This is a genomic window from Stenotrophomonas sp. MMGLT7 (assembly GCF_021168555.1).
Classification (GTDB): Bacteria; Pseudomonadota; Gammaproteobacteria; order Xanthomonadales; family Xanthomonadaceae; genus MMGLT7.
Genome location: NZ_JAJOZS010000017.1, coordinates 1 through 57,671 on the forward strand (window position 1 = coordinate 1; position 57,671 = coordinate 57,671).

A 57,671-nucleotide genomic window follows, 5' to 3' on the forward strand; every position below is an offset into this window, starting at 1 on the left:
CGATGGGGCTTTACCGGGAAGGCCCCATCGCGACTGAAGTCGCTCCTACGGCGCTCCCGTGTGCCCTGCACATGTGCGGGGCACAGGGGAGCCGAGGCCCTGGCTAGCGCGCCTCGGCGACCTCCACCCCGTCCAGCCCCTGCGCCAGGGTGCGGGCATCGCCACCCTGGGAGAGCTTGATGCGCAGGCGCACCTCGTTCTGCGAGTCGGCGTGGCGCAGGGCGTCGTCGTAGCTGATCTCGCCGGCCTGGTACAGCTCGAACAGGCTCTGGTCGAAGGTCTTCATGCCCAGGTTGGTGGATTCCTTCATCACCTCCTTGAGCTTGTGGATCTCGCCTTCGCGGATGTAGTCCTGGATCAGTGGCGTGCCCAGCAGGATCTCCAGCGCCACCCGGCGGCCCTTGCCGTCCGGGGTCGGGATCAGCTGCTGGGCGATCACGCCCTTGAGGTTGAGCGACAGGTCCATCAGCAGCTGGCTGCGGCGGTCCTCGGGGAAGAAGTTGATGATGCGGTCCATCGCCTGGTTGGCGTTGTTGGCGTGCAGCGTGCACAGCACCAGGTGGCCGGTCTCGGCGAAGGCGATGGCGTGGTCCATGCTCTCGCGGGTGCGCACCTCGCCGATCATGATCACGTCCGGCGCCTGGCGCAGGGTGTTCTTGAGCGCGTTGTCCCAGCTGTCGGTGTCGATGCCGATTTCGCGCTGGGTGATGATGCAGCCCTCGTGCTTGTGCACGAACTCGATCGGGTCCTCGATGGTGATGATGTGGCCGGTCGAGTTCTGGTTGCGATAGCCGATCATCGCCGCCAGCGAGGTGGACTTGCCGGTGCCGGTGGCGCCGACGAACAGGATGATGCCGCGCCGGGTCATCGCCAGGGTCTTGACCACCGGCGGCAGGTTGAGCTCCTCCACCGTGGGGATGCGCGTCTCGATCCGGCGCAGCACCATGCCGACCTGGCCACGCTGGTAGAAGCAGCTCACGCGGAAGCGCCCCACCCCGGCCAGGCCGATGGCGAAGTTGCACTCGTGGGTCTTCTCGAACTCCTCGCGCTGGGCCGGGGTCATCACGTTCAGCACCAGGTCGCGGCTCTGCTGCGGCGTCAGCGGCGACTGCGTGATCGGGCCGATCTTGCCGTGCACCTTCATCGCCGGCGGCATGCCCGCGGTGATGAACAGGTCCGACGCCTTCTGGTGCGCCATCAGCCGGAGGAAGGAGGTGAAGTCGATGGTGCTCATTTGTGGCTCCTGCGGAGCCGGGATGGGGGATTCGGGATTGGGGATTCGCAAGAGCAATCCACTTCCCGGGTCCCGCTTCCGGCTTTTACGAATCCCGAATACCCAATCCCCAATCCCAGCTACTCGAATATCCGCTTGTCCTTGGCGTACTCGCGTGCCTGGTGGCGGGTGATCAGGCTGCGCTTGACCAGGTCCTGGAGGTGCTGGTCGAGGGTCTGCATGCCGTACTGCTGGCCGGTCTGGATGGCCGAGTACATCTGCGCCACCTTGTCCTCGCGGATCAGGTTGCGGATGGCCGGGGTGCCGACCATGATCTCCCATGCCGCGGTGCGGCCGCCGCCGACCTTCTTCAGCAGCGCCTGGCTGATCACCGCACGCAGCGACTCGGACAGCATCGAGCGCACCATCGGCTTCTCGCCGGCCGGGAACACGTCGATGATGCGGTCGATGGTCTTGGCCGCCGAGCTGGTGTGCAGGGTGCCGAACACCAGGTGGCCGGTCTCGGCGGCGGTCAGCGCCAGGCGGATGGTCTCCAGGTCGCGCAGCTCGCCGACCAGGATGATGTCCGGGTCCTCGCGCAGCGCCGAGCGCAGCGCCTCGCTGAAGCCGTGGGTGTCGCGGTGCACCTCGCGCTGGTTGATCAGGCACTTCTGCGAGGTGTGGACGAACTCGATCGGGTCCTCGACGGTGAGGATGTGGCCGTACTCGTTCTTGTTGATGTGGTCGATCATCGCCGCCAGCGTGGTCGACTTGCCCGAGCCGGTCGGCCCGGTCACCAGGATCAGCCCCTGCGGCTGCTCGATCAGCTGGCGGAAGATCGGCGGGCAGCCCAGGTCCTCCAGCGTCAGCACCTCGGAGGGAATGGTGCGGAACACCGCGCCGGCGCCGCGGTTCTGGTTGAAGGCGTTGACGCGGAAGCGCGCCAGCGACGGGATCTCGAAGGAGAAGTCGACCTCGAGGAACTCCTCGTAGTCGCGCCGCTGCTTGTCGGACATGATGTCGTAGACCAGCGCATGCACCTGCTTGTGGTCCAGCGCCGGGATGTTGATGCGGCGCACGTCGCCGTCCACGCGGATCATCGGCGGCAGCCCCGCGGACAGGTGCAGGTCCGATGCCTTGTTCTTCACCGAGAACGCCAACAGTTCAGCGATATCCATGCGCTGCTTTTCCCCTGGGCTGCGACTGGAAGGATTTTTCCCCGGGCGGCAGTATAGCGGTCCTTGCCTGTGCTGGAACCCGACACCGTGCCGACTTCGCAACTCCAGGAAATCCGCCGGGAAATGGCCGAGGCGGCACGCGCCGCGGGACGTGCGCAGGCCGTGCTGCTGGCCGTGTCCAAGACCCAGCCGGCCAGCGCGGTGGCGGCCCTGGCCGCCCAGGGACAGCGTGCGTTCGGCGAGAACTACGTGCAGGAGGCGATGGCCAAGGCGGCCGAGCTGGAAGGCCTGGGGCTGGAGTGGCACCTGATCGGCCACCTGCAGTCCAACAAGGCCGACATCGCCGCACGGCTGTTCGACTGGGTGCAGACCGTGGACCGGCCCAAGCTGGTCGAGCCGCTGGCGCGCCACCGGCCCGACGGGCGGCCTCCGCTGAACGTGCTCATCCAGGTCAACATCGACGACGAGGCCAGCAAGCACGGCTGCGCGCCGGAGCAGGTCCCGGCACTGGCCGAGGCCGTCGCCGCGCAGCCGCGGCTGGCGCTGCGCGGGCTGATGGCGATCCCGGCGCCGTTCCCGGAGGCATCGCGGCGCCGCGAAGCGTTCCGGCGCATGCGCGCCCTGTTCGATACGCTGGCCACGCGCTACCCGCAGGCCGATACGCTGTCGATGGGCATGAGCGCGGATTTCGCCCAGGCCATCGCCGAAGGCGCGACCATGGTGCGGGTGGGCACGGCGCTGTTCGGCAGCCGGCCACCGCACTGAACCCTTCACCGACCTTGGACCCCGCCATGTCTTCCGAACTTCCTTCCGACTCCCAGGGCCGCGGCACGGTCGCCTTCATCGGCGGCGGCAACATGGCACGCAGCCTGATCTCCGGTCTCATCGGCCGCGGCTTCACCGGCGCCGGCATCCGCGTGGCCGAGCCCAACGCCGGGCTGCGCCAGGCACTGGAACGCGAGTTCGCCGTGCACACCTTCGCCGACGCCGCCGAGGCCGTGCACGGCAGCAAGCTGTGGCTGTTCGCGGTCAAGCCGCAGGTGCTGCGCGGCGTGTGCGAATCGCTGCAGCTGCTGGCGCAGGCGCAGCACCCGCTGGTGGTGTCGATCGCCGCCGGCATCACCAGCGCGCAGCTGCAGCGCTGGCTCGGCGGCGGCCTGCCGGTGGTGCGCGCGATGCCGAACACGCCGGCGCTGCTGGGGGCCGGCGTGACCGGCCTGCATGCCAACGAGCAAGCCTCGGCGGTCCAGCGCGAACAGGCCGAGCGCCTGCTCGGCAGCGCCGGTGCCACGGTATGGATCGACGACGAGGCGCTGATGGACGCGGTGACCGCGGTGTCGGGCAGCGGCCCGGCCTACGTGTTCCTGCTGGCCGAGGCGATGGAGGCGGCCGGCATCGCCCAGGGCCTGCCTGCGCATGCCGCACGCACCCTGGTGGCGCAGACGCTGCGCGGCGCGGCGCGCATGCTGACCGAGTCGGACGAGGCGCCGTCCGAGCTGCGTCGCCGCGTGACCTCGCCCAACGGCACCACCCAGGCGGCGATCGAGACGTTCCAGGCCGGCGGCTTCGAACGGCTGGTGGCCGCGGCGGTGGCTGCCGCCGCCAGGCGCGGTGCCGAGCTTTCGGCCGCGAACGATTGAGTGGGCCGCCCCCCTGGGGGCGGCGGGATTCGGCATTCGGGATTGGGAATTGGTCGAAGCAAAAGCGCCTTTGCGAATCCCGAATCCCAAATCCCGAATCCCCAATCCCAACACCTGCAACAATCGTCGCCGTGGATATCCCCCTCCCCCTGCCCTCGCTGCTGTCGCCGCGCTACCGCGCCGCCACGCTGGGCATGGTGGCGCTGATCTCGCTGATCGCCTTCGAATCGCTGGCGGTGGCCGCCGCCATGCCGACGGTGGCGCGCGAACTCGACGGCCTGCGGCTGTACGCGCTTGCCTTCGGCGGCACCCTGGCCACCAGCGTGGTCGGCATGACCGCGGCCGGCAGCTGGAGCGACGTCCACGGCCCGGCGCGGCCGCTGTGGTGCGGGCTGGCGGTGTTCGTCGCCGGACTGCTGCTGGCCGGGTTCGCCACGACGATGCCCATGCTGGTCGCCGGCCGCATGCTGCAGGGGCTGGGCGCGGGCGCCATGGCGGTGGCGCTGTACGTGGTGGTCGGGCGGCTGTATCCGGAAGCGCTGCGGCCACGCATCTTCGCCGCGTTCTCCGCCGGCTGGGTGGTGCCCTCGCTGGTCGGCCCGGCGCTGAGCGGGTTGATCGTCGAACACATCGGCTGGCGCTGGGTGTTCCTGCTGGTGCCGATGCTGGCCCTGCCCTCGATGCTGTTGCTGCAGCCGGCGCTGCGCACCCTGCCGCCGGCGCCGGCCGGACGCGCCTCGGCCGCCCGCATCGGCTGGGCCGGCGGTGCCGCCGCCGGCGTCTGCCTGCTGTACCTGGCCGGGCAGCTGCACGGCCTGAACACGCTGGCCGCGGCGCTGCCGGCCGTGGTGCTGCTGGGCACCTGCAGCTGGCGCCTGCTGCCGCGCGGCACGCTGCGCCTGGCGCGCGGCCTGCCCAGCGTGATCGCCCTGCGCGGCATCGCCACCGCGGCGTTCTTCGGCACCGAGGCGTTCATCCCGCTGCTGCTCTCGCGCGAGCGCGGGCTGGCCCCGGCGCTGGCCGGCGCCGCCCTGAGCCTGGGCGCGCTGGGATGGTTCAGCGGCTCCTGGTACCAGGGCCACAACCGCCACGGCTGGCACCGCTCCAGTCTGCTGCTGGCCGGCACCTCGCTGCTGGCGGGCGGCATCGTTCTGAGTACCGCCGCGGTCTGGCCGGCGGTGCCGACGTGGCTGGCGATCGCGGGCTGGACGCTCAGCGGCCTGGGCATGGGGCTGGTGTATCCCAGCCTGTCGATCCTGACGCTGTCGCTGTCGCCACCGCACGAGCAGGGCCTGAACACCTCGGCACTGCAGCTGTGCGAGGCGATCGCGGTGGCCACGGCGCTGGCGATCGGCGGCTCGCTGTTCGCCGCGCTGCTCGCGCGTTCGACCGCGGGCGCCTACCTGGCCAACTTCGCGCTGGCCTGGCTGATGGCGCTGCTGGCGATCGCGGTGGCGCGGCGCACCGGAACCGGCGGCTAGGAACCCGTTCAAGATCTCCCGGCAGGACGTAGGAGCTCCTACGGGTGGCTCTCGCTGCTTGCCATTGCCGAGCCACGGTGGCCGACCGGCATCTGCCGCCTCCATCCCGGGATTGTGAACAGGCTCTAGGGCACCGGGAACAATGCCTCGTCGACGAACACCGCCGGCACCTCCCACGGGTGGTGGGCGTGGATGCCCTGCTCGATCATCCGCTGCAGCAGCTGCCGGTCGCGGGCGATGGCGAACTCCAGGCGCACGCTGGGCGCGCGGGCGACCTCGCCGATGCGGCCCAGCGCCGGATCGGCGCCGGCCAGCGGGCGGAACTGCTCCTCGCCCGGCGCGGCGGTCCACATCACCTGGTCGTAGTGGCCGGCACCGAGCGGATCGACGGCGAGGATGCCGCGCTTGAGCCGCTCCAGGTGCTCGGGCGGGACGAACACGGTGATGCGGTAGACCGGTTCCAGCCGCATGGCTCAGGGGAACAGCATGCGCTTGGACCACGTGCCGGCGGCGTCGCGCTCGTAGCGCCAGCGCTCGTGCAGGCGGAAACCGGCGCCGTACCAGAACTCGATGCGCGCCGGCACCACGCAGAAACCGCCCCAGCCCTCCGGACGCGGCACCTCGCGACCTTCGAAGTTGGCCTCGACCTTGGCCAGGCGTTGCTCGAACTCCTCGCGCGAGGGCAGCGTCTGCGACTGCGCCGAGGCCCAGGCACCGATCTGGCTCATGCGCGGGCGCGAGGCGAAGTAGGCGTCGGCCTCGGCGGCAGGCACGCGCTGCACCTCGCCCTCGACGCGTACCTGGATGCCGGCCTCGCGCAGCCGCCGCCACAGGAACAGCAGCGCCGCCTGCGGATTGAGCTGCAGGTCGCGGCCCTTGGGGCTCTCCACATGGCTGTAGAACACGAAGCCGCGCGGGTCGAACGCCTTCAGCAGCACCGTGCGCACCGAGGGCCGGCCATCCGGGGTGGCGGTGGCGAGCGCCATCGCGTTGGGTTCGACCTCGTCGCTGGCCTTGGCCTCCTCGTACAGGCTGGCGAAGGTGGACAGGGCTTCGGCGTACAGATCGGCAGCGGTTTCGGTCATGGCAGGCGCCTGGAACGGGAGGGCATTACCCTATTGTGGCCATATGAACCGCGGTGCGCACATGAACCCGAGCAAAGGTTTCCCCGACACGCTGGTGCAGGCGGCGCTGGACGACGCGCTGTCCGCCGGCAGCCGCCTGCCGTTGCTGGCGATCACCGGCCTGCAGGGCAGCGGCAAGTCCACCCTGGCCGCGCAGGTGGTGGAAGCGGCCGCCCGGCGCGGGCTGCGGGCGGCCACGCTGTCGATCGACGACGTCTACCTCACCCGCGCCGAGCGCCGCGAACTGGCGCACAGGCGCCATCCGCTGCTGGAGACGCGCGGCCCTCCCGGCAGCCACGACCTGGCGCTGGCGCTGCGCACGCTCGACGCGCTGGCCGCGGGCGAGCCGACCCTGCTGCCGCGCTTCGACAAGCTGTCCGACGACCGCCACCGCCCCGACCGCTGGACCCGCGTCGACCATCCGCTGGACCTGGTGGTGGTGGAGGGCTGGTTCCTCGGTACGCCGCCGGAAAGCGAGGCCGCGCTGCTCACGCCGATCAACACGCTCGAGCGCGACGAGGACGCCGACGGCCGCTGGCGCCGCGCGGTCAACGAGTCGCTCGGCCGCGACTACCCGGCGCTGTGGCAGCGCTTCGACCGGCTGTGGTACCTGCAGGCGCCCGGCTTCGAGATCGTGCCCGAATGGCGCTGGCAGCAGGAACAGGCGCTGCAGGCGGCGGAGCCGGGCAGGAAGGGGATGACGCGCGAGCAGGTGGAGCGCTTCGTGCAGTTCTACGAGCGCGTCAGCCGGCAGGCCATGCGCACCCTGCCCGGCATCGCCGACCGCACCGTGCAGCTGGACGAGCAGCGCACGGCGCAGCCGGATTAGGGCGCTGCCTGCCGCAAGTGCCGGCAGCGCCATCGCCCGCGCGCAGTCGGCTCTTCAAGTACCGGCAAGCTCCCTTCTCCCGCTTGCGGGGGAAGGTGCCCGAAGGGCGGATGGGGGCTGTTCGGAGCATGGGAAAGCAAAAGGCGAAAGCACCCCCATCCGGCGCTGCGCGCCACCTTCCCCCGCAAGCGGGAGAAGGGAACTGCGGCGCCGGGGCTTGCAATGAAGAGACAAGGCTTCGCGGTGCGCCGGCTACTCCACCACGAAGGTGATGCGCAGGTTGACCCGCCACTCGCTGATCTCCCCGCCCGGATCGGTCACTACCTTGATCTCGTTGACCCACGCGCCCTGGATGTTCTTCACCGTCTCGGCGGTCTTGGCAAGCCCGGCCTTGACCGCATCCTCCACGCTGGTAGGGGACGACGCGTTGACCTCGATGATTTTTGCAACGGACATGGCTGCCTGCTCCCTCTGCGATCCCGGCCGTTCACCGGTGTTCGCACGCTACCGGCGCCGGTGTTAAGGGACCGGGACGAGGTGCTAGCATCTGCGCGATGAATCCCGCCCCGAACCTCGTGCTGGTTGGCCCGATGGGTGCCGGCAAGAGCAGCATCGGCCGGCGCCTGGCCGAGCGTTTCGGCCTGGAATTCGTCGATGCCGACCAGGCCATCGTCGAGCGCGCCGGCGCCAGCATCAACACGATCTTCGAGCACTCCGGCGAAGCCGGCTTCCGCGAGCACGAGCGCACGGTACTGCAGGAACTGCTGCAGGGCCGCGGCCGGCTGATCTCCACCGGCGGCGGCGCGGTCCTGCACCACGACAACCGCCGCCACATCCGCGAGCGCAGCTTCGCGGTGTACCTGCGCGTGGGCGTGGAATCGCAGCTGCAGCGCCTGCAGCGCGACCGCAGCCGCCCGCTGCTGCAGCGCGGCGACCGCGTCCAGATCCTGCACGAACTCACCCGCCAGCGCGAACCGCTGTACCGCGAAGTGGCGGACCTGGAAATAGACACCGACCACCTTTCGCCCAGCGAAGCCACCGCGCGCCTGGCGCTGCAACTGGCGGCAACCTGGCAATCAACGGAATACAGCCAATGAACACTTCCCCGCGCACCGTCGACGTCGGCGGCGACACGCCCTACACCATCGCCATCGGCCCGGGCCTGCTGGGCGACGGCGCGCGCCTGGCCGCGCGCGTGCGCGGCCGCCACGTGCTGCTGCTGAGCGATTCGCAGGTGGCGCCGCTGTACGCCCCGCAGGTCAGCGCCGCGCTGCTGCAAGCCAATCCGCAGCTGCGCATCCGCGAACTGGTCATCCCCGCCGGCGAGGCGTCCAAGACCCTGGACAGCTTCGCCCGCGCCATCGACACGCTGGCCGGACTCGGCGCCAGCCGCGATGCCTGCGTGTTCGCCCTCGGCGGCGGCGTGGTCGGCGACCTGGCCGGCTTCGCCGCGGCGTGCTGGATGCGCGGCATCGACTGCGTGCAGCTGCCGACCACGCTGCTGGCGATGGTCGATTCCTCGGTCGGCGGCAAGACCGCGGTGGATATCCCCCAGGGCAAGAACCTGGTCGGCGCCTTCCACCCGCCGCGCGCGGTGATCGCCGACACCTCGGCGCTGCGCACGCTGCCGCCGCGCGAGCTGCGCGCCGGGCTGGCCGAGACGATCAAGTACGGCGCCATCCGCGACCCGCTGTTCTTCCAGTGGCTGGCCGCCGAGCGCGAGGCGCTGCTGGCCGGCGACGACGCCGCGCTGGCGCAGGCGATCGCGCGCAGCTGCGAGCACAAGGCCGAGATCGTCGCCCGCGACCCGCTGGAAAAGGGCGAGCGCGCGCTGCTCAACTTCGGCCACACCTTCGGCCATGCCATCGAGACCGAGCAGGGCTACGGCGCCCCCGGCAACGACAACCTCAACCACGGCGAGGCGGTGGCGGTGGGCATGGTGCTGGCGGCGCGCCTGTCCGCCGCGCTGGGCATGGCCGCCGACGCCGACAGCGAGGCGCTGCGGCAGCTGCTGCACGCCTACGGCCTGCCCACCGCCATCCCGGCCGGGCTGGAGCCGCCGGCGCTGCTGGCGCGCATGCGCCTGGACAAGAAGAACATCGCCGGGCGCCTGCGCCTGGTGCTGTGGCGCGGCATCGGCCAGGCCGAGGTGGTGGCGGACGTGGACGAGGCGCGGGTGCTGGAGATCCTGCGCGCGGGTTGAACCAACGCGTCGTGCGGGATTGCACTTGCAGGAGCGACCGTAGGAGCGACTTCAGTCGCGATCGGGTTTTACCGGGAAGGCCCCATCGCGACTGAAGTCACTCCTACGGTCGCTCCTACGGCCCGCGTGCCACACCGCTACAATCGGGGCATGCGCATCCTCCTGCAACAACCGCCCGTCGGCAGCGATCCGCCGCGCTATGTCCAGCTGAGCCTGCAGCCGGACCTGTTCGGCGGCTGGGAGCTGCTGCGCGAGACCGGCCACACCGGCGGCCGCGCGCAGCTGCGGCGCGAGCAGTACCTGCTGCAGGACGAGGCGGTGCGCGCCTTCGAGAAGGCACGCGACACCCAGCTCAAGCGCGGCTTCCAGGTGATGTTCATCCAGGGCGCCACGCCGGGATGAGCCCCGGTCCGCGACCATCGCCACCGCGCTCCCATCCGCATGCTCCGGCCCGGCCCGGACCTGCCCGCAAGGAATCCTCCACGTGACCCACCCGCCTCTCGCCAACGATCGCCTGCTGCGCGCGCTGCGCCGCCAGCCGGTGGACCGCACCCCCATCTGGCTGATGCGCCAGGCCGGCCGCTACCTGCCCGAGTACCGCGCCACCCGCGCCCGCGCCGGCAGCTTCCTGGCCATGGCCAAGACCCCGGAACTGGCCTGCGAGGTCACCCTGCAGCCGCTGGCGCGCTTCCCGCTGGATGCGGCGATCCTTTTTTCCGACATCCTCACCATCCCCGACGCAATGGGGCTGGAGCTGTACTTCGTCGAGGGCGAGGGCCCGAAGTTCCGCCATCCGCTGCGCAGCGAGGCCGAGATCGCGCGGCTGGCGGTGCCGGACATGGAGACCGATCTGGGCTACGTGATGGACGCGGTGCGGCTGATCCGCCGCGAGCTGGGCGGCAAGGTGCCGCTGATCGGCTTTTCCGGCAGCCCGTGGACGCTGGCCTGCTACATGGTCGAGGGCGGCGGCAGCAAGGACTACGCGCGCATCAAGGCGATGGCGCTGGACACGCCGCAGCTGCTGCACCGGCTGCTGACGGTCGTGACCGACGCGGTCATCGCCTACCTGTCCGCGCAGCGCGCGGCCGGCGCGCAGGCGCTGCAGGTGTTCGACACCTGGGGCGGCGTGCTCGGCCCGGCGATGTACCGCGAGTTCTCCCTGCCCTACCTGGCCCGCATCGCCCGCGAACTGCCGCGCGGCGAGGACGCCGGCCGCACCCCGCTGATCCTGTTCGGCAAGGGCAATGCGCCCTACCTGGAGGAACTCGCCGGCAGCGGCGCCGAGGCACTGGGCGTGGACTGGACGGTGGAACTGGGCGAAGCCGCGCGCCGCACCGGCGGCAAGGTGGCGCTGCAGGGCAACCTGGACCCGGCCACGCTGTACGCACGCCCGGAGGCGATCGCCTCGCAGGCGCAACGGGTGCTGGACGGCTACGCCGCCGGCAACGGCGGCTCGCGCGAGGGCCACGTGTTCAACCTCGGCCACGGCCTGTCCCCGGACATGGACCCCGAGCACGTCGCCGCGCTGGTCGAGGCGGTGCACCGGTGGAGCACCCGCTGATGGCTGTCCGCTTGCGCCTGCCCGCGTTGGCGGCGATGGCGCTGGCCGGCCCGCTGCAGGCCGCCGAGGTGGAGTTCGCCGGCCGCTACGGCCACCGCTTCACCGCCGCGCCGGGCCAGCCGGTGTGGATCGTCGAGCGCGACGGCGACGATTACCGCGCCACCACCGTGACCGGCGACGGCGACGTCCGCCCGGCCCGGGTGCTGTCCGAGGACGGCCGCCGCGCGTTCCGGAAGAAGATGCTCTGGGACGAGGCCGACGCGGCGCAGGCAAGCTGCCTCGACTGGAGCGACCCGCCTGCGCCCACGCTGCGGGACATGCTGGCCGAAGCGCCTGCGGAACCGGCGATCGCCGGCGCCTCGCCGCTGTGCCACGTCCCGGCCGCGCAGCGCGCGCGCATGACCTGGCTGGCGAACAGGCAAAGCGCCTGGTTCTACTACGACCCGATGGCCGGGGTGATGGAAGCCGACAGGCTGCCGTGAGCACCGAGACCGCCCCGGTACCCAGCTATGCCAGCTTCCGGCCGCTGCTGTGGCTGGTGTCGCTGGCGATCTTCATGAACATGCTGGACTCGACCATCGTCAACACGGCATTGCCGGCGATGGCGCGCAGCCTGGGCGAGAGCCCGCTGCAGATGCAGTCGGTGGTGTTCAGCTACGCGCTGGCGGTGGCCAGCTTCATCCCGGCATCGGGCTGGATCGCCGACCGCTACGGCACCCGCCGCACCTTCCTGGCGGCGATCGTGGTGTTCACAGCCGGCTCGCTGGCCTGCGCGCTGTCGCCGACGCTGCCGTGGCTGGTGGCCGCGCGCGTGCTGCAGGGCATCGGCGGGGCGCTGCTGCTGCCGGTCGGGCGGCTGGCGGTGCTGCGCTCGGTGCCGCGCGAGCACTTCCTCAAGGCGATGAGCTTCATCGCCATCCCGGCGCTGGTCGGACCGCTGGTCGGCCCCACCCTGGGCGGCTGGCTGGTCGAGGTGGCCTCCTGGCACTGGGTGTTCCTGATCAACCTGCCGATCGGGCTGATCGGCTTCGTCTTCGCCCTGCGGGTGATGCCGGACCGCTACGCGCAGCAGCGCCAGCGCTTCGACCTGCCCGGCTACGCGATGCTGGCCTTCGGCATGATCGCGCTGTCGCTGGCGCTGGATGGCGTATCCGATGCCAGCGGGCACCATGCCTGGGCGATGCTGCTGGCGTTCGCCGGCCTGGCGGCGCTGGCCGGCTACTGGCTGCACGCGGCCAACAGCCGCACGCCGCTGTTCTCGCTGCAGCTGTTCAAGGTGGTCAGCTTCCGCATCGGTATCCTCGGCAACCTGTTCTCGCGCGTGGGCAGCAGCGCGATGCCGCTGCTGATCCCGCTGCTGCTGCAGGTCGGCCTGGGCATGAGCCCGATGAACGCGGGGCTGATGATGATCCCGGTGGCGCTGGCCGGCATGGCCTCCAAGCGCGCGGCGGTGAAGCTGGTGGAGCGCTTCGGCTACCGCCGCGTGCTGATGGTCAACACCGTGCTGGTGGGCATCGCCATGGCCAGCTTCATGCTGGTCGAACCCGGCCAGCACCTGGGCTGGCGGCTGCTGCAGCTGGCGCTGTTCGGCGCGGTCAACTCGCTGCAGTTCACCGTGATGAACACGGTGACGCTGCGCGACCTGGACTACCAGCAGGCCAGTTCCGGCAACAGCCTGCTGTCGATGACGATGATGCTGGCCACCGGCTTCGGCGCCGCCGCCGCGGGCAGCCTGCTGACCGCCTTCGACGCCCACCTGGGCGGCGCGCACGGCGCCACCGCGGCGCTGCACGCCACCTTCGTCTGCGTCGGCGCGATCACCCTGACCTCGACGCTGATCTTCTGGCAGCTGCCCGAGACGCGGCCGCATCCCAAGCAGGTCGAGCAGGTGGTTGAGTAGCGGGGATTGGGGATTGGGGATTGGGGATTCGCAAACGCTCCGGCCCCGCAGGAACGCGAGCACCGCTGCTCTTGCGAATCCCCAATCCCGAATCCCTACTCCCGAACCAAAGCCATCGCCTCGGCCAGCATGCGGCCGGTGACCGGCTTGCGCAGGAAGCCGTCGAACCCGGCCGCGCGGGCCTGCGGCTCGGCCTCGGCGTCGGTGCGTGCGGTCACCGCGATCAGCGGCATGTCCTGGCCGAGCGCACGCAGCTGCCGCGCCAGCGCCAGCCCGTCCAGGCCGGGCAGGTCCAGGTCGAGCAGCGCCAGGTCGAAGCGGGTGGCCGTGGTTTCCGCCAATGCCGCCAGGCCGTGCGCTGCATGGTGGACGGTGTGGCCGTGCATGCGCAGCAGGCCGGCGATGACCTCGGCGATGGTGGGGTCGTCCTCCACCAGCAGCACGCACAGCGGCGAGGCCACGGCCGCTGCCGCCGCCTCGGCCGGCGCGGCGGCGGCCACTGCGGATTCGGCCCACGGCAGCGGCAGGTCCACGCTGAAGCGCGAGCCCGCGCCGAGCTGGCTGTCGACCTCGATGTGCCCGCCCATCGCCAGCGCAAGCTCCTGGCAGATCGCCAGGCCCAGGCCGCTGCCGCCGTAGCGGGCGGCGGTGCGGGCGCCGTCGGCCTGCTCGAAGCGCCGGAACAGCCGCGCCTTCTGCTCGGCGCCGATGCCCGGGCCGGTATCGATCACCTGGAAGCGGATCATGTGGTGCGGCACCACCGAGGAGATGCGCAACGACACCTGCCCGCGCTCGGTGAACTTGATCGCGTTGCCGAGCAGGTTGAGCAGGATCTGGCGCACGCGCATGGGATCGCCGTAGGCGGTGACCACGGCCGGCAGCGCATTGTCCAGCTCGAAGCGCAGGCCGCGCCTGACCGCCATCGGCGCCATCAGCCCCTCCACCTCGGCGACCAGCTGGCGCAGGTCGAAGTGCTGCGGCTCCAGGTCGAGCCGGCCGGCCTCGATGCGCGCCAGGTCCAGCGCGTCGTTGACCAGCCGCAGCAGGTGCGAGCCGGCACGGCGGATGGATTCGGTATAGCTGCGCTGCTTGCCGTCCAGCGGCGTGGCCAGCAGCAGTTCGCTCATGCCCAGCACCCCGGTCATCGGCGTGCGCACCTCGTGCCCCAGCGTGGCCAGGAAGCGGGTCTTGGCCAGCGAGGCCTGCTCGGCCAGTTCCTGCTTCTGCAGCGCCAGCTGCCAGGCATGGCGGCGCTGCAGGCGACGCCGGTACAGCCAGGCCGCGAGCACCGCCATGGCCATCGCCAGCAGCACCGCCAGCGCGATCCCCCAGTCGCTGCGCCACCACGGCGGCAGCACCTGGAAGCGCAGCGTCTGCACCTGCGACCAGACGCCATCGGCGGTCTGCCCCTGCACCTCCAGCAGGTAGCGTCCAGGCGGCAGCCGCGAGAACAGGCGCTCGCCGCTGCTGCCCACGTCCACCCAGTCCGGGTCGTAGCCGCTGAGGCGGAAGCGGTACTGGTTGGCATCGGCGTCGGAGAACGAGAGCAGGTGCGCGACCACCTGCAGGTCGCGGTCGCCATCCTCGATCAGCATCCGCCCGGCATGGGTCAGGTCCACCGCGCGTTCGCCGCGGCGCACGCCGACGTGCTCGATCGCCAGCGGCGGCTGCCGGGTAGCGGGACGGACCCGGTGCGGCTCGAACAGGATCAGCCCGTCCGGGGTGGCGCCGACGATCTGGCCGCCGCGGGACTGCAGCAGGGTCTGCTGCCGCAGCTGCGGGTTGGAGATGCCGTCGTGGGCGCCGTAGATGCGGATGGCGCGGGTGGCCGGATCGACGCGGATCAGCCCGCGCATGCTGGCCACCCAGGCCACGCCGCTGGCATCGACCACCAGCCCGGTCGGCGCCAGCGCGGGGAACTGCTGGTCGCGGCCGATGCGATCGAGCAGTTGCAGGCGCCGCCCGTCCCACAGGTACTTCTCCAGCGCCCCCATGCCCGCCAGCCAGGCGACGGAGGTGTCAGCCACCTGGAAGGCGTACACCGCCGCCAGCGGTGCGCCGGGCACCTGTTCGAAGCTGTCCGCAGCGGCGTTCCAGCGCTTGAGCCCCTCGCTGGTCGCCAGCCAGATCGCCCCGTCCGGGCCGATGCGCATCTCCGACACCGTCAGCCGCTGCGCCAGGCCGTGCGTGCCCGGAGCGATGTGCCGCAACACCCGCCCGGCGGGGTCGCGCAGCTGCAGTCCGGCCATGTCGGTGTAGATCCACAGGGTGCCGTCGGTGGTCTGCCGCATCAGCGTGGCCTCGCCGGGCAGCGCCGCATCGGTGGCGTCGCCGGCATGCCAGCGCCTGACCTGGCCGCTGGCCGGGTCGTAGCGAACCAGCGCGCCGAACATGCCCACCCAGACCTGCCGCGCGCGGTCCTCCAGCACCGACAGCGGCCAGCGCAGTCCGTTGATCTGCCGCAGGTGGTGCTCGATGGCGCCGGTGGCCGGATCCAGGCGGTCCAGCGCACCGCGCGTGCCCGCCAGCCAGATGCGCCCGTCGGCCGCGGCGGCGTTGGCGAGCACGTACGGGTTGGTCATCGTCGACGGATCGTCGTGGCGATTGCCCAGCACCGCGAACTGCTGCCAGTTCGCCGGCAGGTGCCACAGGCCGGTGTTGGGACTGGCGAACCACAGCCCGCCCTCGCGGTCCTGGAAGCCGGTGGACCAGTTCGGCTTGACCAGGCCCTGCGCGGCCTTGCTGTACAGCGGCACGTTGCGCACCTGCCCGTCCACCGCGCGCCCCATGCCCGAGAGCGTATCCAGCCAGTAGCCGCCATCGGCATCGCGCAGCAGCACCTGCAGCACGTGGCCCGGGTCCACGCCCTTCCACGGATGCGGGTCGATGCGGCCATCGGGATGGCGCAGGCTCACGCCGGCCATGGTGGCGATCCACAGGCGGCCGCCGGCCTCGACGGTGAGGCCGTTGATGACGCTCGACGGCAGCGCATCGGCGTCCACGCGGTCGAAGCCGTCGCCGTTCCAGGCTGCCAGGCCGTCCTTGGTACCCACCCACAAGGTGCCGTCCGGGGCCTGCGCCAGGAAGTTGACCGCCTTCGACGGCAGGCTGTGCTCGTCGCCGGGCACCGGCATGAAGCGCTGCATGCGTCCGCCCGGGTCGAGGCGGAACAGGCCGCGCGTGGGCGTACCGAACCAGACGCTGCCGTCGGCGGTGGAGGTGATGCACCAGACCGGGTCGCTGCCCATCTGCGGGTAGCCGCGGCCGTCGTAGTAGTGGAAGCGGCGGCGGTCGGCGCTGAGCATGGCCATGCCGGCGTTCTGGGTGCCGATCCAGACCCGGTTGCGCGCATCCACGTGCACGCTCCACAGCATGTTGTCGCGCAGCCCGTCCTCGATGCGCCAGATGCGGTAGTTGTTGCCGTCGTAGCGCGCCAGGCCATCGGCGCTGGCCAGCCACAGGTAGCCCTGCGGGTCCTCGGCGAAGCCGTTGATGCTGCTGGAAGGCAGGCCATCGGCCACGGTGATCTGGCGCGGCTGCGGGGTGGCCGGCACGATGGCGCCGGCCCCCTGTGCCAGCAGCAGCAAACCCCACAGCAACAACACTTTGCCCAGCCGCATCGTTTGGTTCCCGTGGACGGCGCCACACCCGTGTAGAAAGCCCGTCCGCCGGGCCGGCTCCAGCCATGGTAACCGCCCGCGACCCGGTGCCGCGGCCGGCACATTGGCGCACGGCCGGACCGGGGTGCGGAAGACCCGCGCTCGCCGTTCCCGCGCAGGCGGGGCCCAGCGGCTTGCGCCATGGGATCGAGCAGTAGCGAGAACTCCCCGCGCACCGGGTTCCCGCTTGCGCGCAGGCGACGAACAGTACTTCCGGGGCAGCAGGGAGGACGGACGATGCCTAGGCCGGCACGTCTGCCACCTGCCGCGCCGCCGACGCGGCCTCCAGCGCCTGCGCCAGCATCGCCCCGGTCACCGGCTTGCGCACGAAGGCATCGAAGCCGGCATCGAGCGCCTGCCGTTCGGCATCGCCGTCGGAGCGGGCGGTGACCGCCACCATCGGCAGGCGGCGGCCCTGCGCGCGCAGTTGCCGCGCCAGCGCCAGTCCGTCCATCCCCGGCAGGTCGAGGTCGCACAGCACCGCGTCGAAGCGTTCGGCACCGGCTTCCGCCAGTGCGGCCAGGCCGTGCGCGACGTGCACGACCTCGTGGCCGCGCGCGCGCAACAGGCCGCAGATCACCTGGGCCACGGTGGCATCGTCTTCCACCAGCAGCAGGCGGCGGCCGGACGTCGCAGGCACGCTCTGCTCCTCTGCGTCGACCTGCGCGGCCGGCGGCGTGGCCCGGCCCGGCGGAAGCGGCAGGTCGAGGGTGAAGCGCGCGCCCTGCCCGGCCCGGCTGTCCAGTGCGATGCGGCCGCCCATCGCCAGCGCCAGCTCCCGGCAGATCGCCAGCCCGAGCCCGCTGCCGCCATAGCGCGCGGCGGTGCGGGCGCCATCGACCTGCTCGAAGCGATCGAACAGCCGCGCCTGCTTGGCCGCATCGATGCCCGGTCCGGTATCGGAGACGACAAAGCGCACGCCGGCCGCCGGTGACGGCGCCGGCATGGCCTGCAGTTCGACCCGGCCGTGCTCGGTGAACTTGATCGCATTGACCAGCAGGTTGAGCAGCATCTGCCGCACCCGGCTGGCATCGCCGCGCAGCACCGCGGGCGTTCGCGGATGCCGGCGACAGGTGAACTCCAGTCCCTTGGCCTCGGCCGTCGGCGCCACCAGCGCGACCACCTCGTCGAGCAGCGCCGGCAGGTCGAAGTCGGCCTGTTCCAGCGGCAGCTTGCCGGCCTCGATGCGGGCCAGGTCCAGGGTATCGTTGACCAGCCGCAGCAGATGCCGGCCGGCGGCCTGGATCGAGCGCGCATAGCCGCTCTGGCGCTCGTCGAGCCCGGTCTCCAGCAGCAGTTCGCTCATGCCCAGCACCCCGGTCATCGGTGTGCGGATCTCGTGGCCGAGCGTGGCCAGGAAGTGGGTCTTGGCCTGCGAGGCCTGCTCGGCCAGTTCCTGCTTGTGCCGCGACAGCCGCCAGGCATTGCGCAGCCGCAGGCGGCGCCGGTAACCGGCCGCCAGCGCCACCACCGCCAGCACCGCGACGATCGCGATCGCGACGATGCCCCAGGGCGATCGCCACCACGGCGGGGCGACGCTGAACTGCAGGGTCCGGATCGCCGAGGCGTTGCCGAACGGGTCCACGCCCTGCATCTGCAGCCGGTAGCGGCCACCGGGCAGCACCGAGAACTCGCGCACGCCGCTGCCGCCCTGCTCCACCCAGTCGCCGTCGAAGCCCTCCAGGCGCGAGCGATAGCGGTTGCCGGCCGGGTCGCCGAACGACAGCAGCCGCGCATCGACCTGCAGTTGCCGGTCCCCCACCCGCAGCCGGAAGCCCCCGGCCTCGGGCAGCAGCACGCGCTCGCCGTCGCGCAGCACGCTGGCCGCGGCGATCGCCAGCGGCGGCACCAGGGGCGGCGCGTCGGGCAGCGTGGTGTCCACCATCAGCATGGCGCCGTCGGCGGTGCCGGCGGTGAGCACGCCGGTGCCGGACAGGAACAGGCAGCCGTCGATGAATTCCTTGCTGGACAGGCCGTCGCGGGCACCGAAGCTGCGGATGCGCGGTGCCGACGGATCGGTCGCATCGATGCGCAGCAGGCCGCGGCGGGTCGCCAGCCACACCCGCTGCTGCGCATCGACCTGCATGCCCGCCGACTCGACCGCGGCGATGCCCTGCTCCGGCCCCAGCCGCAGTCGCCGCGTCCAGCGGCCGGCGGCGTCCTGCCGCCAGGCCTCGAGCCCGTCGAGGCGGTGCAGCCACAGCTGCCTGCCCGACCAGGCGAAGCTGTACACGCGCTGCGCCGGCATCCCCGGCACCGGCTCGAAGCGGCCCGACGCCGGCCGCCACGCACGCATGCCGGCGCCGGTGGCCAGCCAGATGCCGCCGCCCGGCCCGGTGCCGAGCTGGTCCACGTCGCCCGAATCCAGGCCGCGGCCGTCGCCGTTGGCGAAGTCGTCCAGGACCGCGCCGGTATCGCCGTCGCGGCGCTGCACCCGGCCCATCGTCGCCAGCCAGACGCTGCCGTCGCCGGCCTCGGCCAGCCACTCCGGCGCCGCGCCTTGCGGCGCCCCGTCGACGCCGCCGGCGGACCAGTGGCGCAGTTCGCCGGTGGCCAGGTCGAGCCGGCTGAGCCGGTGCTGCAGGTTGCCCAGCCACAACCTGCCGCGGCTGTCCTGCAGCGATGCCGACAGCTTCATCGCCCCCATCTGCTCGTGCCGCCACGGCATGTCGGCGATGGCACCGGTGGCCGCGTCGAAGCGCTGCAGGCGGCCATCGCCCTCGATCTGCCAGAACGCGCCGTCGCGCGCCGGCGCCAGCGCGCAGTACACGCCGTCGCCCAGGTCGCGCTGCGGCTGGCGCACCGCCACCCGCCGCCAGTCGCGGCGCAGGTACGCCAGTCCGCGGCCGTAGATCGGCACCCACAGCTCGCCGCTGGCGCTGCGCCACAGCGAATGCACGTGGCGCCCGGCGGCCAGCGGCGCCTCGCCGTTGCGCACCAGGGTCGGCGCCCGTCCCCGCTCGGTCAGCCACAGGCCGCGCTCGCTGCCCATCCAGTGCTCGCCGTCGCCGGCGGCGGCGACCGACCACACCATGTTGCCGTTGGCGAACATCGCCGACCACGGCGGCACCTGCCAGCGCCCGGCGACGTCGCGCCGGTACACGCCGCGGGAGGTTCCCGCCCACAGTTCGCCGTCCACCAGGGTCAGCGAGAACACTCCGGGGGCGGCCTCCGCCGCAGCGGCCGCGCCGGCGTCGGCGATTTCGGGAAGCGGCTCGCCGCGCACCGTGCCGTCGGCGAGATCGAGGCTGAGCAGCCCGCGCAGGGTGCCGATCCACAATCGCCCGCCAACCGCGGCCAGCGCCAGCACCGGGCCGGGCTCGAAGCCGGGAAGCAGGCGCTGCAGGTCGAAGCGGGTGATGCGGCCGTCGGCCGAGAGCCGGTGCAGCCCGCCGCTATGGTTGCCGAACCACAGGTCGCTGCCCGCCCCGGCCAGCACGAACACGTCGTCGTCGCTCATCTGCGCATGCGCGGCCCGCCGGTAGTGCCGGAAGCGCTCGCGCGAGGCGTCCAGCATGCTGACCCCGGCGCTCTCCGAACTCACCCAGATGCGGTCCTGGGCATCGATGTAAAGCGCCTGCACGGCGTTGCCGGCCAGCGAGGACGGATCGTCCGGATCGTGCCGCCAGAGCTGGAAACCGCTGCCGTCATGGCGCACCAGCCCGTCGTTGGTGGCCAGCCACAGGTAGCCGGCGCGGTCCTGCGCCAGCATGTTGATCGCCGTGGAGGGCAGGCCCTCGGCCATGCCGGCGAGCCTGAAGCTGGGCAGTTGCGGCATGTGCGGCTGGGCGGGAGCACCGGCGGCCGCGGCCGCCATCGCCGCCGGCAACAGCACCAGTGCCGCCAGGAACAGCCCCGTCATCGTGTTGCGCCATCCGTCACGGCACCGCATCGGCCATCCTTGTCCGCTTATCCAGCCGAATCCTCGCAATGGATCGTTGCGCTTGCAAGCCAAGCAAAACCACGGCCGCCATGCCTAGAATCGGCCATGAGCCTCCGACTGCCGCCACTGGCGCTCCTCCTGCTGGCCTCGCTGCCCACGCTGCTGCAGGCACAGACCGCGCGCTATGCGCTGGACCCGGTGCATACCCGCGTGGCCTTCGCGATCGACCATGCCGGCTTCTCGCAGGCGATCGGCACCGTGTCCGGCAGCGAGGGCCATCTGGACTTCGACCCGCAGGACTGGCGCAGCGCGCAGGTGGACGTGCAGGTGCCGCTCGCGCGGCTCGACCTGGGCGACGAGAAGTGGAACCGGGCGGCGCTGGCGCGCAACCTGCTCGATGCCGAGCGCCACCCGCAGGCGCACTTCGTCTCCACCGCCGTCACCCCGGTGGACGCGCACCACGCCCGGGTCGAAGGCATGCTGACCCTGCGCGGCGTCAGCCGCCCGGTCACGCTCGACGTCACCTTCAATGCGCTCAAGCGCCATCCGTTGCCGCCGTTCCGGCGCACCGCCGGCTTCTCCGCGGTCACCCGCATCAGCCGCGCCGCATTCGGCATCGACGCCTGGAAGTCGCTGATCGGCGACGAGGTCGAGCTGCGGCTGGAGGTGGAGGCGACGCGCGCGCCCCGCGCCGGCGACGTGCAGGACGAGGCAGCGGACGCGACGTCCACCCCCGCCACTCCGGAGCCGGACGCCCCGGCGCCGAAGGTGGACTGATGCCATCGCGACGGACCACCGCAACGCGCAAGCGCCGCGCATGGGCACGCGCGGCACCGCCTCGCCGCCCCACAGCCCATCGCCACACGCCCTCTCGTTCTCCCTCGCCCCGCGCGCGCCCAGCCGCCGCCCGGCCCATTCCAATGGCACCAGCAGGCCCTACATGACGTTGAAGAACTCTCCCGACCGCTGGGGCGGCATCAGCCAGCTGCTGCACTGGACCATCGCGGCGCTGATCCTGGTGATCGGCATCGTCGGCCTGACCATGGGCGAACTGCCAAGGACGCCGAAGTACTTCTGGGTGTACACCGCGCACAAGTCGCTGGGGCTGACGGTGCTGGCGCTGGTCGTGGTGCGCCTGGCGTGGCGGCTGTACGCGGGGGCACCGGCGCCGGTGCCCGGCACCCCGACCTGGCAGGAACGCATCGCCTCGGCCACCCACACGCTGCTGTATGCGCTGATCTTCGCGGTGCCGCTGTCGGGGTGGCTGTACGACTCGGCCAGCGCGCTGCGGCCGTTTCGCTGGTTCGGCCTGTTCGACGTGCCCAAGCTCAGCCCGCCGGACAGGCCCCTTTCCCAGCTGGCGCACGGCGTGCACGAATGGGGCTTCTGGCTGCTGGTCGCGGTGGTGCTGGTGCATGCCGGGGCCGCGCTGTACCACCACCTGTTCCAGAGCGACGACACGCTTGCGCGCATGCTGCCCCGGGGCTGGCTGCGCCGGCGCGATCCGTCCTGAACCCGCATCCGGCCATGTCGCCCGTATCCGTGCCGATGCGCCCGTCCCCGCTTGTCCGCGCTTTCCTCCGTCCTGTCACCCCGCAAGGAGTCCCCGCATGAACCATCGATTCGCCTCCCCCGCCGCCGTGGCCACCGCCCTGGCGGCCATGCTCGCCACCGCGCCGGTGCTGGCCGCCGACTACGTGCAGGCCCCCGGCTCCACCCTGGCCTTCGCCAGCAAGTACGACGGCGAGGTCTTCGCCGGCACCTTCCCCGGCTTCACCACCACGCTCAGCTTCGACCCGGACGACCTGTCCGGCGCCAGGCTCGACGTGGTGATCCCGCTGGCCGGCGCCCGCAGCGGCAACGACGAGCGCGACTCGACGCTGCAGGGGGCCGACTTCTTCGACGTAGCCAGGTTCGCCCAGGCGCACTACAGCGCCACCACGTTCCGCGCGCTGGGCGACGGCCGCTACGCGGCCGACGGCACCCTGGAGCTGCGCGGGGTCAGCAAGCCGGTGACGCTGACCTTCACCTGGGCGCCCGGCGCGCAGCCGGTGCTGACCGGCAAGGCCACGGTCAAGCGCCTGGACTTCGGTGTCGGCGGCGGCGACTGGGCCGACACCGGCACCATCCCCAACGAGACCGCGGTGAGCACCCGCGTCGTGTTCAAGGCGAAGTAGCCGGCGCATCCGCAGGCGCATGGCCGACGTCGCCGTCGTCGGCCAGCCAGCGCCGCAGCCGCGCCGCGTCGAACGGCCAGTCCAGCTCGCGCGCGCCATCGGCGAGCACCGGCACGCGCTCGCCATAGCGGCGCTCCAACGTCGCGTCGCCATCGACGAACACGCTGGCGAATTCGCCCGTGCCCGCATTCGCCAGCACGTCCAGGGCGAGATCGCACAGGTGGCAGTCGTCGCGTTGGTACAGGATCAGCGCCATCGACGCAGGCTAGAGCATTTTTCGTCGATGTGTCCGCAGATCGCCGCGTGGGAGCGGGGGGGGGCCCGGCGGGGCGCGCAACCCCCCCCCCCCACCCCCGGGGCGCCCCCCCCGGCGCGGTGTCCGCTGATCGCGGCGTGGGTGCGGCGTCCGCGGGGTGGCCACTTCACCAGGCACCCCATCGCGGCTGACGCCGCTCCCACGGGCCCGAGGCGGTCAGCGGGCGGCCGCCGGCTCCGGCATCAGCAGGAAGCGCACCGCGCGGCCGATCGCGGCCGGGACCACGGAGAAATGATCCTCGCCGGGGATCAGGTCCAGCTCCACGCTGGCGCCCGGCCGCGATGCCAGTGCCGCGGCCACCGCCTGCGCGTTCTCGTACTGCGCCATCGCCTGCAGCTGGCGATCGGCGGCGGCCACGTCGCCGCCGGGCGCCCCGGCCCAGGGCGCGGTGCGCCGCTCGTACTCGCCCACGGTGATCAGCACCCGCGGCGGCGGGGCGTCCTTCGTCGTTTCCTTGGCCGGCTGCAGCAGCGCCTCGCGGACCGTGCCGTCGCCGAACCACAGCGACGGGCTGGCGGCCAGCCAGGTCGAGAAGGCCTGCGGGCGGGTGGCCAGCACATGCAGCACGAACAGGCCGCCGAAGGAATGCCCGAACAGCGCCTGGCGCTCGCGGTCCACCGGCACCCGGCCGGCGACCGCCGGCTCGACGGCGTGCTGGATGAAATCGGCGAAGGCGTCGGCGCCGCCACCGCTCATGCGCCCGTTCTGCGGATTGCGCGCGGCCACCGGGGTCAGGTCCAGCACGCGCGCGCTGCGCACGTCGGTCCCGTCCGGGTAGCCGATGCCCACGATCACCGGCAGCGCGACAGCGCCCGCATCCGGCCGCCGGGCGATGGCCTGCACGGTCTCCACCGCGGTCAGGAACATCGCGTTGCCGTCCAGCACGTACAGCACCGGGTAGCCGTCGGGCGGCGCGGCGCCGTCGGGCCGGTACAGGAAGATGCGGTAGTCGCGGCCCTGCGGCGAACGCATGTCCCACTGCTGCGTGCCGGCGACCTGGACCGCGGCCGCAGGTGCCTCGGGTGCCGGGGCCAGCGCGGGAGCGGCCGGCGCCGCCAGCGCCGGTGCGAGCGGCGATGCCAGCAGGAACGACAGGACGATAGCGAGTTTCTTCATTGGACGGATTCCCATGCGGCCGGGCCGCGACAGACGTAAGGGCCAGGCCTACCAGTGCTTGTTGATCGTCAGCGCCAGGGTGCGTCCCAGCACCGTGGCGTTGGCCGCGTCGTACGGGTCGGCCAGCGCGTCGGTGGTGGCGGTGCCGCCATCGATGAACGGCGGATCGCGGTCGAACAGGTTGTTGGCGTACAGGCTTACCCGCATGTCCTCGAACAGCCCGCCGAAGCGGCTCAGGTCGTAGTCCAGCTGCAGGTCCCAGGTGGTCCAGGAGGAAATCTTCACCGGCGCGGTCGCCAGCGCCGGCGCGCCGCTGGCGCCGGGCACGTAGCAGCCGCTGCTGCACTGGTAGTCGTGCACGTAGTTGGCGGTGAGCGTGCCGCGGAACGCGCCCTGGTTCCAGCTCAGCCCCTGCTGCGAGCGCAGCCGCACCGGGTTGCCGGTGGAGCTGTACTTGCCGAGCTGGTCGACCCAGCTGCCGCCCGGGGTGCTCTGCACCTTGTACGAGAACAGCTGGGTGCCGCGCAGGAACAGGTCCAGGTAGCCGCCGGCGCCGACGTCGAGGCCGTAGGAGGCGTCGAAGTCCATGCCGTCCATCTTCAGGCTGGCCAGGTTCATCTGCGTGGCGTATACGATCATCGCCACGTCGTCGGCCGACTGCACCGCGCCGGCGCCGAGCTGGCCCAGGTAGCGCGGGTCCGACAGCATCGCCTGCACCTCGGCCGCGCTGGGGTTGGCGCTCAGGTTGCTGGCGTAGGGCGTGCTGCCGGTGGCGAAGTACTGCGCCAGGATCGCCGGCAGCGTGCCGCCCTGGATGCGCACGATGCGGTCGTCGATCTTGATGTTGAAGTAGCCCGCGCCCAGCTTCAGCCCCGGCGCCCAGCCGGGCGTGTAGTCGAAGCCGGCCGTCCAGGTCTTGGCCTCCTCCGGCTTGAGGCTGTCGCCGGCGCCGCCGGTGACCAGGATCGCGGTGAACGAGCAGTTGCCGCTGCCGCCCGGGGTGCCGACCACGCCGTTGAGCGGCACCATGGTGGTGGAACACGGCGCGGTGTACAGGTCCGCGCGCATGAACGCGGCGTTGCCGCCGGTGACCGGCTGCACGCCGTCGTACATGTAGCGCATCGGCGGCGCGTGGAACGAGGTGCCCCAGCTGCCGCGCAGGGTGAGGTCGTCGGTCGGCTTGAAGCTCACGCCGACCTTGGGGTTGGTGGTGCTGTAGTCGCCCAGCCCGGAGATGCGCTCGTGGCGCAGCGCCAGCGACAGGTCCAGCGCCTTGGCGAACGACCGCGCGTTGTCCTTGCCGATCAGCGGGATCGCCGCCTCGACGTAGCCGGCGGCGACGTCGCGCTCGGTGGTGCCGTAGGCCACGTGCACCGGATCGATGCTGCGCCAGTTGAAGTCCAGCTCGCCGCCGATGTTCTCGCGCCGCCAGTCCAGGCCCGCGGCCACCCGCAGCGCGCCGCCGGGCAGCTCGGCGAGCTTGCCGTCGACCTTGAAGGTGGCCTGCGCCAGCCACGAGCGGAAGGTCACGTCCTCGTAGCCGATCAGCTGGTCCAGCACCTGCGCCGACAGCGGGTCGGTGGAATAGGGATTGAACGCCTCGTAGCCCAGCGCGTCGCAATAGGCGCCGGCGGCGGTGGCGGCCGTGCCCAGCAGCGAGCAGGCCACCGAGCTGGGCGCGAAGGCGGTGCCGATGCGGTCGTAGATGCTGCCGTCGCGCAGCAGCTGCGAGCGGCGCTGCTGCTCCTCGCGGCTGTAGGACAGCGCGGCGTCGCCGTGCCAGTCGTCGGAGAAATCGAAGCGCACGCCGAGGTTGGCGGCCCAGCTCTCGACCTCGACCTCGCGGCGCAGGCCGCGGTCGTCGATCACCACGCCGAAATTGTTGGCCACGCCGGGGATGTAGTACGGGCTGGTCGCCGGCAGCGTGCCGTACAGCACCGCGTAGCCCTGGTCGTACTCGCCCTTGCGCTTGGTGTAGCGCAGGTCGCCGTACAGCGTGGCGGCCTCGCCCAGGGCCTGGTCGAACGTGCCGAACACGCTGTGGCGCTTCATCTGCGGCAGGATGTCGATGTTGTTCCACGGGTCGTAGGTGTTGCCGACGCCGTCGCTCACCGGCACCAGGTCCGCCGCCGTCAGCCCGGTGCCGGCGCCGGCGGGAACGCTGTAGACGACGTTGCCGGCACCCGAGGCGGTGGCGGAGAACAGGTTGGCGGCGCTGCCGGCGCGGGCGGTATAGCGCGGCCAGTTCACTCCGCCGCGGTCGCTGAAGTCGCCGCCGTTGTAGATGTCGCGGTCGCTGGCCGAGACGCTGTTCTGGCGGTTGAACTCGACCCCGGCGAAGGCGTGGCCGCCGTCCCACGAACCGCCCCAGGTCTGGCTGACCTGCAGCTGCTGGCCACCGCCCTGGGTGGTGGTGCCCAGGCGCACGCTGGTGTCGAAGCCCTCGGCGTCGCGCTTGAGGATGATGTTGACCACGCCGCCGACCGCATCGGAGCCGTACACCGCCGAGGCGCCGTCGGCCAGCACCTCGATGCGATCGATCGCCGCCAGCGGGATGTTGGAGATGTCGACGAAGTCGCCGAACTGGCCGGCGGCGGCGACGCGGCGGCCATCGACCAGCACCAGCGTGGACAACGCGCCCAGCCCGCGCAGGTTCACGCCCTGGCCGCCGGTGAGGTTGGCGCCGCCGGTGCTCGCGTCCTGGCCGCCCTGCACGTTGTCGGCCATGCCCACGCCGCCGGCGAAGTTGGCCGGCAGCTCGCGCAGGAAGTCGGCGACGGTCGCCTTGCCGCTGGCCTTGATCTGCTCGGCGCCGATCACCTGCACCACGTTGCCGGCCGGCTCGGCGCCGCGGATGTTGGTGCCGGTGACGACCACCGTGTCGAGTTGGCGCACGCCCTCGGCCTGGGTCGCGGCCGCCTCCTGCGCATGCACGGCCTGGGAGACGGCCAGCGCCAGCAGCGTCAGGCCACCGGCGAGTTTGATGTTCGGCTTGCTCATCGCTTGCATCCCCTGGTTCGTTCGAAGGCGACAGTCGGGTCCCCACCGTGGCGGCAACCTGCCATGCGGTGCCGCAGGCGGAATCTAGCAGGAACCCGCTGCCAGTCTCGGGTGCCAGTCGCATTGCAACAATGACCCCGATGCAGGATATTCGTTGCATCGATTGCAACACTCGCACATCCACCGCACGCCAGCCAGCCGCGAGCCCGCCGATGCGAACCTCCAGACAGATGCATACCCGGTGCGCCCGCGCCGCCGCACCCCGGATCTACCGGCCCGCCCGCCATGGATGAGATGCTCGACACGCGCCGGCTGCGCTACTTCATGCAGGTGCTGGAAAGCGGTTCGGTGCGCGCCGCCGCCGACGCCCTGGGCATGGACCCTTCCGCGCTCAGCCGCGCCATCGGCACCCTGGAGCGCGAGTGCGGCGTGCGCCTGTTCCAGCGCCACGGCCGCGGCGTCGCGGCCACCGACGCCGGGCAGCTGCTGGCCAGCTACGCGCGCCGCCAGCACAGCCAGCAACAGCACCTGCTGGTGCAGCTGGAAGGCATCCAGAAGGTCGAGCGCGGGCATATCGACATCATCACCGGCGAAGGCTTCGCCGACTGGCTGATGCGCCACAGCCTGCGCGACTTCATGGCCTCCCACCCGGGCATCACCATCGGCCTGGAGATCAGCGGCACCGACGAGATCGTGCAGCGCATCGTCGACGAGCGCGCGCAGATCGGCATGCTGTTCCAGCCGCCGAAGGACGAGCGCCTGCGCTCGCACTATTCGCACCCGCAGCCGATCCAGACGCTGGTGCTGGCCTCGCACCCGCTGGCTGGGCTGGAGCGTCCGCTCAAGCTCGCCGACCTGCTGCCCTACGCCGGGGCGACGCTGCGCCGCAGCTTCGGCATCCGCCAGCACATCGAGGCCGCCGAGATCAGCGAAGGCGTGCGCCTGAACACCCTGCTGACCACCACCTCGTTCCATGCCATCGGCCATTTCGTCGCCGCCGGCCTGGGCTACGCGCTGTCCACGCGCCCGGCCCTGGCGATGGACCGCGAGGACATGGTGGCGCTGCCGATGAAGAACCCGATCCTGCACCAGGGGCGCATGCACATCGTCTCCAAGCACGGGCGCATGCTGTCGCCGGCGGCGGCGGAACTGCTGCGGCGGATCGTGCACGACATCTCCGCCGGCACCGCGCCCGACTTCTGAGGGCGGTGCCTTCCAGGGCCTTCGAGGTGGCCCGACCTCGCACCACCTGCACAGCCGCATAGGGCCCGCGCCCGCGCCATGCGGCGACGATCTCCCCAGGCCCGTCCGGAGCCGCCCGGGGGTGGGCGGCATGCGCAGGCCGCTGCTTCCTGCCTGCTGGTGCTCCCAGCTCTTCAGGCGGATGCAAGCGCAGACCCGGCCCTGCAACGACGGATCACGACCTTGGAAGGCCCGCTTCCGAGGGAAACTTGCCTGCGCTGCCTGCACGGCAGAAGACAGTGGCCGACCGGCCTCGCGTCATCGACGGGTCCACGCGCGCACCGCGCAAGAGTTGCACGCAGTGCAACGCTTAGGCTCCTCCGCGGTCATTGTTGCAGCACCGGATTGTGCCGACACTGGCTGCCCATGCACCTTCCCGACCTCCTCCCTGCGCCCGCCGCGGCAGCCAAGTCCCGCCTGTTCGTGGCGGTCGTCGCCGCCACCGTGATCGCCGAACTGATCGGCCCGAGGGCACTGCCGCTGGGCTCGGCCCGCGTGGTGATCCTGCCGATGCTATGGGCGCTGCTGCTGGCCGCGCTGTGGAGCCTGGCCCAGCGCCGGCTGCCGGCGCCGCTGCGCATCGACACGCCGCTGCAGGTCCACGCCGGCCGGCTGCTCAACGCGGCGATGCTGCTGTTCGTCGCCAAGCTGGGGCTGATGGCCGGCCACGCCCTGCCGCAGCTGCGCCAGGCCGGCTGGGCGCTGTTCTTCCAGGAATTCGGCCACGCCTTCGGCACCCTGGCGCTGGGCCTGCCGCTGGCGCTGGCGCTGGGCCTCAAGCGCGAGGCGGTCGGCGCGACCTTCTCGATCGGGCGCGAGAACAACCTGGCGATCATCGCGCAGAAGTACGGCATGCGTTCGCCGGAAGGCCACGGCGTCATGGCCGAGTACATCACCGGCACCGTGCTGGGCGCGGTCTTCATCACCCTGCTGGCGAGCTTCGTCACCAGCCTGGGCATCTTCGACCCGCGCTCGCTGGCGATGGGCGCCGGCGTCGGCTCGGGCAGCCTGATGGCCGCGGCGATCGGCGCGATCAACGCGCAGCAGCCGCAGGCGCTGCACCCGCAGCTGATGGCGATCGCCGCCGCCTCCAACCTGATCGCCGGGGTGGTCGGCTTCTACTTCGCCCTGTTCCTGTCGCTGCCGCTGTGCAACTGGCTCTACGCGCGGCTTGAGCCGGTGCTGGGACGGCTGGCGCCGGCACGGCAACCGCAGCCGTCCGCCGAAGCGGCGCCCGCCGAGGCGCCGGCGCAGGCGCTGCCGCTGGCCGACAGCATCTACACCTGGGTATTGATGATCGTGGCGGTGACCGCCTGCAATGCGCTGTCGGCCGGCGTGCCGCCGCTGCGCACGCTGCCGGGCATGGCCGTCGTCATCGCCCTGGTCGCGATCGCCACCGTGCTCAAGCGCTGGCTGCCGCGGCTGCCGTTGATGCTGGCGCTGTCGCTGCTGGCCACCGCGGCCAGCGTGCCCGGGCTGTGGCCGTTCTCGGCCGCGGTCGCCGAACTCAGCGACCGCGTCCAGTTCATGAGCTTCACCACGCCGGTACTGGCGCTGGCCGGGTTCTCCATCGTCAAGGACCTGCCGGCGTTCCGCCAGCTGGGCTGGCGCATCGTGCTGGTCTCGCTGACCGCGACCGCCGGCACCTTCCTGTGCGCCACGCTCATCGCCGAATTCTTCCACTGACCCGAGATCACATGGACCGCGACTTCGCCATCGACCCCGACATCCGCGCGCGCATGCTGGCCTGGCGCCACGACATCCATGCCCATCCGGAAACCGCCTTCCAGGAGCACCGCACCTCCGACCTGGTCGCCGCCGCCCTGCAGGAGATGGGCCTGCCGGTGCACCGCGGCCTGGCCGGCACCGGCGTGGTGGCCACGCTGCGCAACGGCGACGGCCCGTCCATCGCCCTGCGCGCGGACATCGATGCGCTCGACATCCACGAGCTGAACGCGCTGCCCTACGCCTCGCGGCATCCGGGCAAGATGCACGCCTGCGGCCACGACGGCCATACCGCGATGCTGCTCGGCGCCGCCGCGCAGCTGGCACGCCGGCCGGACCTGCGCGGCACCGTGCATTTCGTGTTCCAGCCGGCCGAGGAGAACGAGGGCGGCGGCCGGGTGATGGTCGAGCAGGGGCTGTTCGAGCTGTTCCCCGCCGATGCGGTGTACGGCATGCACAACTTCCCCGACGTGCCCTACGGGCAGTTCGCCATCCGCGACGGCTGCATGACCGCGTTCCTGGACAACTTCGAGATCCGCGTCGGCGGCAAGGGCTGCCACGGCGCCACGCCGGAGCTGGGGATCGACCCCATCGCCGTCGCCGCGCAGTTGGTCAACGCGCTGCAGACCATCGTCAGCCGCCGCACCGCCGCGGCCGAGGCGGCGGTGGTCAGCGTGACCCAGATCCACGGCGGCGACACCTGGAACGTGATCCCGGCGAAGGTGGTCATGCGCGGCACCGCGCGCAGCCTGGATGCCGGCGTGCACGACCGCATCGAGGCGGCGATGGCGCAGATCTGCGCCGGCGTCGCCCAGGCGCACGGCGCCGACATCGCGCTGGACTACCGCCGCGGCTACCCCGGCGTGGTCAACACCGCGCGCGAGACCGGCGCGGCGATCGCGGCCGCGGCCAGCCTGGTCGGCGCCGAGCGGGTGCGGACCGACATCGCGCCGCTGATGGCCGGCGAGGACTTCGCCTTCATGCTGCAGCACCGGCCCGGCGCCTACATCGGCATCGGCACCCGCCGCGGCGCGGACACCGCGCCGGTGCACAACGCCCACTACGACTTCAACGACGACGCGCTGCCGCTGGGCGCGGCCTACTGGATCGCGCTGGCGCGGCGGCAGCTGACGGCCGGCTGACGGCCCGGCATCCCCAGCCGGCCGGCAGCCGCACCACGCAGGCCGGCGGCGGTTGCCGGGCCCGGCAGCGGCATCTGCGACGGCACGTCGCCGCATCCGCTGCATTATTTCGAAAATATCGCAAGAACTTCCCGGCATACTTGTCCCCGACACCAATAGTTCCCGATATTTTCGAAATTACACACCGCCGGCTTCGATGTCCTCCGTCCCGACCACCCTCGCCACGCGTACCTACCTGCAGCTGCGCCACGACATCGTCCGTGGCCGCCTGGCCGCGGGCAGCAAGCTGCGCCTGGTCGTCCTGAGCGCGCGCTACGGCGCCGGCATGTCGCCGCTGCGCGAGGCGCTGGCGCGACTGTGCGGCGAGCAGCTGGTGGTCAGCGAGGACCAGCGTGGCTTCATGGTCGCGCCGCTGTCGCTGCAGGAACTGGACGACATCGCCCGGGTACGCAACCTGGTGGTGGACGAGGCGATGAACGACTCGATCCTGCACGGCGACGGGTCGTGGGAGGCCTGCCTGCGGCAGTCGCTGGCGGCGCTGGGCGAGCTGGAAGCGCCTGTCTCCGGCCGCCCGGTGGTGCTGCCGCCGGAACAGCTCGATGCGCTGGAAGCGCGCAACCACGCCTTCCACCAGGCGTTGCTGGCGGCCTGCCGTTCGCCCTGGCTGCTCAAGCTGCAGGAAAGCTTCTACCACCAGGCCGAACGCTACCGCTACGCGGCCCTGCCGCGCGCGCGCGACAAGCGCTTCACCTGGGACGAGCACCAGGCCATCGCCGAGGCCGCGCTGCAGCGCAACGTGATCAAGGCCTGCCGCCTGCACGAGGAGCACCTGGCGCGCACCCACGCCAGCGTGCGCGCCGCGCTCGCCGACCGCCTCGGCCAGACCGCTCCTCCCGTCTTCGCCCCCCGTTCACAACGCAGCCGCTAAGCCATGGCCGTCAGCACCTTCGACCTGTTCAAGATCGGCATCGGGCCGAGTTCCTCGCACACGGTGGGGCCGATGCGCGCGGCCGAGCGCTTCGTCCACCGCTGGCTGCTCGATCCGGGCCGGCTGCCCGACGTGGCGCGCCTGCGCGCCGAGGTGTTCGGCTCGCTGGCGCTGACCGGCCGCGGCCACGGCACCGACAAGGCGGTGCTGCTGGGACTGGAGGGCCAGCGCCCGAACCTGATCGACCCGGACATCATCCCCGCCGCGCTGGAGCGCATCCGCAGCGGCAAGCGCATCAACCTCATGGGCCGGCACCAGATTGTCTTCGACGAGAAGCGCGACCTGGCGATGAACAAGCGCCAGAAGCTGCCCTACCACACCAACGGCATGCGCTTCACCGCCTTCGATGCCGCCGGCGAGGTCATCGCCACGCGCGACTACTACTCGGTCGGCGGCGGCTTCGTGGTCAACGCCGACGAGGCCGCCGAGGACCGCATCGTCGCCGACGAGACGCCGCTGCCCTATCCCTTCCACAGCGGCGACGAACTGCTGGCGCAGGCCGCGCACAGCGGGCTGAGCATCGCCCAGCTGATGTTCGAGAACGAGAAGAGCTGGCGCGGCGAGGACGAGATCCGCGCCGGCCTGCGCGAGATCTGGAACGCGATGCAGTCCTGCGTGGCGCGCGGCATCCGCGAGGAAGGCACCCTGCCCGGCGGCCTGCACGTCTCGCGCCGCGCGCCGGCGCTGTACCGCGAGCTGTCGTCCAAGCCCGAGGCGGCGATGCGCGACCCGCTGACCACGCTGGACTGGGTCAACCTGTACGCCCTCGCCGTCAACGAGGAAAACGCCGCCGGCGGCCGCGTGGTCACCGCGCCGACCAACGGCGCGGCCGGCATCATCCCGGCGGTGCTGCACTACTTCGACCGCTTCTGCCCGGGCAGCGGCGAGCAGCGCATCTTCGACTTCCTGCTGACCGCCGCGGCCATCGGCATCCTGTACAAGGAGAACGCCTCGATCTCCGGCGCCGAGGTCGGCTGCCAGGGCGAGGTCGGCGTGGCCTGCTCGATGGCCGCCGGCGGCCTGGTCGCGGCGCTGGGCGGCAACCCGGGGCAGATCGAGAACGCCGCCGAGATCGGCATGGAGCACAACCTCGGCCTGACCTGCGACCCGATCGGCGGGCTGGTGCAGATCCCCTGCATCGAGCGCAACGCCATGGGCGCGGTCAAGGCGATCAACGCCAGCCGCATGGCCATGCGCGGCGACGGCAAGCACAAGGTCTCGCTGGACAAGGTCATCCGCACCATGCGCGACACCGGCCGCGACATGCAGGACAAGTACAAGGAAACCTCGCGCGGCGGCCTGGCGGTGAACGTCATCGAGTGCTGAGCGGCCGCGACCTGTCCTCCCGGCATCGGGCCGACCGGGGCCGGTCGCGGCAACGTCCACCGGCGCGCGCCGGCGCGGGAGCGACGATCCTCCGATACCGCCCGCCGCCCGGGCAAGGCCAACGGCCGCACCCGGGGCACGAGGCCCGCCTGGCTCCCGGGTGCGCCGCGCCCGCCCGGGCTGCGTGGCCGTCCGGCCTGGTGGCCTGCTCCCGGCAGCGGTCGCAGGCACCGCACCGACGCGCACGGGACCGGATTCAACCCCGGCCCACGGCAGCCGATAATGGGATGGGAGTCTCAGGTCCATGCCATGCCCCAGCCGTCGCACGTCCTCGTCCGGATGACGCGCTCCCTCGCCGCAAGACTCTGCGTGGGCCTGGCGGCGTGCGGCTCGCTCCCGGCGGCCGCGCTGGATCCGCACAAGCCGTTCCACGACTACGTGCGCAACACCTGGTCGGTGGAACAGGGCCTGCCGCAACTGACCGTCAGCGCCATCGCCCAGGACAGGTCGGGCTATCTCTGGTTCGGCACCCAGGCCGGACTGGCGCGGTTCGACGGCGTGCGCTTCGTCACCTACGACATGGACACCGCGCCGGAACTGCCGGGCACCATGATCCACGCCCTGCACGTGGACCCGGCCGGGCGGCTGTGGATCGGCACGCCGCAGGGGCTGGCGGTACGCGAGGGCACGCGTTTCCGCCGCGTCGCCTTCCCCGGCGACGGTTCGCGCGCCTACGAGGTGTACGCGCTGGCGAGCCTGCGCGGCGGCGTCTACGCGGCGACCTCGCGCGGCCTGTACCGGGTGGACGGCGCCGCGCCCGAGCGCGTCGCGCGGGCGCCGGACGCGCCGCGCTCGCTGCTGGCCCAGGGCGATGCACTGTGGATCGGCGCTGCAGGCCAGGCCTGCCGCATGCAGGCCGAGCGGTTCGATTGCCGCCCGCTGCCGGCGGAAGCGGCCGCGGCCTCGGTGGACCGCCTGGCCGCGGCCCAGGGCGGGCTCTGGGCCGGTACCCGCGAGGGCCTGTTCCGGCTGGACGGCCGCTGGCAGCGCCACGAGCAGGCGCCGTCGCTGGCCAGGGCGCCGATCGAGGCGATGCTGGCCGACCACGACGCCAACCTGTGGGTGGCGACGCCGGCCGCGCTGGTCCGGGTCCGCGACGGCCGCGAGGCCGAGCGGATCGAAGGCGGCGAGGCGCTGCAGAGCCTGTACGAGGACCGCGAGCACAACCTGTGGCTGGGCAGCGCCGCCGAGGGCGTCAGCCGCCTGTGGAACGGCTGGACGCGGCGCTACAGCAGCCGCGACGGGCTGGCCAACCGCTTGCTGTGGTCGGTCGCGCAGGGCAGCGACGGCAGCATCTGGGCGGGCAGCAACGACGGCCTGGTGCGCTTCGACCACGGCCGCTTCCGGACGCTGGTGCGCGGGCGCGAGCTGCCGCACCCGGCCGTGTACTCGCTGCTGCCGGAGGCGGACGCGGTCTGGATCGGCACCCGCGCCGGCGCGGCGCTGTGGCGCCACGGCCGGCTGCAGCCGCTGCCCGCACTGGAGGCGATGCGCGGCACCCAGGTCAACGGCATCCTGCGCGACCGCCACGGCCAGCTCTGGTTCGCGACCGCGCGCGGCCTGTACCGCCTGGATGCGCAGGGGCGGATGCGGCGCTACGCCGAGCAGCAGGGCCTGCCCGACCCGCGCGTGCGCGTGCTGCACGAGACCCGCGACGGCACCCTGCTGGTGGGCACGCAGAACGGCCTGTACCGCTGGGACGGCACGCGCCTGCACGCGGCCGGGCCGGACCCCGCGATCGGCCAGGACCTGCACGTCACCGCCATCCACGAACTGCCCGGCGGGCAGTGGGTGCTGGGCACGCTCACCCACGAGGACCTGCTGATCGGCGACCACGGCCACTGGACGCGGCTGGGGCGCAACCGCGGCGTCCCGCTCAACGCGGCCTTCTTCATCAGCCACGACGACGACTACCTGTGGGTCGCCGGCCTGCGCGGCATCTACCGCGCGCCCATCGCCGACCTGCTGCACGCCATCCACGATCCCGCGCAGCGGGTGGCCGGGGAGATGCTGCTCAACGAACGCGGCGAACGCCATGGCGGGCAGAAGGGCGACTGCTGCAACGGCGCCGGCAACAGCCGCGGCTTCGTCCGCGACCGCGGCCTGTGGCTGCCCTCCCGCGACGGCCTGGTGGTGCTGCAGACCGACCAGGCCGCGCGCAACGACTACGCCCCGACCACGGTGATCGAGCGCGTGCAGGTCGCCGGACGCTGGATCGTGCTGGACCCGCGCGGCGACACCGGCACGCTGCCGCTGCCGGCCGGCGCGCGCGACCTCAAGTTCGAGTTCACCACCCTCTCCTTCCAGGCCGCCGACCACGTCGACATCCGCTACCGGCTGCGCGGCTACGACACGCAGTGGCGCACGCTGGACACCCCGGAGCAGCGCTCGGTGGCCTACACCAACCTGCCGCCCGGCGACTACCGCTTCGAGGCCAGCGGCAGCAACAACAGCGGCATCGCCAGCCATTCGCAGGCAGGCCTGGCCTTCAAGGTGCCGGCGTACTTCCACGAGACGCCGTGGTTCCATCTCTTGCTGACCTCGCTGATCGCGTGCGCGGTCTATGCCGGCTACCGGCTGCTGCGGCGGCGCTACGCCAGCCAGCGCGCCTTCCTCGAATACCTGGTGCAGAAGCGCACCCAGGACCTGCAACTGCTCAACCAGCGGCTGCAGGACATGAGCCTGACCGACTACCTCACCGGGCTGCGCAACCGCCGCTACCTCGCCCAGCAGATCCCCGCCGACCTGTCCTTCTACCGGCGCGATCCCGCCTTCCAGGCCGGCAACGACGCGGTGGTGTTCGTGCTGCTGGACGTGGACCACTTCAAGTCGATCAACGACGGCCATGGCCACGCCGCCGGCGACCGCATCCTGCAGCAGCTGGCCGAACTGCTGCAGTCGCTGGTGCGCGGCGGCGACTACGTCGCCCGCTGGGGCGGCGAGGAGTTCCTGCTGGTGTTCCGGCCGATGCTGCGCACGCAGGTGAGCGCGCTCGGCGACCGCCTGCTGCAGGCCATCGAGCGGCATGCCTTCGACGTCGGCGACGGCAAGCGTTACCCGCTGACCGTGTCGGCCGGGCTGGTGGAGTACCCGCTGTTCCCGCAGCAGCCGCAGCTGCTGGGCTGGGAACAGCTGATCACCCTGGCCGACCATGCGCTGTACTGGGTCAAGGAACACGGGCGCAGCAACTGGGCGCTGTATCGCGCCGCCGCGCACGCGCCGGCGTCGCCGGTCACACTGGATTCCTCCGATCCGGTGGAGCTGGTGGCGCGCGGACTGCTGGTGCTGGAATCGCCGGCGTTGCGGGCCGCCAGCTCCGACCCGGCGCCGCAATAGCCGCGGCCATCTCGCGGCCGCGGCGACCGCCATCGCGCCGGCGGCATGGATTAAGCTGCCATGCCGTCACCGCCAACGAGGCAACCATGAAGCGATCCGTCCCGCTCGCCCTGATGCTCGCCTGCGCGGCCGCGTCGGCAGCCCCCGCCGCCAGCTACGGGCCACGCCTGGAAGGCTTCGACTATCCGCACCCGGTCCAGCGCTTCGCCTTCGACTCGCAGCGGCAGGCGCTGGAGATGGCCTACATCGATGTCAGGCCGGAGCGTCCCAACGGCCGCACCGTGGTGCTGCTGCACGGCAAGAACTTCTGCGCCGCCACCTGGGAAGGCACGATCGAGCCGTTGCGACGGGCCGGCTACCGCGTGCTGGCGCTGGACCAGGTCGGCTTCTGCAAGTCGAGCAAGCTGCAGGCCTACCAGTTCTCGTTCGGCCAGCTGGCCGCCAACACCCATGCGCTGCTGCAGCAGGCCGGCGTCGACAAGCCGATCCTGGTCGGCCATTCGATGGGCGCCATGCTGGCCATGCACTACGCGCTGCAGTACCCCGGCGAGCTGGAACGGCTGGTGCTGGTCAACCCGATCGGCCTGGAGGACTGGAAGGCCGAGGGCGTGCCCTGGCGCAGCATCGATGCCTGGTATGCACGCGAACTCAAGACCACGGCCGACTCGATCAAGCAGTACCAGCTGAACGCCTACTACGGCGGCCACTGGAAGCCCGAGTACGACCGCTGGGTGCAGATGCAGGCCGGCCTGTACGCCGGTCCCGGCCACGAGGTGGTGGCCTGGAACCAGGCGCTGACCTCGGACATGGTGTTCAACCAGCCGGTGGTCCAGGACCTGCCGCGGCTGCGCGTGCCGACCACGCTGTTCATCGGCCAGCGCGACCGCACCGCCATCGGCAAGGACCTGGCGCCGCCGCCGCTGGCGGCCAGGCTGGGCGACTACCCGCAACTGGGCAAGCGCGCGGCCAAGGCCATCCCCGACGCGCAGCTGGTGGAGTTCGACGACCTCGGCCACTCGCCGCAGGTCGAGGCACCGGAACGCTTCAACAAGGCCCTGCTCGAAGCGCTGGCGCGCTAGGGCGCCTTCGGATCGTCCGCAGCCTTCTGCATGCGCGGGAGGCTGCGGATACCGCCGCCCCTCCATGGCGGCACGGCCCAGGCGAGTCCGTACGAGCAACCTGTAGGAGCGACCTGTAGGAGCGACTTCAGTCGCGATGAGGCCTTACCGGTAGAGCCCCATCGCGACTGAAGTCGCTCCTACATCGCCGCTGCATCGCTCCTACAAGTACAAGTACGAGAAACCATGCCGCAGCCAGAGCGTGAGTCCGCAACGGCCGCGCGACCTACCCCGCGGTGATCCGCAGCACGTCGTCCAGCAGCGCCGCCGCGGTCACTTCCGCGCCGGCGCCGGGTCCCTGGATCAGCAACGGTTGCTGGCGATAGCGATCGCTGCCGATCGCCACGCGATTGTCGGTACCGCTGCCGCCGCACAGCGGATGATCGGGCTCCAGTTCCCGCAGCGACACCGTGGCGCCGTCGCTGTCGAAGCGGCCGACGAAGCGCAGTCGGCGACCATGTGCCCGGGCCGCCTGCAGGCGCTCGGCCAGCGGCCCGTCGAGCAGCGGCAGGGCCGCATCGAGGTCGCGCAGCGCCACCGACGCAAGCTCCGCCGGCACCAGCGATTCCACCCGCACCTGCTCGGCCTCCAGCGCGAAGCCGGCCGCACGCGCCAGGATCAGCAGCTTGCGCCGCACGTCCTCGCCGGACAGGTCCAGCCGCGGATCGGGCTCGGTGTAGCCGCTGGCGGCGGCCTCGCGCACGCATTCGGAAAACGCGCGCGTACCGTCGAAGCGGTGGAACAGCCACGCCAGCGAGCCCGACAGCACGCCTTCCACCGAATGGATATGGTCGCCGCCGGCCGCCAGCGCGCGGATGCTGCCCAGCAGCGGCAGCCCCGCGCCCACCGTGGCGCTGTCGCCGTAGTACGCGCCGCTGGCATGGCGCGCCTCGGCGATCGCCTGCGCACGCGCCAGCTGGGCGCCATTGCCGAGCTTGTTGGCGGTGACCACGTGCACCCCGCGCGACAGCCATTCGGCATGCCAGTTGGCTACCGCGTCGCTGGCGGTGGCATCGACCAGCAGGTCGCCCTCGCGCAGGCCCTCGGTCTCCGCCCACGGCTGCAGCGACGACGGCTCCCGCGCCTGCGCCTGTCGTACCTGCTGCAGGGCCTGTACCGGCAGCGGCTCGCAGCTCAGCGCCAGCCGCGAATTGGCCAGCCAGGCGAACCGCGGCAGCTTCAGCTGACGTCGCTGTAGCGATTCATAGCGGGCGACGAAGGCGCTGCCGACCGTGCCGGTGCCCAGCAGCGCCAGCTTCGGCGCGTGGACGGGACGGCGCAGCGTCCGCACCGCCAGCGGGGCGACGCTGCTCATGCATCCACCGGTTCGCATTTGCGCACGGCCTGCGCCTGCGCCGCCACCTCCGCCTGCGCCCGCGCCAGGCCGGCCTGCAGGTCGGCCAGCAGGTCCTCGGCCGCCTCGATGCCCACCGACAGCCGCAGCAGGCCATCGGAAATGCCGGCCTTGGCACGCGCCTGCGGCGTCATCGCCGCGTGGGTCATGGTCGCCGGGTGCGCCACCAGGCTCTCCACCCCGCCCAGCGACTCGGCCAGGGTGAAGTAGCGCAGGCCCTCGACGAAGGCACGCACCGCCGCCTCGCCGCCGTGCAGCTCGAAGCTGATCATCGCGCCGAAGCCCTTCTGCTGGCGCGCCGCCAGCGCATGGCCCGGATGCGAGGCCAGGCCGGGGTAGTACACCTGCGACACCGCTCCATGGCCGTCGAGCAGCGCGGCGATCGCCTGCGCGTTCTCCTGGTGCACGCGCAGGCGCGCATCCAGCGTGCGCAGGCCGCGCAGGGTCAGGAACGCATCGAACGGCGAGCCGGTCAGGCCCAGCGCGTTGGCCCACCACACCAGCTGCTGGTGCAGCTCGGCCTGGCGCGCGATCACCGCGCCGCCGACCACGTCGCTGTGGCCGTTGACGTACTTGGTGGTCGAGTGGATCACCAGGTCGGCGCCGAACTCGATCGGCCTCTGCAGCGCCGGCGACAGGAAGGTGTTGTCCACCACCGCCAGCGCGCCGGCCTTGTGCGCGGCGTCGATGACGAAGCGCAGGTCGGTGATGCGCAGCAGCGGGTTGGACGGGGTCTCGATCAGCACCAGCGCCGGCGACTGCGCCAGCGCGTCGGCCAGCGAGCGCGGATCGGTCAGGTCGGCGGTAATCAGCTCGAAATGGCCTTTCTTGGCCAGCGCGTCGAACAGCCGCCAGCTGCCGCCGTAGGCATCGTGCGGCACCACCAGCTTCTGCCCCGGCTGCAGGAAGGCGTTGAGGATCAGGTTGATCGCGCCCATGCCGGTGGAGGTGACGACACCGCCGGCGCCGCCTTCCAGTTCCGCCAGCGCCTCGCCCAGCAGGTCGCGGGTGGGGTTGCCGCTGCGGGTGTAGTCGTAGGTGCGCTTCTGGTTGAAGCCCTCGAAGCTGAAGTTGGACGACAGCACGATCGGCGGCGTCACCGCGCCATAGGCGGTATCGCGGTCGATGCCGGCGCGCACGGCGGCGGTGGCGGAGCTGCAGGGAATGGCGGTGTCGTGCGGGATGCTCATGCGGTGGCTCCGGTGGGGCGAAGGGCGGTGGCGAGGATGGCGTCGATGCGGTCGTGTTCTTTCAGGAAGGCGTCGTGGCCGTAGGGCGAGCGCAGCACGCGCAGGCTGCCGCGCAGGCCCAGGCCCTCGACCAGGTTCACCAGCTCGGCCAGCGGCACCAGGCGGTCGCCCTCGACGGCCACCACCAGCGTCGGCACCGCCACCGCGGCCGGATCGACGCGGTGCAGGTCGATGGACTCGGACAGGCGCAGGTAGGCGTTGACCGGGGTGCGGGCGACGTACTGCGCGCCGGCGGCGTCGAGGTAGTCCTCGGCGGCCACGCGCACGCGGCCGTTGACCACCTCCGGCGCGGCGTCGAAGCGCTCGCCGAATTCCTCCGGGGTGCGGTAGCTGAGCATCGCGAACTGTCGGGCCAACGCCAGGCCATGCTGCTCGGCGCACTGCAACTGCCCCAGCGCCACTGCGCGCCGCTGCAGCGCGCGCCAAGCGGCGGCATAGGGGTGGGCGCGGTGGGCGCCGCTGACGGCGACCAGCTTCTGCAGCCGCGCCGGATGCCGGATCGCCAGCTGCAGGCCGACCAGCGCGCCGTAGGAATAGCCGACATAGCCCTGCAGCCGCTCGATCTCCAGCACGTCCAGCAGCGCGGCGATCGCGTCGGCCTGGTCGGCGGTGTCGATCGGCACGTCCAGCGAGCCGTCGGCGCCGAGGAAGTCGAAGGCGAGGATGCGCCGTGCGGCCGGGTCCAGCGCCCGCCCCGGGCCGACCAGGCCCTCGGCCCAGCCCTTCTCCTGGAACGTGGCGTTGGCCGCGACGTGGCGATGGGCGGAGATGCCGCCGGCCACGAACACCACCGGTGCCCCCGCCGCTCCCGCCAGCTCGTAGCGCAGGCGCAGCCGCTGCACCCCGGCGTGCCGCATCGGCAGGCTCACCTCGAACTCGCCGCGCACGGCGACCGGGCCATCGACATCGGCGATGGCGTAGCGACAGTGGCTTGGGGATTCGGCGGAAGCGGCGGCTGTGTTCACGAGACTCATGGCGGTGTCCGGGGAGCGGAAAACGGCCATCGAGCTTCGCGGAGCTCGCGTTCGACGTGCGAAGGCACGGATCGAACCATCTTTCGGCGGACGCGCAGTCCCCGCAGGATTTGGCACCTACGCGGTCGCTTGCGCTTCCGCGGGCTGCCCCGGCATCAAAGGGCCTGTCCCTCCGCCGGTCTCGATGGTGCGTGCACGATGCCACCGGCGCATGCGGATGTCAATCGCTTTATTCGGATGAAGCGATGGAACTCAACTGAAACCATTCCCGCGATAATCCGTGCCGGCCCCACCGGACGATCCGCACCTTGCCCATCGAACGCCGCGCAATCACCGCATGCGCATCCGGCACCCGCCTGGCCGCGACGATGCTGGCCGTGCTGCTGGCGGCCAAAGGCGGTCCGGCATCGGCGCAGGCCGCGCCGGCCGGCGTCGCGCCCATCGCGCAACTGCGGCTGCAACGCGAGGCCGGCCACTACGTCGCCCGCGCCGACAACCGCCTGCAGGGGCCGATCGAGGTCGAGCTGCGCTACCGCCAGGCCGACAATGTCGCCGCCGCGCCCCGGCTGCCCGCGCGCACCGTGGTCCCGGCCGGCGGCAGCGTGGTGGTGGCGCGCTTCTATCCCGCCGATGCCCGCCAGGGCGAAGAACTGGCGCTGTCGCTGGACGCGCTTCCTGGCGACCCGCGTGCCCGCGCCCGCGAGGCGGTCTACCGCCTGCCGTTCGCGCGGCCGCAGGTACGCGTGGACCAGGCCTTCGGCGGCAGCCACAGCCACACCGACGCGCAGAACCACTACGCCGTGGACTTCGCCCTGCCCGAAGCCACGCCGGTGCTGGCCGCGCGCCGCGGCACGGTGATGCAGGTCGAGCAGGACGCGCGCGCCGGCGGCGGGCAGGCGGCCAACCTCGTCCGCATCCTCCACGAGGACGGCAGCATGGCGGTCTATGCACATCTGCAGCACGCCAGTGCGCAGGTACGGCCCGGCCAGGTGGTCGATGCCGGGCAGCCGCTGGCGCTGTCGGGCAACACCGGCCAGAGCAGCGCGCCGCACCTGCATTTCGCGGTGCAGATCAACCGCGGCATGCGCCTGGTCTCGATCCCGTTCCGCATGCAGGGTCCGTCGGGCGAGCTGCGATTCCCGCGATCGGACTGAACCGGACGGCCATGGCCGGCATGGCGTGCCGCTATAATCCGCGCCTTCCCTTTTCCTGCCAGCGCCCCACCGGGCGCCGCTTTCCATGTCCGAAGTCGCAACCGAAGCCGCGCGCCGCCGCACCTTCGCCATCATCTCCCACCCCGACGCCGGCAAGACCACGCTGACCGAGAAGCTGCTGCTGTTCGGCGGCGCGATCCAGATGGCCGGTTCGGTCAAGGGCCGCAAGGCCGCGCGCCACGCCACCTCGGACTGGATGGCGCTGGAGAAGGAGCGCGGCATCTCGGTCACCTCCTCGGTGATGCAGTTCCCCTACGAGGGCAAGGTGGTCAACCTGCTCGACACCCCCGGCCACGCCGACTTCGGCGAGGACACCTACCGCGTGCTCACCGCGGTGGACTCGGCGCTGATGGTGATCGACGTGGCCAAGGGCGTGGAGGAACGCACCATCAAGCTGATGGAGGTATGCCGCCTGCGCGACACCCCGATCATGACCTTCGTCAACAAGCTCGACCGCGAGGGCCGCGAGCCGATCGAGCTGCTCGACGAGGTGGAAAGCGTGCTCGGCATCGCCTGCGCGCCGGTGACCTGGCCGATCGGCATGGGCCAGCGCCTGAAGGGCGTGGTCCACCTGATCTCCGGCGAGGTCCACCTGTACGAGCAGGGCCGCAACTTCACCCGCCAGGATTCGACCATCTTCGCCTCGATCGACGATCCGGCGCTGGAAGCGCGCATCGGCGCGCAGATGCTGGCCGAGCTGCGCGAGGAACTGGAGCTGGTGCAGGGCGCCAGCCAGCCGTTCGACCCGGCCGAGTACCTGGCCGGCCGGCAGACGCCGGTGTTCTTCGGCTCGGCGGTCAACAACTTCGGCGTGCAGCCGCTGCTGGACTTCTTCGTCGCTCACGCACCGCCGCCGCAGCCGCATGCCACCACCACCCGCATCGTGCAGCCGCAGGAAGCAAGGCTCACCGGCTTCGTGTTCAAGATCCAGGCCAACATGGACCCGCAGCACCGCGACCGGGTGGCGTTCATGCGCGTGTGCTCGGGCAAGTTCGTCGCCGGCATGAAGGCCTTCCACGTGCGCACCGGCAAGGAAGTGAAGCTGGCCAACGCGCTGACCTTCATGGCCTCGGACCGCGAGATCGCCGAGGCCGCCTTCCCCGGCGACGTCATCGGCATCCACAACCACGGCACCATCTCCATCGGCGACACCTTCACCGAGGGCGAGGCGATCAGCTTCACCGGCATCCCCAACTTCGCCCCGGAACTGTTCCGCCGCGCGCGCCTGCGCGACCCGCTCAAGCTCAAGCAGCTGCAGAAGGGCCTGGCGCAGCTGTCGGAAGAAGGCGCCACCCAGTTCTTCCGCCCGCTGATGAGCAACGACCTGATCCTGGGCGCGGTCGGCGTGCTGCAGTTCGACGTGGTCGCCTACCGGCTCAAGGACGAGTACGGCGTGGACGCCAGCTTCGAACCGGTGAGCGTGGCCACCGCGCGCTGGGTCCATTGCGACGACGCCCGCAAGCTGGAGGAGTTCCGCGAGAAGAACGCGATGAACCTGGGCATCGACGCCGCCGGCGGGCTGGTCTACCTGGCGCCGACCCGGGTCAACCTGCAGCTAGCGCAGGAACGCGCGCCCGACGTGCGGTTCCACGCCACCCGCGAGCACGCCCAGAGCGTCGGCGGCGATTGACCCGGCCCGGTCGCATCCCGGGTCGGCGGCTGCTTCTTCGCCCCCGCAATGAGGAATAGGCGCTCCCTTCTCCCGCTTGCAGGAGAGGGAGAATCCCGGGAATCCAAGGCGATGAAGAGACGGACGCGGCGGGCCGACGGGCGCCCACCTCTCCGACTGCCAGTTGAATGCGCGACCGGGCGGGCCAGCCCCATCGATGCGAACCGCTCGCAATTGGGGTAACTTCCGCGGCATGGACGCCAACGCCTCCCCTTCGGCCGACTTCCGCGACGAACTGGCCAGTGCGCTCACACATGGCCTGGGCGCGGTCGCCGCGCTGGCCGGCGGAGCCGTGCTGATCACGCTTTCGGCGATCCACGGCGATGGCTGGCAGCTGGGCACCTCCATCGTCTTCAGCGTCACCCTGCTGCTGCTGTACGTGGCCTCCACGCTGTACCACGCGATCCCGCACCCCGGCGCCAAGGCGCGGCTGCAGGTGTTCGATCATTGCTGCATCTACCTGCTGATCGCCGGCACCTATACCCCGTTCCTGCTGGTTTCCCTGCGCGGCCCCTGGGGCTGGAGCCTGTTCGCCGCGATCTGGGCGATAGCGGTGGCCGGCGTGACCTTCAAGCTGTTCTACACCGGCCGCTTCAAGCTGCTGTCCACCCTGCTCTACCTCGCCATGGGCTGGCTGATCGTGGTCGCGATCGCGCCGCTGCTGCGGTCGGTGGACGGCTGGACCCTGGGCTGGCTGCTGGCCGGCGGCGTGTTCTATACGCTGGGCACCTACTTCTACCAGCGCGACTCGATCCGCTACTTCCACGCGATCTGGCACCTGTTCGTGCTGGGCGGGAGCGTGTGCCACTTCGTGGCGGTGACCTCGCAGGTGCTGTGAAGGCCCCCATAGCGAGTTTTTCTCGCGGCCTGCACAGCTGACCCCCAACGATGGGGCGCATGACCGACGCTCCCTCTCCAGCCAATGCCCCGCAGCCGGCTTCGCGCCGGCCCCGCACCTGGATGATCGTGCTGGCGGTGATCGCCATCGTGGTGATCGTCTTCGTCGCGTTGTTCGACTGGAACTGGTTCAAGGGGCCGGTCGAGCGCGCCGTGCAGGCCAAGACCGGGCGCGAACTGCGCATCGACGGCGACCTGGACGTGGACCTGGGACGGGTCAGCACCATCCGCGCCGACAAGGTGGCCTTCGCCAATGCCGACTGGGGCAGCCGTCCGCAGATGGCAGCCGCGGAACGCATCGAGATCGACCTGGCGGTGTTCCCGCTGCTGCGCGGTCAGGTGCGCATCCCCGAGATCCGCCTGTTCCAGCCGGACGTGTTGCTGGAAACCGGCGGCTCCGGCGACCAGGGCAACTGGGTGTTCGACAACGGCGGCGGCGGTGGCACGCTGCCGGTGCTGCAGCGCCTGCTGATCCGGCAGGGACGCATGCAGTTCATCGACAAGGCCGGACGCACCGACATCGACGTCAGCGTCAACAGCGCCGACTCCCGCACCGACAGCGACGCCGCGCCGCCGATCACCGTGGACGGCAGCGGCCGCTGGAAGGGCAATCCCTTCACCCTGAAGGGCAGCACCGCCTCCCCGATGGAACTGAGCCAGAGCGAACACCCTTTCCGCATCGACCTGCGCGGCAGCGCCGGCGGCACCCGCGCGCATGTGCGCGGCACGCTGACCAATCCGTTCCAGTTCCGCGTGTTCGACCTGCAGATGGCCCTGGCCGGCCAGGACATGGCCGACCTGTATCCCTTGATCGGCATCGCCATCCCCTCCACGCCGCCCTACCAGTTCGATGGCCGGCTGCGGCGCGAGAACACGCTGTGGCACTACGACAAGTTCAGCGGCCGCGCCGGCGACAGCGACCTGTCCGGCAACGTCAGCGTCGAGACTGCCGGCAAGCGGCCGCTCCTGCGTGCCGAGCTGGTATCGCGCAAGCTCGATTTCGACGACCTGGCCGGCTTCGTCGGCGCGCCGCCCAGCACGGACGCGAACGAGACCGCCAATGCCGAGCAGAAGGCGGAGGCCGCGCGCCTGGCGGCCAGCGCGAAGATCCTGCCGCAGCATCCCTACGACCTGTCCCGGCTGCGCTCCATGGACGCGGACGTACGCTGGAAGGCGCAGCGCATCGACGCCCCCAAGCTGCCGCTGGACAACATGGACGCGCACCTCAAGCTCGACGACGGCCTGCTGGTGCTCGATCCGCTCGATTTCGGCGTGGCCGGCGGCAACATCCGCTCGGTGATCCACATGGATGCGCGCAAGCAGGTCATCGCCACCCGCGCCCAGATCGCGGTGCGGCGCATGCAGCTGGGGCAGCTGTTCCCGGACGCGGAGCTGGCCAAGCAGGCCTCCGGCGGCATCGGCGGCGACATCGCCATCAGCGGCAACGGCAACTCCATCGCCGCCATGCTCGGCAGCGCCAATGGCGACATTGGCCTGGGTATCGGCCGCGGCCACGTCGGCAACCTGATCATGGAACTGGCCGGGCTGGATATCGCCGAGTCGCTCAAGTACCTGGTCACCGGCGATCGCCAGATCCCGCTGCGCTGCGCGTTCGGCGACTTCGCCGTCAAGGACGGGGTGATGACCACGCGCGCGCTGGCCTTCGACACCACCGACACCCTGATCGTCGGCGAGGGCCAGGTCAGCCTGAAGGACGAGACCCTCGACCTGCTGCTCAAGCCCCGTCCCAAGGACCGCAGCATCCTGGCCCTGCGCTCGCCGCTGCGCATCGGCGGGACCTTCAAGGACCCGTCGTTCCGCCCGGACATGAAGGCGCTGGGCGTGCGCGGCGCGTTCGCCGTCGCGCTGGCCACCATCGCCCCTCCCGCGGCGCTGCTGGCGACCATCGAGACCGGGCCGGGCAAGGACAGCGACTGCGGCGGCCACTACGCCAAGTGACGTCGCATCCGGTTCCGCGCGGTGCCCCGGCTGGCGCACGCCGGGCCTAGGCCGGTCCCCAGGCAGGGCAAGGCCGAAGGCCGACCTCCATGCCCGGGGCACCGTGCTCCGCCGGTTCCCGGGTGCGCTCCGCCCGCTTACCCGGGCCACGCGACCCGGCCTCTACGAGGCGATGTAGCGCTGCAGGTGATCCAGCTCCTGCTGCTGTTCCTCGATGATCGCCTTGACCAGGTCGCCGATCGAGACCACCCCGATCACCTCGCCGGCCTCGACCACCGGCAGGTGGCGGATGCGATTGTCGGTCATCAGCCGCATGCAGCTATCCGCACTGTGATCCGGCGTCACCGTGACCACCTCTGAGGTCATGATCTCGCGCACCCATGTGGTGGCCGAGGAACGCTCGCGCAGCACCACCTTGCGTGCGTAGTCGCGCTCGGAAAGGATGCCGGCCAAGCGCCGGCCGTGCATCACCAGCACCGCACCGACGCCCTTTTCGGCCATCAACCGGATGGCCTCGATCACGGCGGCGTCGGGAGCCACCGCGTAGACATCAGTGATCTTCTTTGCCGCCAACAACTGCCGTACCGTGGACATGCTCGTGTCCTCCTGCGCCGGGTTGCGTCGCGGAGGATACCTTCGCCGCCGGCTGCCAGGTGTCAACGAGGTACAGCGGCCGCTGCTTGGACTCCACGTACAGCCGCCCCAGGTACTCGCCGATCATGCCCAGCGCGATCAGCTGTACCCCGCCCAGGAACAGGATCACCGCCATCATCGTCGGCCAGCCGGCGACCCGGTCGCCCCACACCGCGGCCTTGAACAGGATCCAGGCGGCATAGGCGAACGCGAGCAGCGCCGTGGCCAGCCCCAGGTAGGTCGCCACCCGCAGCGGCGCCGTCGAGAAACTGGTGACGCCTTCCAGTGCGAAGTTCCACAGCCGCCACACGCTGAACTTGCTGGCACCGGCCAGCCGCGGCTGGCGCCGGTAGGCAAGCGCGTGCTGGCGGAATCCCACCCAGCCGAACAGTCCCTTCATGAACCGGTGCCGCTCGCGCAACTGCCGCAGCGCCGCCAGCGCCTCCGCCGACAGCAGGCGGAAATCGCCGGTGTCGGCGGGAATCGGCGTCTTCGACAGCCGCCCGATGACCCGGTAGAACAATGCCGCGGTGCCGCGCCTGAACCAGCCATCGCCTTCGCGGGCGACGCGCGTGCCATGGACGTTGTCGTAGCCGGCCCGCCAGTACTCGACGAACTGCGGAATCAGCTCCGGCGGATCCTGGCCGTCGGCATCCAGGATCAGCGCCGCCCCCTCCTCGACCAGGTCCAGCCCCGCCGTCAGCGCGGCCTCCTTGCCGAAGTTGCGCGACAGCCGCAGGCCGGCCACCGAGGGATCGCCGCCGGCGAGCGCGCGGATCGCCTCCCAGGTGCCGTCGACGCTGCCGTCGTCGACATACAGAACGCCTGCCTCGATGTCCGGCAGCCGCGCGAGCGCATCGACGATGCGCGGATGCAGCAGGGGCAGGCTGGCGGCCTCGTTGCAGGCGGCGACCACGACGGTGAGCCGGCGCCGCTCCCCGCACCGAGGCTCCGCTCCGGGCTGCTGGATGCGATCCACCTCGCTCATCGGTCAGCGCCCCTGCTGCAGGTAGGCCGGCCCGCCGAGCTGGCGCGCCTGGCGCTGGATCCATGCCGCGCGGCGCTGCACGTACGGTCCTGGGCGGCGCGCATCGTAGCGGCGCGGCGAAGGCAGCACCGCCGCCAGCAGCGCGCTCTCGCCAGGCGTCAACCGCGACGCGTCCTTGTTCCAGAACTGCCGCGCCGCCGCCTGCGCGCCATAGATGCCGTCGCCGAACTCGGCCACGTTGGCATAGACCTCAAGGATCCGCTGTTTCGGCCACACCAGCTCGATCAGCAGCGTGTACCACGCCTCCAGCGCCTTGCGCAGCCAGCTTCGCCCCTGCCACAGGAACACGTTCTTGGCGACCTGCTGGCTGATCGTGCTGGCCCCGCGCAGGCGGCCGCCCTGGGCATTGTGCCGCTGCGCCGTCTCGATCGCCTTCAGGTCGAAACCGTGGTGGAAGGGAAACTGCTGGTCCTCGGCCGCCACCATCGAGATCGGCAGGCTCGGAGCGATGCGGTCGAGGTCACGCCACTGCTGGTGGACGCGGAATCCCCAGTCGCCCTCGCCCCACGCCTCGACATAGCGCCCGATCATCATCGCCGACAGCGGCGGATCGACGAAGCGCAGGACGACCACCTGCAGCAGCGTCGCCGCCGCGAACAGCAGCGGCAGCGGAAGCAGCCAGCGCAACCAGCGCCGGCCGCGCCGCCCCGGCTTGTGGATTTCACCGTCCATCCCCATCTCGGTCATGTCTGAAAGCCCTGGTATGCCGCAGCCATTATCCGGCAGCGTACGGGCTTTGGTTCCCTTCCTCACTGGCCCAAGCATGAAAGACCACGATCAGCTGCAGCGCTTCCTGCTGCCCGACGCCGGCGTCCGCGGCATCCATGTAGACCTGCACGACACCTGGACCGGACTGCTGTCTCACGCCGCCTACCCGCCCGCGATACAGGAACTGCTGGGCGAGGCCTGCGCTGCCGCCAGCCTGTTCACCGGGCACACCAAGATCGACGGCCGTCTCTCGGTGCAGATCCGCAGCCGCCATCCCGGCCTGCGCACCCTGTTCGCCGAATGCACGGCCGCCGGCACCGTGCGCGGCATCGTGCAGGGCGGCGACGAAGCCCCCCTGCCGCGCGACCTGCGGCAGCTGGGCGAGGATGCGCTGCTGGCCATCACCATCGAGAACCCGGGCCTGGACCCGCGCGAACCCCAGCGCTACCAGAGCCTGGTGGCGCTGGACTCGACCACCCTGGGCGAGGCGTTCGAGAACTACTTCCGCCAGTCCGAGCAGTTGCCCACTCGGCTGCTGCTCGCCGCCGACGGCCAGCGCGCCACCGGCCTGCTGCTGCAGAAGCTGCCCGGCGATGGCGGCGATGCAGACGGCTGGAACCGCGCCTGCGCCCTGTTCGACACCCTGGGCGAGAAGGAACTGCTGGAACTGCCCGGCTCCCGGCTCGTACACCGGCTCTTCCATGAAGAATCGCCGCAGGTGCTGGGCGGCCGTCCGCTGGCGTTCGGCTGCTCGTGCTCGCGCGAGCGCGTGGCCGCCATGCTGCAGTCGCTGGGCGAGGACGAAGCCCGCGCGGCGGCCGCCGCTACCGGTGCGGTCGAGGTCCGCTGCGAATTCTGCGGCCAGCGCTACGACTTCCCGCTGTCCGAGCTCCCTGCCCTGTTCTCGCAGCCGGCTGCCGCGCACCCGGCCCCGGAGCACCTGCAGTGAGCCATCGCCTTCACGTTGGGCGAATGAAGGCTTGTTAAATATTCATAAAAGACCTAGCATCCTGCCTGTCCCCATCGGGAACTTCCGTGGGGCGTTACCGGTCTGAATCCGACGATGAACCCGTGCCTGCGCCTTTCCTTAGCCCTCGCGATCGCCCTAGGCGTGGCGGCGGGCGCGCACGCGCAGAGCAAGGCCGGTTCTTCGACCGTACTGCCGGTATGGAACAACGACGGCAAGGTCGAGGCCCTGCTGTACCTGGAGCCGACCGGCGAGCAGAAGGCCGGCGCACGCTGGCACTTCGGCCGCAACTCGCTGGACGCCGCCTTCGGCCTGTCCACCGGCGACTCCCTCGGGTTGCTGTGCAACAGTTCGCGCGGCACCAGCATCAGCGGGCTGGCCAGCCACTGCATGCTGGCGACCCTCGGCGATGAGGACACCGCCCCCTCGGCACGGCGCCTTTCCGCCGGCGTAGGCTTCAATCGTCCCGGCGGCAGCGTGTCGCTGTCCGCCGGCACCGGGCAGGACACCCTCCCCGCCTGGCTGAACAGCAACGTCAAGTCGCCGGCCTCGAGGATGGAGCAGAACGACCTCACCGTGTTCGGCCAGAAGAACATCGGCGCGGAAGGATTCGTCTCGATCGGCGGCACCTACGCCCGCGCGCGCCTGGTACCGATCGCCGATGCGGCGCCGGCCGTGGTCGACCGCTGGGACAACAAGAGCCTCAGCATCGGCGGCGGCTACGGCTCCTTCAGCGCCAACATCATCGGCCGCGTCGTCGATGCCCCCGGCCAATCCCGCTGGGAAGGCCTGGGCCTGGGCCTCACCTGGCGCACCCCCTGGAGCGGCCAGCTTACCGTCGGCGCCGAGAACGTGATCAGCCGCGGCAAGAACCCGTTCGCGCCGAACAATGGCAGCACGGACGAGGGAACGGTGCCGTACGTCAGGTACGAGCAGGATCTTTGAAGTTCCTGATTTGCGTGAAGGCACGCCAACGCACTTGCAAGGCGCTTTTTTTGTAACACTTACTCCGCCACTGAAATACAAAGCGACCTCGACGCCTTCCTGCGCTATGGACACCCTGCCGTCCATCGTCCACGAACCCGAGGAAACAATCGAATTCGAAGTTGAGAAAACTCCTCTTCTCGGGAGCTTTCCCGCCCCGCCCCCTAGCCACTGCGTACATATCGCGCCAGCGCAGTTCCCGGCCAACCACCGCGTCAATCTCCACGACAACGCAGCATCTTTCAAATCCGGATTTTATCAATAATTACCGGTGTGGCCCAGCAAGGGCAGATCACTCCAGGTCAAGCTCCCTTCTCGCGAATCAGTAAAAACCCGATAAAAATAAAGGGGCCACCCAAAGGCGGCCCCTCTTCGTGCAGCTGTAAAACTCTCTTACCAGTCGTATTGCAGCTGGAAGCGAACGTAGCGCGGGGTACTGAAATACTTCGGCTGTCCGTAATTGTTGTATACACGGGTAGACGCGCCGCTATAGGAATATGCAGCCTCATAGACCTGTGTGGCTTCAATCTGGTTGAACAGGTTGAATACACTTACTTGGGCACTCAGGCCGGGCAGCCAACTCGGACGATAGGTGACATTCGGGCTGACCGTGATAAGCCAAGGTGTGCGACCTGCGGAACCAACCTTGCTGGGCACATCGTCACTAGCACGATCGGAGCCTGTGACGATATCACCATAGTCGCAGACATGGAACACACCCGCATAGCCGTACTCTGTGTCATAACTACCAACACCGCCGCCCAAGCAAGACTTCGGAGAACCCGATTGTGCCAGAATGTTCAGACCGACTTCCCACTCGTCGGAAAACTTATAGCCACCATAGAGTTTGAGGCTGTGTCGGTGATCATTAAATAGATAACCATCAGCACCGTACATCAACTCTTTGAAGTCGAAATCCGAAGTAGTGCCGGTGTCATCCTGCCCATTAGTGCTCTTGATTAGGCCTTCATAGTTGCCATCCAGCTTGGACCAAGTGTAAGAAGCACTCACGTACCACCTGTCAGTATTCTTGTCGGCACTGAGTGTGACAGCTTTGTAGTTACGCTTTGCTTTCGGACCGAGATCGCTGCCTGGAACCGTGATGGTATCTGCAGTGCCGTTGCCATCAACATCCATGGTCACGGTCAGATCTTGTCCGGGATTGAACAGATAGCAGCCCGGCAGACCCGAGGCGATGTTCCATTCATCTCCCCAATTAGACAGATCGTATCCCGCAGCGCTGGCTACGTTGTAGATCGCACGCGTATCGCAAGTGTCGTCGATAGCATTGTGAACCTTGCGATAAGTTGCCTTGATGCCCAGTGTCCAGCCATCCAAGAACGTATTGTCCGAAGACAACAACTGCTGATAGCCCAGGATTGCTTCATCGGCGGTATACGGCTTCAGTCCCTTAGAAGCTACTGCACGTGGATCCGGCGTGCTGCCGTCCTCACCGTTGTATACCTGATCATATGCACCATCAGCGTAGGAACCAGTGGGCGTCGGAACCTTCGTTACCGGGTCCAACGTTCCATCATAAGTGTAATAGGTGTCCGTAAAGTACGAAGCAGATGCCGCGCGCAGGGCAACATTGGCTGCGATTGGCAGCGAGTAGCGGCCTACTGAGCCATAGATCTTGCTGCTGCCATCACCCAAGACATCCCACGTGAAACCGACGCGGGGCTGCCAGATATTGTCCTGTTTGATGAAAGTTGCACCGCTGCCGTTCTTGTTCTCGAAGCTATCGTTGCGAATGCCCAAGTACAACATAAAGTTGTCTGTGATGTTCCAGTTGTCCTCGATGTACCAGGACTTTTGGTCCACCTGGATGGAGCCACCTGTCAGGTAGCGAACCACGTCATAGACGTTGGCATTGGGATCGCCAAGCTCACCTCCATCAACATCATCACCCGTACCATTGATGTAGTAGACAAACTGGGCATCGCCTTGCTTCGACTTCCACTTTTCGTCGCTGTAGCCAAACGAGACCTTGTGATCACCGAGCTGCCATTCGAAATCAATGCGACCGGCATCACGCTGGTTCATTCCGTTCGAAATAGGAGTAGTAGCGATCGTGCTGCAGCCAATGATGCTTCCATAAGTAGGGCTGGCAGGATTGTAGTCAAGCACATACGGGCAGGTGGGGCCATCGCCGAATACATTGCCGTCGTACTTGTTCACCACACCAGCGGCATTGACGCTGTAGTACTCGTTTTTGTTGTGCATCTCACCGTACTGCAAGGCCATGGTGAGATTGTCGGTGAGGTAGCTAGTCCACTTGAAGATGCCGGTATGGCCACCGTTCTTCAGAACCTCAGTGTTCGAAAATGCGGTCTTGTTCGGCCTTGCATCACCATCGATGCTATCGAATGCCGCATTGTAGTTTTGGTACTCGGTACGACGGTTGTTGCTAAACCCGGTGAATTCCAAATGATTGCTATCATTCAGATACCAATCCAGCTTAAGCAGGTAGTACGGCATCTTCGCACTGGAATCGTAGGCCGTCGTGCTACGCGTGGTCGACATGGCTGCGGGATAGTTCGCGTAACCACTCGTGCGAGTACCGAAGGATGTGGAATCACTGTCGCTCAGTGAAGCCAAAGCGAATACGAAGAGCTTGTCCTGGATTAACGGACCACCAGCCCAGATGCTGTATACACTGGAATCGGATTCATTGTTCTTGTAAGAACGAAAAACGTCACCATTGTTCAGCTTAACGTTGTCAGGTTGTTCGCGCAGGGCATCTGGTGCATATGTCCAGCTTGCACCGCCTTTCCACTCGTTAGTGCCGCGCTTGACGTTGACGCTGGTCACGCCACCCGTGGAGAAGCCGTAGCGAGCACCATAACCACCTGTTTGTACATCCAGCTGATCAATGGCTTGATAAGGGACCTCGCTGAAAGACAGGTTGTCATACAGGTTGGTGACATTGAATCCATTGATGTAATAGCTGTTTTCGGCCGCCGATGCACCACCAAACGAAGCATTGCCGAAATATCCACTACTGGAAACGGTTCCCGGAGTCAGAAGGGAAACGCTGGTGACGTCACGGGCGACAGGCAGCGTATTCAGCTGCTCAGCCGTAAAGGTGGTGCGAGTTTGAGTGCTGCTCAGGTCAATACTACTTAGGGCGCCACCACGCACAGTGATGGTTTCAAGGCTTGTCGCATCGACGAAATTTGCGGTGCTGGACTGTCCGGCGATAACGGTGACCGTAGTCGTCTGGCCTCCAGCTGATACCTCGTACTGACCGGTAGGTAACGAAGGAACGCGGAATCTACCATCGGCTCCCGCCGTGACTTCGCGAGTGACACCGGAGTTGAGGCTCTTGATGACTACTTTTTCCCCAGCAGCAGTGCTGGCTGTACCGACAATATCGCCCGAGGTGCTTTGAGCATGCACGGCCCCCTGTGCCAATGCTGCTCCAAGCAGGACCGCCAAGGCGGTCCGCCGCAAAGCACGCGGATGCTTACGATTACTCATTATCTCTCTCCAGGTTGGAATAACTACGATTCAGATCCAATGCCGACCCATGGCCGAACTAAATCTGAAACGTAAATATGCAAAAGATCTGAAAGATCCAGGACAGACAAGGCTCGAGCATCAGTGGCGACATAGCCTTGGTAGTGTTGCGGGGGCAGCAACGATACCGGCTAGGCCAACGGCGCCTGCCGCCAGGCCATAGCGCACAGCGCCGCTGAGCAGATTTCGGTTCAAGTTCATTACTCTCTCTCTCCAATCGATGTGGACCAATGCAGTCCGACAAGGGGCCGTAGCTTCTCGCCGGTCATTAGGTGCCAAGGCGAACGCAATCGCGCCCAAAGACCCTGGCTGTTTTCGACCTTAGCAATTCCTTAACGAACGTGCAACAGCGTGTGACCGTTAGGGCGGCGCATTGGCCAAAGCACGACTTGGGTGTACACCAATCCCCGTTAAAAGGCATTTAAAATCAATAAGATAGATTGAGATTGGCGCTTTGGGTCATTGCGGTCGGGCAATTCGCACCCGCGCAGCTTGCGGGTAGCTTCACGGGTACCTTCACACAGCAGGAAAAAGTTACCCGCCATGCCGCTGACCGAGACCCTGATCCGCAAGACCCGTCCACTGACCAAGCCGCTCAAGCTGTCGGACGGGGGAGGACTGCATCTGCTAGTGAACGTGAATGGAGGGCGTTGGTGGCGCTTCCGCTACAGGATCGGCGGCAAGGAGAAGATGCTTTCGCTGGGCGTCTATCCGGACGTGCCTTTGAAGCTTGCACGCCAACGCCGGGATGATGCGCGTCGACTCGTCTCACAGGGCGTCGACCCCAGCATGGAGCGCAGGGCCCAGAAGGCATCAAGGCATCAAGGAGCGTCGTTCGAAGCCGTGGCCCGGGAATGGCATTGCCAGAAGTCCGCACGATGGAGCGCGGGATACGCTTCGTCCTTGTCGAAGTGGTTCGAGAAGGATGTTTTTCCCCTGATCGGTCAATTGCCTGTCGAGGAGGTCACTGCACAGCAGTTGCTGGCACTGCTCAGGGCCGTGGAAGCGCGTGCTGCCGTGAGCACGGCTCACCGTATCGGACAGCTTTGCGGCCAGGTGTTTCGCTATGCAATCGCCACTGGGCGAGCCAAGAGCGATCCTTCCAGAGATCTGCGCGGCGCCTTGCGCCCAGTCAGAGTGAGTCATCGCGCGGCGATCACCGAACCCGAGCGGGTTGGTGGGCTCTTGCGGGCCATCGACACCTATCCGGGGCAATTTGTTACCCGCTGTGCCTTGCAGCTGGCTTGCTTGTTGTTTGTGCGCCCCGGTGAGCTGCGCAAGGCAGAGTGGAAGGAGTTCGACTTCCTTCGTTCGCAATGGCGCATACCTGCGTGGCGGATGAAGATGAGGACTCAACACACGGTTCCTCTATCCCGACAGGCACTACAGGTGCTGATGGCCTTGCGACCGCTGACCGGAGATGGCAGGTACGTCTTCCCTTCCATCCGTAGCAGGCTGCGTCCGATGTCGGAAAGCACCCTCAATGCAGCACTGAGGCGGCTTGACTATGAAAAGGAAGACATGACGAGTCATGGCTTCCGTGCGATGGCATCGACTCTGCTGCACGAGCAAGGATGGTCTTCAGATGTGATCGAGCGGCAGCTTGCGCATATCGAGCGCAACAAGATCAAGGCCGCCTACAACCATGCGGGCTATCTCGGCGAGCGGAACAGGATGATGCAGGAATGGGCCGACTACCTTGATTGGCTTAGACGCGCTCAGAAGAATGCTGCTCCGTATACCGGGAGCGCCCTGCAGGCCATGTCTCCTCAAGCTGGATAGACCACGGGCTAAGGACATAACAAACCGGCGAAGGGGTTACAGAAAGCATCCTTTCGCTTGGGTAAGAGTGTGGGTAACACACCGACTCAGACAGAAAGAAGCTGCATAGATAGGCAACATGCGGTTGCTGCCCCCGCAACCGCATTCGCGCAGGAAGCAGGCAGCGACCCGACCAATCTTGACCGGATTGAGGTCACTGGATCTCGACTGAAGCGCGCTGAAGTCGAGGACGCAAATCCCGTAACCGTCATCGACCGCGTTCAGTTGGAGCGCAGTGGTGACCTGTCGGTCGCCGATTTCCTGCGTAATGCCGTGTACAACAGCTATGGCTCGACCGTACAGGAATCCGGCTCAAGCCTCGGCTCCAGCGCAACAATCAACTTGCGCGGCCTGGGCAGCGCATACACATTGGTGCTGATCGACGGTCGCAGGGTCACCAGTTCTCCGGGGCTGGATGGCGCCGCACAGAACATCAACTTCATTCCGACCGCTG

The 57,671-nt window shown here is 69.7% G+C and carries 45 protein-coding genes and 1 riboswitch (1 of these 46 running past the window's edge); of the genes, 28 read left to right on the forward strand and 17 right to left on the reverse strand.

The window, feature by feature from the left end; genetic code table 11:
* Positions 1-103: 103 nt before the first annotated feature.
* Together LRX76_RS16555 and LRX76_RS16560 are read right to left on the reverse strand one after the other, a co-directional pair.
* Positions 104-1,234 (reverse strand): PilT/PilU family type 4a pilus ATPase, encoded by a 1,131-nt coding sequence (locus LRX76_RS16555; RefSeq protein WP_231806734.1) that lies wholly within the window; start codon positions 1,232-1,234, stop codon positions 104-106.
* A 119-nt stretch (positions 1,235-1,353) separates the two neighbouring features.
* On the reverse strand, positions 1,354-2,391 hold the full coding sequence (locus LRX76_RS16560) for a type IV pilus twitching motility protein PilT (protein WP_231806735.1): 1,038 nt from the start codon (positions 2,389-2,391) through the stop codon (positions 1,354-1,356).
* A gap of 87 nt (positions 2,392-2,478) precedes the next feature.
* Between LRX76_RS16560 and LRX76_RS16565 the strand changes: the two genes are divergently transcribed.
* The 3 genes from LRX76_RS16565 to LRX76_RS16575 all read left to right on the forward strand — a co-directional run bounded on the left by LRX76_RS16565 (position 2,479) and on the right by LRX76_RS16575 (position 5,512).
* Positions 2,479-3,156 (forward strand): YggS family pyridoxal phosphate-dependent enzyme, encoded by a 678-nt coding sequence (locus LRX76_RS16565; RefSeq protein WP_231806736.1) that lies wholly within the window; start codon positions 2,479-2,481, stop codon positions 3,154-3,156.
* A 26-nt stretch (positions 3,157-3,182) separates the two neighbouring features.
* Positions 3,183-4,031, forward strand: coding sequence for a pyrroline-5-carboxylate reductase (gene proC, locus LRX76_RS16570; protein WP_231806737.1), 849 nt, complete (start codon positions 3,183-3,185; stop codon positions 4,029-4,031).
* 131 nt (positions 4,032-4,162) lie between these two features.
* Positions 4,163-5,512 carry an MFS transporter gene (locus LRX76_RS16575; RefSeq protein ID WP_231806738.1) on the forward strand — a complete coding sequence of 450 codons (1,350 nt, stop codon included), beginning with the start codon at positions 4,163-4,165 and terminating at the stop codon, positions 5,510-5,512.
* 125 nt (positions 5,513-5,637) lie between these two features.
* Here the strand turns inward: LRX76_RS16575 and LRX76_RS16580 are convergent, their stop codons facing one another.
* Positions 5,638-5,982, reverse strand: coding sequence for a hypothetical protein (locus LRX76_RS16580; RefSeq protein WP_231806739.1), 345 nt, complete (start codon positions 5,980-5,982; stop codon positions 5,638-5,640).
* 3 nt (positions 5,983-5,985) lie between these two features.
* Complete coding sequence (pdxH, locus tag LRX76_RS16585; RefSeq protein WP_231806740.1) at positions 5,986-6,597, reverse strand: pyridoxamine 5'-phosphate oxidase; 612 nt, start codon at positions 6,595-6,597, stop codon at positions 5,986-5,988.
* A gap of 43 nt (positions 6,598-6,640) precedes the next feature.
* Between pdxH and LRX76_RS16590 the strand changes: the two genes are divergently transcribed.
* Positions 6,641-7,465 (forward strand): kinase, encoded by an 825-nt coding sequence (locus tag LRX76_RS16590; protein WP_231806741.1) that lies wholly within the window; start codon positions 6,641-6,643, stop codon positions 7,463-7,465.
* Positions 7,466-7,717: 252 nt separating this feature from the next.
* On the opposite strand, the gene LRX76_RS16595 is transcribed toward LRX76_RS16590, so the two are convergent.
* Positions 7,718-7,921, reverse strand: coding sequence for a dodecin family protein (locus LRX76_RS16595; RefSeq protein WP_231806742.1), 204 nt, complete (start codon positions 7,919-7,921; stop codon positions 7,718-7,720).
* 98 nt (positions 7,922-8,019) lie between these two features.
* On the opposite strand from LRX76_RS16595, the gene LRX76_RS16600 reads away from it, so the two are divergent.
* The 6 genes from LRX76_RS16600 to mdtD all read left to right on the forward strand — a co-directional run bounded on the left by LRX76_RS16600 (position 8,020) and on the right by mdtD (position 13,129).
* Positions 8,020-8,562 (forward strand): shikimate kinase, encoded by a 543-nt coding sequence (locus LRX76_RS16600; protein ID WP_231806743.1) that lies wholly within the window; start codon positions 8,020-8,022, stop codon positions 8,560-8,562.
* Positions 8,559-9,668: a 3-dehydroquinate synthase gene (gene aroB / locus LRX76_RS16605; protein WP_231806744.1), complete on the forward strand. Its 1,110-nt coding sequence runs from the start codon at positions 8,559-8,561 to the stop codon at positions 9,666-9,668. Before LRX76_RS16600 ends, aroB begins: the two co-directional genes overlap by 4 nt.
* 150 nt (positions 9,669-9,818) lie before the next feature.
* Positions 9,819-10,070: a WGR domain-containing protein gene (locus LRX76_RS16610; protein WP_231806745.1), complete on the forward strand. Its 252-nt coding sequence runs from the start codon at positions 9,819-9,821 to the stop codon at positions 10,068-10,070.
* Positions 10,071-10,152: 82 nt separating this feature from the next.
* Complete coding sequence (gene hemE, locus LRX76_RS16615; RefSeq protein WP_231806746.1) at positions 10,153-11,229, forward strand: uroporphyrinogen decarboxylase; 1,077 nt, start codon at positions 10,153-10,155, stop codon at positions 11,227-11,229.
* The gene (locus LRX76_RS16620; RefSeq protein WP_231806747.1) at positions 11,229-11,711 is read left to right on the forward strand and encodes a hypothetical protein; all 483 of its coding nucleotides are present in this window, start codon (positions 11,229-11,231) and stop codon (positions 11,709-11,711) included. The genes hemE and LRX76_RS16620 overlap by 1 nt, the downstream gene beginning before the upstream one ends.
* Entirely contained in the window at positions 11,708-13,129 is a 1,422-nt protein-coding gene (mdtD, locus tag LRX76_RS16625) for a multidrug transporter subunit MdtD (protein WP_231806748.1), read from the forward strand. Before LRX76_RS16620 ends, mdtD begins: the two co-directional genes overlap by 4 nt.
* Positions 13,130-13,224: 95 nt before the next feature.
* On the opposite strand, the gene LRX76_RS16630 is transcribed toward mdtD, so the two are convergent.
* Positions 13,225-16,749 (reverse strand): ATP-binding protein, encoded by a 3,525-nt coding sequence (locus tag LRX76_RS16630; protein WP_231806749.1) that lies wholly within the window; start codon positions 16,747-16,749, stop codon positions 13,225-13,227.
* Between the two features lie 280 nt (positions 16,750-17,029).
* Complete coding sequence (locus tag LRX76_RS16635) at positions 17,030-20,605, reverse strand: hybrid sensor histidine kinase/response regulator (protein WP_231806805.1); 3,576 nt, start codon at positions 20,603-20,605, stop codon at positions 17,030-17,032.
* Positions 20,606-20,788: 183 nt separating this feature from the next.
* Between LRX76_RS16635 and LRX76_RS16640 the strand changes: the two genes are divergently transcribed.
* From LRX76_RS16640 to LRX76_RS16650, 3 genes are all read left to right on the forward strand, one after another.
* The gene (locus tag LRX76_RS16640; protein ID WP_231806806.1) at positions 20,789-21,448 is read left to right on the forward strand and encodes a YceI family protein; all 660 of its coding nucleotides are present in this window, start codon (positions 20,789-20,791) and stop codon (positions 21,446-21,448) included.
* A 163-nt stretch (positions 21,449-21,611) separates the two neighbouring features.
* The gene (locus tag LRX76_RS16645; RefSeq protein ID WP_231806750.1) at positions 21,612-22,184 is read left to right on the forward strand and encodes a cytochrome b; all 573 of its coding nucleotides are present in this window, start codon (positions 21,612-21,614) and stop codon (positions 22,182-22,184) included.
* A 97-nt stretch (positions 22,185-22,281) separates the two neighbouring features.
* On the forward strand, positions 22,282-22,848 hold the full coding sequence (locus LRX76_RS16650; RefSeq protein WP_231806751.1) for a YceI family protein: 567 nt from the start codon (positions 22,282-22,284) through the stop codon (positions 22,846-22,848).
* Here the strand turns inward: LRX76_RS16650 and LRX76_RS16655 are convergent.
* The 3 genes from LRX76_RS16655 to LRX76_RS16665 all read right to left on the reverse strand — a co-directional run bounded on the left by LRX76_RS16655 (position 22,835) and on the right by LRX76_RS16665 (position 27,280).
* Complete coding sequence (locus LRX76_RS16655; RefSeq protein WP_231806752.1) at positions 22,835-23,104, reverse strand: glutaredoxin family protein; 270 nt, start codon at positions 23,102-23,104, stop codon at positions 22,835-22,837. The two genes, LRX76_RS16650 and LRX76_RS16655, sit on opposite strands and share 14 nt — an antisense overlap.
* A 216-nt stretch (positions 23,105-23,320) precedes the next feature.
* Complete coding sequence (locus LRX76_RS16660; protein WP_231806753.1) at positions 23,321-24,280, reverse strand: alpha/beta hydrolase-fold protein; 960 nt, start codon at positions 24,278-24,280, stop codon at positions 23,321-23,323.
* A gap of 48 nt (positions 24,281-24,328) precedes the next feature.
* The gene (locus LRX76_RS16665; protein ID WP_231806754.1) at positions 24,329-27,280 is read right to left on the reverse strand and encodes a TonB-dependent receptor; all 2,952 of its coding nucleotides are present in this window, start codon (positions 27,278-27,280) and stop codon (positions 24,329-24,331) included.
* A gap of 294 nt (positions 27,281-27,574) precedes the next feature.
* Here LRX76_RS16665 and LRX76_RS16670 point away from each other — a divergent pair, with 294 nt between their 5' ends.
* The 7 genes from LRX76_RS16670 to LRX76_RS16700 all read left to right on the forward strand — a co-directional run bounded on the left by LRX76_RS16670 (position 27,575) and on the right by LRX76_RS16700 (position 38,178).
* Positions 27,575-28,483: a LysR family transcriptional regulator gene (locus tag LRX76_RS16670; protein WP_231806755.1), complete on the forward strand. Its 909-nt coding sequence runs from the start codon at positions 27,575-27,577 to the stop codon at positions 28,481-28,483.
* Between the two features lie 405 nt (positions 28,484-28,888).
* Positions 28,889-30,208, forward strand: coding sequence for a DUF3100 domain-containing protein (locus LRX76_RS16675; protein WP_231806756.1), 1,320 nt, complete (start codon positions 28,889-28,891; stop codon positions 30,206-30,208).
* Positions 30,209-30,219: 11 nt separating this feature from the next.
* Positions 30,220-31,389 (forward strand): M20 aminoacylase family protein, encoded by a 1,170-nt coding sequence (locus tag LRX76_RS16680; protein WP_231806757.1) that lies wholly within the window; start codon positions 30,220-30,222, stop codon positions 31,387-31,389.
* Positions 31,390-31,585: 196 nt separating this feature from the next.
* Positions 31,586-32,317: an FCD domain-containing protein gene (locus tag LRX76_RS16685; RefSeq protein WP_231806758.1), complete on the forward strand. Its 732-nt coding sequence runs from the start codon at positions 31,586-31,588 to the stop codon at positions 32,315-32,317.
* Between the two features lie 3 nt (positions 32,318-32,320).
* Positions 32,321-33,703, forward strand: coding sequence for an L-serine ammonia-lyase (locus tag LRX76_RS16690; protein WP_231806759.1), 1,383 nt, complete (start codon positions 32,321-32,323; stop codon positions 33,701-33,703).
* Between the two features lie 339 nt (positions 33,704-34,042).
* Positions 34,043-37,099: a ligand-binding sensor domain-containing diguanylate cyclase gene (locus tag LRX76_RS16695; protein ID WP_231806760.1), complete on the forward strand. Its 3,057-nt coding sequence runs from the start codon at positions 34,043-34,045 to the stop codon at positions 37,097-37,099.
* 86 nt (positions 37,100-37,185) lie between these two features.
* On the forward strand, positions 37,186-38,178 hold the full coding sequence (locus LRX76_RS16700; protein WP_231806761.1) for an alpha/beta hydrolase: 993 nt from the start codon (positions 37,186-37,188) through the stop codon (positions 38,176-38,178).
* Between the two features lie 265 nt (positions 38,179-38,443).
* Here LRX76_RS16700 and LRX76_RS16705 read toward each other — a convergent pair whose 3' ends face one another.
* From LRX76_RS16705 to LRX76_RS16715, 3 genes are read right to left on the reverse strand one after another with little or no spacing between them, the layout of a single operon-like run.
* Complete coding sequence (locus tag LRX76_RS16705) at positions 38,444-39,532, reverse strand: homoserine dehydrogenase (RefSeq protein WP_231806762.1); 1,089 nt, start codon at positions 39,530-39,532, stop codon at positions 38,444-38,446.
* The gene (locus LRX76_RS16710; protein WP_231806763.1) at positions 39,529-40,761 is read right to left on the reverse strand and encodes an O-succinylhomoserine (thiol)-lyase; all 1,233 of its coding nucleotides are present in this window, start codon (positions 40,759-40,761) and stop codon (positions 39,529-39,531) included. The genes LRX76_RS16705 and LRX76_RS16710 overlap by 4 nt, the downstream gene beginning before the upstream one ends.
* A complete protein-coding gene (locus LRX76_RS16715) occupies positions 40,758-41,795 on the reverse strand; it encodes a homoserine O-succinyltransferase (protein WP_231806764.1) in 1,038 nt (345 codons plus the stop codon). The genes LRX76_RS16710 and LRX76_RS16715 overlap by 4 nt, the downstream gene beginning before the upstream one ends.
* Positions 41,796-41,868: 73 nt before the next feature.
* A riboswitch (SAM riboswitch) is annotated at positions 41,869-41,986 on the reverse strand.
* A 117-nt stretch (positions 41,987-42,103) separates the two neighbouring features.
* Between LRX76_RS16715 and LRX76_RS16720 the strand changes: the two genes are divergently transcribed.
* From LRX76_RS16720 to LRX76_RS16735, 4 genes are all read left to right on the forward strand, one after another.
* On the forward strand, positions 42,104-42,949 hold the full coding sequence (locus LRX76_RS16720; RefSeq protein ID WP_231806765.1) for a M23 family metallopeptidase: 846 nt from the start codon (positions 42,104-42,106) through the stop codon (positions 42,947-42,949).
* An 85-nt stretch (positions 42,950-43,034) separates the two neighbouring features.
* Positions 43,035-44,639, forward strand: coding sequence for a peptide chain release factor 3 (locus LRX76_RS16725; RefSeq protein ID WP_231806766.1), 1,605 nt, complete (start codon positions 43,035-43,037; stop codon positions 44,637-44,639).
* A gap of 232 nt (positions 44,640-44,871) precedes the next feature.
* Positions 44,872-45,516, forward strand: coding sequence for a hemolysin III family protein (locus tag LRX76_RS16730; RefSeq protein ID WP_231806767.1), 645 nt, complete (start codon positions 44,872-44,874; stop codon positions 45,514-45,516).
* A gap of 59 nt (positions 45,517-45,575) precedes the next feature.
* Positions 45,576-47,534 carry an AsmA family protein gene (locus LRX76_RS16735; RefSeq protein ID WP_231806768.1) on the forward strand — a complete coding sequence of 653 codons (1,959 nt, stop codon included), beginning with the start codon at positions 45,576-45,578 and terminating at the stop codon, positions 47,532-47,534.
* A gap of 162 nt (positions 47,535-47,696) precedes the next feature.
* On the opposite strand, the gene LRX76_RS16740 is transcribed toward LRX76_RS16735, so the two are convergent.
* The 3 genes from LRX76_RS16740 to mtgA are packed head-to-tail and all read right to left on the reverse strand — an operon-like array spanning position 47,697 to position 49,902.
* Complete coding sequence (locus tag LRX76_RS16740) at positions 47,697-48,128, reverse strand: CBS domain-containing protein (protein ID WP_231806769.1); 432 nt, start codon at positions 48,126-48,128, stop codon at positions 47,697-47,699.
* Positions 48,085-49,155, reverse strand: coding sequence for a glycosyltransferase family 2 protein (locus tag LRX76_RS16745; RefSeq protein WP_231806770.1), 1,071 nt, complete (start codon positions 49,153-49,155; stop codon positions 48,085-48,087). Before LRX76_RS16745 ends, LRX76_RS16740 begins: the two co-directional genes overlap by 44 nt.
* Before the next feature lie 3 nt (positions 49,156-49,158).
* Entirely contained in the window at positions 49,159-49,902 is a 744-nt protein-coding gene (gene mtgA / locus LRX76_RS16750; RefSeq protein ID WP_231806771.1) for a monofunctional biosynthetic peptidoglycan transglycosylase, read from the reverse strand.
* Between the two features lie 76 nt (positions 49,903-49,978).
* On the opposite strand from mtgA, the gene LRX76_RS16755 reads away from it, so the two are divergent.
* Both LRX76_RS16755 and LRX76_RS16760 read left to right on the forward strand, forming a co-directional pair.
* Positions 49,979-50,872, forward strand: coding sequence for an Hsp33 family molecular chaperone HslO (locus tag LRX76_RS16755; protein ID WP_231806772.1), 894 nt, complete (start codon positions 49,979-49,981; stop codon positions 50,870-50,872).
* 114 nt (positions 50,873-50,986) lie between these two features.
* A complete protein-coding gene (locus LRX76_RS16760; protein WP_231806773.1) occupies positions 50,987-51,835 on the forward strand; it encodes a hypothetical protein in 849 nt (282 codons plus the stop codon).
* A gap of 432 nt (positions 51,836-52,267) precedes the next feature.
* Here the strand turns inward: LRX76_RS16760 and LRX76_RS16765 are convergent, their stop codons facing one another.
* Positions 52,268-55,357 carry a TonB-dependent receptor plug domain-containing protein gene (locus tag LRX76_RS16765; protein ID WP_231806774.1) on the reverse strand — a complete coding sequence of 1,030 codons (3,090 nt, stop codon included), beginning with the start codon at positions 55,355-55,357 and terminating at the stop codon, positions 52,268-52,270.
* A 582-nt stretch (positions 55,358-55,939) separates the two neighbouring features.
* Between LRX76_RS16765 and LRX76_RS16770 the strand changes: the two genes are divergently transcribed.
* Entirely contained in the window at positions 55,940-57,178 is a 1,239-nt protein-coding gene (locus tag LRX76_RS16770) for an integrase arm-type DNA-binding domain-containing protein (protein WP_231806775.1), read from the forward strand.
* 57 nt (positions 57,179-57,235) lie between these two features.
* Positions 57,236-57,671: the 5' portion of a TonB-dependent receptor gene (locus tag LRX76_RS16775; RefSeq protein ID WP_231806776.1), read on the forward strand. The gene runs 2,204 nt beyond the window's last position; 436 of the gene's 2,640 nt are visible here — the first part of the coding sequence; it begins with the start codon at positions 57,236-57,238; the stop codon falls past the right edge of the window.

What these genes read in the sequence shown, in the direction of transcription:
- LRX76_RS16555 (WP_231806734.1), bottom strand. Translation starts at nt 1,234, where the DNA reads ATGAGCACCATCGACTTCACCTCCTTCCTCCGGCTGATGGCGCACCAG.
- LRX76_RS16560 (WP_231806735.1), bottom strand. Translation starts at nt 2,391, where the DNA reads ATGGATATCGCTGAACTGTTGGCGTTCTCGGTGAAGAACAAGGCATCG.
- proC (WP_231806737.1), top strand. Translation starts at nt 3,183, where the DNA reads ATGTCTTCCGAACTTCCTTCCGACTCCCAGGGCCGCGGCACGGTCGCC.
- LRX76_RS16580 (WP_231806739.1), bottom strand. Translation starts at nt 5,982, where the DNA reads ATGCGGCTGGAACCGGTCTACCGCATCACCGTGTTCGTCCCGCCCGAG.
- pdxH (WP_231806740.1), bottom strand. Translation starts at nt 6,597, where the DNA reads ATGACCGAAACCGCTGCCGATCTGTACGCCGAAGCCCTGTCCACCTTC.
- LRX76_RS16590 (WP_231806741.1), top strand. Translation starts at nt 6,641, where the DNA reads ATGAACCGCGGTGCGCACATGAACCCGAGCAAAGGTTTCCCCGACACG.
- LRX76_RS16595 (WP_231806742.1), bottom strand. Translation starts at nt 7,921, where the DNA reads ATGTCCGTTGCAAAAATCATCGAGGTCAACGCGTCGTCCCCTACCAGC.
- LRX76_RS16600 (WP_231806743.1), top strand. Translation starts at nt 8,020, where the DNA reads ATGAATCCCGCCCCGAACCTCGTGCTGGTTGGCCCGATGGGTGCCGGC.
- aroB (WP_231806744.1), top strand. Translation starts at nt 8,559, where the DNA reads ATGAACACTTCCCCGCGCACCGTCGACGTCGGCGGCGACACGCCCTAC.
- LRX76_RS16610 (WP_231806745.1), top strand. Translation starts at nt 9,819, where the DNA reads ATGCGCATCCTCCTGCAACAACCGCCCGTCGGCAGCGATCCGCCGCGC.
- LRX76_RS16620 (WP_231806747.1), top strand. Translation starts at nt 11,229, where the DNA reads ATGGCTGTCCGCTTGCGCCTGCCCGCGTTGGCGGCGATGGCGCTGGCC.
- LRX76_RS16630 (WP_231806749.1), bottom strand. Translation starts at nt 16,749, where the DNA reads ATGCGGCTGGGCAAAGTGTTGTTGCTGTGGGGTTTGCTGCTGCTGGCA.
- LRX76_RS16635 (WP_231806805.1), bottom strand. Translation starts at nt 20,605, where the DNA reads ATGGCGGCCGCGGCCGCCGGTGCTCCCGCCCAGCCGCACATGCCGCAA.
- LRX76_RS16645 (WP_231806750.1), top strand. Translation starts at nt 21,612, where the DNA reads ATGACGTTGAAGAACTCTCCCGACCGCTGGGGCGGCATCAGCCAGCTG.
- LRX76_RS16650 (WP_231806751.1), top strand. Translation starts at nt 22,282, where the DNA reads ATGAACCATCGATTCGCCTCCCCCGCCGCCGTGGCCACCGCCCTGGCG.
- LRX76_RS16655 (WP_231806752.1), bottom strand. Translation starts at nt 23,104, where the DNA reads ATGGCGCTGATCCTGTACCAACGCGACGACTGCCACCTGTGCGATCTC.
- LRX76_RS16660 (WP_231806753.1), bottom strand. Translation starts at nt 24,280, where the DNA reads ATGAAGAAACTCGCTATCGTCCTGTCGTTCCTGCTGGCATCGCCGCTC.
- LRX76_RS16665 (WP_231806754.1), bottom strand. Translation starts at nt 27,280, where the DNA reads ATGAGCAAGCCGAACATCAAACTCGCCGGTGGCCTGACGCTGCTGGCG.
- LRX76_RS16670 (WP_231806755.1), top strand. Translation starts at nt 27,575, where the DNA reads ATGCTCGACACGCGCCGGCTGCGCTACTTCATGCAGGTGCTGGAAAGC.
- LRX76_RS16675 (WP_231806756.1), top strand. Translation starts at nt 28,889, where the DNA reads ATGCACCTTCCCGACCTCCTCCCTGCGCCCGCCGCGGCAGCCAAGTCC.
- LRX76_RS16680 (WP_231806757.1), top strand. Translation starts at nt 30,220, where the DNA reads ATGGACCGCGACTTCGCCATCGACCCCGACATCCGCGCGCGCATGCTG.
- LRX76_RS16685 (WP_231806758.1), top strand. Translation starts at nt 31,586, where the DNA reads ATGTCCTCCGTCCCGACCACCCTCGCCACGCGTACCTACCTGCAGCTG.
- LRX76_RS16690 (WP_231806759.1), top strand. Translation starts at nt 32,321, where the DNA reads ATGGCCGTCAGCACCTTCGACCTGTTCAAGATCGGCATCGGGCCGAGT.
- LRX76_RS16695 (WP_231806760.1), top strand. Translation starts at nt 34,043, where the DNA reads ATGACGCGCTCCCTCGCCGCAAGACTCTGCGTGGGCCTGGCGGCGTGC.
- LRX76_RS16700 (WP_231806761.1), top strand. Translation starts at nt 37,186, where the DNA reads ATGAAGCGATCCGTCCCGCTCGCCCTGATGCTCGCCTGCGCGGCCGCG.
- LRX76_RS16705 (WP_231806762.1), bottom strand. Translation starts at nt 39,532, where the DNA reads ATGAGCAGCGTCGCCCCGCTGGCGGTGCGGACGCTGCGCCGTCCCGTC.
- LRX76_RS16710 (WP_231806763.1), bottom strand. Translation starts at nt 40,761, where the DNA reads ATGAGCATCCCGCACGACACCGCCATTCCCTGCAGCTCCGCCACCGCC.
- LRX76_RS16715 (WP_231806764.1), bottom strand. Translation starts at nt 41,795, where the DNA reads ATGAGTCTCGTGAACACAGCCGCCGCTTCCGCCGAATCCCCAAGCCAC.
- LRX76_RS16725 (WP_231806766.1), top strand. Translation starts at nt 43,035, where the DNA reads ATGTCCGAAGTCGCAACCGAAGCCGCGCGCCGCCGCACCTTCGCCATC.
- LRX76_RS16730 (WP_231806767.1), top strand. Translation starts at nt 44,872, where the DNA reads ATGGACGCCAACGCCTCCCCTTCGGCCGACTTCCGCGACGAACTGGCC.
- LRX76_RS16735 (WP_231806768.1), top strand. Translation starts at nt 45,576, where the DNA reads ATGACCGACGCTCCCTCTCCAGCCAATGCCCCGCAGCCGGCTTCGCGC.
- LRX76_RS16740 (WP_231806769.1), bottom strand. Translation starts at nt 48,128, where the DNA reads ATGTCCACGGTACGGCAGTTGTTGGCGGCAAAGAAGATCACTGATGTC.
- LRX76_RS16745 (WP_231806770.1), bottom strand. Translation starts at nt 49,155, where the DNA reads ATGAGCGAGGTGGATCGCATCCAGCAGCCCGGAGCGGAGCCTCGGTGC.
- mtgA (WP_231806771.1), bottom strand. Translation starts at nt 49,902, where the DNA reads ATGACCGAGATGGGGATGGACGGTGAAATCCACAAGCCGGGGCGGCGC.
- LRX76_RS16755 (WP_231806772.1), top strand. Translation starts at nt 49,979, where the DNA reads ATGAAAGACCACGATCAGCTGCAGCGCTTCCTGCTGCCCGACGCCGGC.
- LRX76_RS16760 (WP_231806773.1), top strand. Translation starts at nt 50,987, where the DNA reads ATGAACCCGTGCCTGCGCCTTTCCTTAGCCCTCGCGATCGCCCTAGGC.
- LRX76_RS16765 (WP_231806774.1), bottom strand. Translation starts at nt 55,357, where the DNA reads ATGAGTAATCGTAAGCATCCGCGTGCTTTGCGGCGGACCGCCTTGGCG.
- LRX76_RS16770 (WP_231806775.1), top strand. Translation starts at nt 55,940, where the DNA reads ATGCCGCTGACCGAGACCCTGATCCGCAAGACCCGTCCACTGACCAAG.